Here is a 56459-nt window from a genome sequence, read left to right as displayed (position 1 = left end):
CGCTTCAGCTGCCGGCGGGCCAGGCCACGCCGGCGCCGCCGGTCGGCCCCGCGCTCGGCCAGCACGGCGTGAACATCATGGAGTTCTGCAAGTCCTACAACGCGCAGACCGAATCCCAGCGGGGCGACATCGTCCCCGCCGAGATCAGCGTGTACGAGGACCGGTCCTTCACCTTCGTGCTGAAGACCCCGCCCGCTGCCCGGCTGCTGATCAAGGCCGCCGGTGTGCAGAAGGGCTCGGGCGTTCCGCAGAGCGAGAAGGTCGGCTCGGTCAGCCGCGCCCAGCTGCGTGAGATCGCCGAGAAGAAGATGGCCGACCTCAACGCCAACGACCTGGCCCAGGCCGAGAAGATCATCGCCGGCACCGCCCGGTCGATGGGCATCACCGTCAACGACTGACCTCGGCCTAGGCCGACCACCGTGGGAGGGCCCGCGCCGAGCGGCCCGCCAGAGACCACAGGAGTAATCAGCAATGCAGCGCAGCAAGAGCTACCGCAAGGCCGCCGATGTCATCGACCGGTCCAAGCTCTACACCCCCTCCGAGGCCGTGAAGCTGGCCAAGGAGACCACCAACGTCAAGTTCGACGCCACGGTCGAGGTCGCCATGCGCCTCGGCGTCGACCCCCGCAAGGCGGACCAGATGGTCCGCGGCACGGTCAACCTGCCGCACGGCACCGGTAAGACCGCCCGCGTGATCGTCTTCGCCGCCGGCGCGAAGGCCGATGAGGCCACCGCGGCGGGTGCGGACGAGGTGGGCACCGACGAGCTGGTCGCCCGGATCCAGGGCGGTTGGCTCGACTTCGACGCGGCGATCGCCACGCCGGACCAGATGGCCAAGATCGGCCGGATCGCGCGGATCCTGGGCCCGCGCGGTCTCATGCCGAACCCGAAGACCGGCACGGTGACCATGGACGTCACCAAGGCGGTGCAGGACATCAAGGGCGGCAAGATCACCTTCCGGGTGGACAAGCACTCCAACCTGCACCTGATCATTGGCAAGGCCTCCTTCTCGGAGAGCCAGCTGGTGGACAACTACGCCGCGGTGCTCGACGAGGTGCTGCGCGCCAAGCCGTCCGCGGCGAAGGGCAAGTACCTCCGCAAGGTCATCCTGACCACCACGATGGGCCCGGGTGTCCCGGTCGACCCCAACCTGGTGAAGAACCTGCGCGAGGACTCGGCCGAGGCCTGAGCCGAGCCGACACTTCGCTCCACCGGGGCGCCGCCACCACCGTGGCGGCGCCCCGGCGCGTCTGAGGTGTGACAGGCTCGACCGCATGCGGCTGGAGAACGTCTGGTTTCGGTACCACCGGCGTGGTCCGTGGGTGCTGCGGAGCGTGGATGTGCGGATCGGTCCGGGTGAGGTGGCGGTCGTGCTGGGCCGTAACGGGGTGGGCAAGTCCACCCTGCTCCAGGTGGCCGCCGGGGTGCTCCGGCCGGCTCGGGGCCGGGTCACCGACCGGCCCGGGCGGGTGGGCTGGGTGCCGGAGCGCTTCCCGGCCGACCAGCCCTTCACGGTGGCGCGCTACCTGACCGGGATGGCCCGGGCGGCCGGGCTGGACCGGGCCGCGGCCGACGCGGCCGTGACGGCCTGGACCGACCGGCTGGGGCTGGTCGCGTTCCGCGCGGTCCGGCTTCCGGAGCTGTCGAAGGGCACCGCGCAGAAGGTCGGCCTCGCCCAGGCCATGCTGCGCCCGCCGGGCCTGCTGGTGCTCGACGAGCCGTGGGAGGGGCTGGACGCCACCACCCGGGCCCTGGTTCCCGAGCTGATCGACGAGGTCCTGGCCGTCGGCGGGGCGGTCCTGGTCAGCGACCACCGTGGCGAGACGGTTCGGCTGCCGGGCGCGCGCCACTGGGCGGTGGCCGACGGCACGGTGGTCGAGGAGACCCCGGCGCCGGACGGGACGGTCGCGGTGATCGAGGTCGCGGTGCCGACCGCGCGGGTCGCCGGCACCGTCGCCCGGTTGCGCGCCGAGGGCCACCAGGTGCTGCGGGTACGCGCCGACGCCCGGCCCGCCCCGCCGCCGGCCCGACCAGGCGGTGACGACCCGGCACCGGACGAGCCGGTGACGGTGGACGGCGTCGGCGTGGCCGTCGATCACGCCGCGGGGGAGGCCCGATGATCGCCCTGGTCCGGCTGCGACTGGCCGGTTTCCTGCGGACCGGGCGGGCGGTCGCGCCGCTGCTCGCCGGCCTCGTCGCGCTCGGCATCCTGTACGGCGGCGGCCGGTCCCAGCCGGCGGAGGCGTACGGCGTCTCCGCGGTGGTGCTGTTCCCGTTGCTCGCCTGGCAGACCAAGATCCTGCTGGACGTCGAACCGGACGTGCAGCGCCGGCTCGCCCAGGTGACGGTGGGGGTGGCCCGGGAGCGGCTGGCGGGGCTGTTCGCCGCCGGCGTGGCGGCGCTGGTCGCGGTGGCCGTCGCGCTGGCCTTCCCGTGGTTGGTGGGCGGGGTCAACGGTCCGGTCGACCCGACGGACCGATCGGTGCCGGTCGGTGTCGCGCTGGGGCTGTGGGCGCATCTGCTGGTCGTACCCGCCGCGGTGGCCCTCGGCGCGCTGGCCAGCCGGCCCTCCGTGGGCGGCGCCGGGTACGGCGTCGCGGTGCTGGCCCTCGGCGGCGTCGGCGCGGTCGTGCTCGGCCTGACCGGGTCGGTGGCCCCCTGGCTGGCGCCGCCGATCATGGCGATAGCCCGGACCACGGCGGGCGACGCCGCCGCCCTCACCCTGCTCGGGCTCACCGCCTGGGCGCTGGCCTGGAGCGCCGCGGCGGTCGGCGGCTACCTGTGGCGGCGGCGGGCCCGGGGTTGAGGCGCCCGGAGTCGAGGCAGCGGTGGCCTGGCTCACACCGGGCGATTTGGTGCTGGTCACGGGGTCGCGTACTCTTCAAACGTCATCCGTGTTCTCATGGATGAGGAACCACCCAGAGACCGCTGGTCACCGTGCTTCGGCACGGTCGAAGGTCCCGCGACAACGGGCGACCCGCGTAGGGCGGCAAGCGTAACTCGGTAGTGAGCATGGTCCGCCGACCGTGACGATCCGCCGGCCCTCGCCCCGTGCGCCCTGCGCCGGGGCTTTTTCGTTGTCGTGCTGCCTCCGCCCCCGCTCCGGCTCCGGCCGTGACGGGGACCAGCCTCGAGTAACGAGAGAGGAGGGACATGGCGGACAAGCCGATCCGGGCCGACAAGGCCACGGCCGTCGCAGAGCTGACCGAGAACTTCCGCAACGCGGGCGCCACCGTGCTGACCGAGTACCGCGGTCTGACGGTCTCCCAGCTCACCCAGCTGCGGCGCTCGCTCGGCGCCGACACCAGCTACACGGTCGCGAAGAACACGCTGGCGAAGCGTGCTGCGACGGACGCGGGCATCAACGGCCTCGACGAGCTGTTCACCGGTCCTACCGCGCTGACTTTCGTTTCGGGCGACGTCGTCGAGGCGGCGAAGGGGCTTCGCGACTTCGCGAAGGCCAACCCGAAGCTCGTCATCAAGGGCGGTGTCTTCGAGGGCAAGGCCATCACCGCGGCCGAGGTCACGAAGCTCGCCGACCTGGAGTCCCGCGAGGTGCTGCTGGCCAAGCTGGCCGGCGCGATGAAGGGCAACCTGAGCAAGGCCGCGGCCCTGTTCCAGGCCCCGCTGTCGAAGACCGCCCGTCTGGCGGCTGCCCTGCAGGACAAGCGCGAGAAGGAGGGCGCCGAGGCGGCCTGACGGCCTCCCGGCGCACCAGTTCTTATTTAACAGACCCAGGAAAGGACGCCAGACATGGCGAAGCTCAGCACCGACGAGCTGCTCGACGCGTTCAAGGAGATGACGCTGATCGAGCTCTCCGAGTTCGTGAAGCAGTTCGAGACGACCTTCGAGGTCACCGCCGCGGCCCCGGTCGCCGTGGCCGCCGCGGGTGGGGCTCCGGCCGCCGCCGAGGCCGAGCCGGAGAAGGACGAGTTCGACGTCGTCCTCGAGGCTGACGGTGGCAAGAAGATCCAGGTCATCAAGGTCGTGCGTGAGCTGACCGGCCTGGGCCTCAAGGAGGCCAAGGACGCGGTCGAGTCCGCGCCGAAGGCCATCCTGGAGAAGGTCAACAAGGAGACCGCCGAGAAGGCGAAGGCCAAGCTCGAGGGCGAGGGCGCCAAGGTCACCCTCAAGTGACCTGACGTTCCACCTGCGCGTGCCCGGCTCGGCGAGCGGGGACACGATCGCGTCGCGACGGGCGGCGATCCGACACGGATCGCCGCCCGCCGTGTTGGTGAACCCGGCGACAGCCGTCCTGAGCTGGGCGCCGACGCCCTCTCCGGAGGACCCGAACGAGCGCGGCGGGTCGCCCTTCGGTGGGAAAGACGGCGCGACCCGGATTCCGGCCCTTGACGCGGCCCCGGGCTGCCAGGCACGCTGACACCAGCAAGACACCGCGCTTGCGACGGCCACGACGTGGGTAATGAAAGCGGCGGCACCATCGGCCGCAGCAACCCGAGCGGCCCAGCGGGAACGTTGCGTTCCGAGCGGCCCGGCAGACCCCGGTTCACGGGGGCCGAGGCACGTTCCGCAACGACCTGCGGGGTGGGCTGGACAGCGGTTAGCCTCTCGGCTACACTGCTAGTTTGCGCTGCCTTCCGACTTGACCCCTGCTCGGAAATGTCCGTTTACGGATATTTCTGGTGGGGTCATTGGAGTGCACGCGTACCAGCCGTTCTGCAGCACCGGTCCTCGGAAGGACGCATCTTGGCAGCTTCCCGCCCTGCGAAGACCAGTCGTACGTCGAGCGCATTCGCTCCCCGCCGAGTTTCATTCGGCAGGATCACCGAACACCTCGAGGTCCCCAACCTCCTCGCCATCCAGAACGAGTCCTTCGACTGGCTCGTCGGCAACGAGGGTTGGCAGGGCCGGTCGGCGGACGACCCGCACGCACGCTCGGGTCTCGCGGAGATCCTCGAAGAGATCAGTCCCATTGAGGACTTCTCCGGCACCATGTCACTCTCCTTCTCGGCACCGCGCTTCGACGAGGTCAAGGCCTCGATCGAGGAGTGCAAGGAAAAGGACCTGACCTACTGCGCTCCGCTCTTCGTGACCGCGGAGTTCACCAACAACACCACTGGCGAGATCAAGAGCCAGACGGTGTTCATGGGTGACTTCCCGATGATGACGCCCAAGGGCACCTTCGTCATCAACGGCACCGAGCGCGTCGTGGTCAGCCAGCTCGTCCGGTCCCCGGGCGTGTACTTCGACAAGCAGCCGGACAAGACCTCCGACCGCGACCTCTCCAGCGTCAAGGTCATCCCGAGTCGGGGTGCCTGGCTGGAGTTCGACATCGACAAGCGCGACACGGTCGGCGTACGCATCGACCGCAAGCGTCGGCAGGCCGTCACGGTCCTGCTCAAGGCCATCGGATGGTCGGCCGAGCGGATCCGTGAGCGGTTCGGCTGGTCCGAGCTGATGATGACCACGCTCGAGAAGGACCACATCGCCGGCCAGGACGAGGCCCTGCTCGACATCTACCGCAAGCTGCGCCCTGGCGAGCCGCCGACGCGCGAGAACGCCCAGACCCTGCTCGACAACCTCTTCTTCAACCCGAAGAGGTACGACGTCGCCAAGGTCGGGCGCTACAAGTTCAACAAGAAGCTCGAAGTCGACGTGCCGATCACCACTGGCACGCTGACCGAGGACGACATCGTCGCCACCGTGGAGTACCTCTGCCGGCTGCACGCCGGTGAGGAGGGCTACGAGGCCGACGACATCGACCACTTCGGCAACCGGCGCCTGCGCACCGTGGGTGAGCTGATCCAGAACCAGGTTCGGGTCGGCCTCTCCCGGATGGAGCGGGTCGTCCGCGAGCGGATGACCACGCAGGACGTCGAGGCGATCACCCCGCAGACCCTGATCAACATCCGCCCGGTGGTGGCGGCGATCAAGGAGTTCTTCGGGACGTCGCAGCTGTCCCAGTTCATGGACCAGACCAACCCGCTGGCGGGCCTGACCCACCGGCGCCGGCTGAGCGCGCTCGGCCCGGGTGGTCTGTCCCGGGAGCGGGCCGGCTTCGAGGTCCGCGACGTGCACCCGTCCCACTACGGCCGGATGTGCCCGATCGAGACGCCGGAAGGCCCGAACATCGGCCTGATCGGCGCGCTGTCCACCTTCGCCCGGGTCAACCCGTTCGGCTTCATCGAGACGCCGTACCGGAAGGTCGTCGAGGGTCGGGTCACCGACCAGATCGACTACCTGACCGCGGACGAGGAGGACCGGTTCGTCAAGGCCCAGGCCAACGCGCCGCTGAAGGCTGACGGCACGTTCGCCGAGGACCGGGTCCTGTGTCGTCGTAAGGGTGGCGAGACCGAGGACGTCGTCCCCGCCGCCGTCGACTACATGGACGTGTCGCCGCGGCAGATGGTCTCGGTCGCGACCGCCATGATCCCGTTCCTCGAGCACGACGACGCCAACCGGGCACTGATGGGCGCGAACATGCAGCGCCAGGCGGTGCCGCTGGTCAAGGCCGAGGCGCCGCTGGTGGGTACGGGCATGGAGTACCGGGCGGCGGTCGACGCTGGCGACGTGGTTGTCGCCGAGGTCGGCGGTGTGATCGAGGATCTCTGCGCCGACTACGTCACCATCCACCAGGACGACGGCCACCGCCGGACGTACCTGCTGCACAAGTTCCGCCGCTCCAACGCCGGCTCCTGCGTCAACCAGAAGCCGGTCGTCTTCGAGGGCGACCGCGTCGAGGCCGGTCAGGTCATCGCCGACGGTCCCTGCACCGACGAGGGCGAGATGGCGCTCGGGCGCAACCTGCTCGTGGCGTTCATGTGCTGGGAGGGTCACAACTACGAGGACGCGATCATCCTGTCGCAGCGCCTCGTGCAGCAGGACGTGCTCACCTCGATCCACATCGAGGAGCACGAGGTCGACGCCCGGGACACCAAGCTCGGCCCGGAGGAGATCACCCGCGACATCCCGAACGTCAGCGAGGAAATGCTCGCCGACCTCGACGAGCGCGGCATCATCCGGATCGGTGCCGAGGTCGTCCCCGGCGACATCCTGGTCGGCAAGGTCACGCCGAAGGGCGAGACCGAGCTGACCCCGGAGGAGCGGCTGCTCCGCGCGATCTTCGGTGAGAAGGCGCGCGAGGTTCGGGACACCTCGCTGAAGGTGCCGCACGGCGAGACCGGCACGGTCATCGGTGTGCGTACCTTCTCCCGCGAGGACGGCGACGAGCTGCCTCCGGGTGTCAACGAGCTGGTCCGGGTCTACGTCGCCCAGAAGCGGAAGATCCAGGACGGCGACAAGCTCGCCGGCCGGCACGGTAACAAGGGCGTCATCTCCAAGATCCTGCCGATCGAGGACATGCCGTTCCTTGAGGACGGCACCCCCGTCGACATCGTGCTCAACCCGCTGGGTGTGCCGAGCCGGATGAACATCGGCCAGGTGCTCGAAACCCACCTCGGCTGGGTCGCCAAGACCGGCTGGAAGGTCGAGGGCGACGACGCGTCCTGGAAGAAGCAGCTGCGCTCGATCGGCGCCGACGAGTCCGAGGGGGACACCAACGTGGCCACCCCGGTCTTCGACGGTGCCCGCGAGGAGGAGATCGCCGGTCTGCTCTCGTCGACCCTGCCCAACCGGGACGGCAACCAGCTGGTCGGCGCCAGCGGCAAGGCGCAGCTGTTCGACGGCCGCTCCGGCGAGCCGCTGCCGGACCCGATCGCGGTCGGCTACATCTACATCCTGAAGCTCAACCACCTGGTCGACGACAAGATCCACGCACGGTCGACCGGCCCGTACTCGATGATCACGCAGCAGCCGCTGGGTGGTAAGGCGCAGTTCGGTGGTCAGCGCTTCGGTGAGATGGAGTGCTGGGCGATGCAGGCGTACGGCGCCGCGTACGCCCTGCAGGAGCTGCTCACGATCAAGTCCGACGACGTGCTCGGCCGGGTGAAGGTCTACGAGGCCATCGTCAAGGGCGAGAACATCCCGGAGCCGGGCATCCCGGAGTCCTTCAAGGTGCTGCTCAAGGAGCTGCAGTCGCTGTGCCTCAACGTTGAGGTGCTGTCCAGCGACGGCGTGGCGCTGGAGATGCGCGAGACCGACGACGAGGTGTTCCGGGCCGCCGAGGAGCTGGGGATCGACCTGTCCCGGCGCGAGCCGAGCTCGGTCGAAGAGGTCTGAGGTGAGCGGTCGGGGGCCGGCTTGCCGGCCCCCGACCTCGCCCGAGTATTAGCAGTACAGACGACGACATAGGGGACATAGTGCTCGACGTCAACTTCTTCGACGAGCTGCGCATTGGTCTCGCCACCGCCGACGACATCCGTCAGTGGTCGCACGGCGAGGTCAAGAAGCCTGAGACGATCAACTACCGCACCCTGAAGCCGGAGAAGGACGGGCTCTTCTGCGAGAAGATCTTCGGTCCGCAGCGGGACTGGGAGTGCTACTGCGGTAAGTACAAGCGCGTCCGGTTCAAGGGCATCATCTGTGAGCGCTGCGGCGTCGAGGTGACCCGTTCCAAGGTCCGTCGTGAGCGGATGGGGCACATCGAGCTCGCCGCTCCGGTGACCCACATCTGGTACTTCAAGGGCGTGCCGAGCCGGCTGGGCTACCTGCTGGACCTCGCCCCCAAGGACCTCGAGAAGATCATCTACTTCGCCTCGTACGTCGTGACGAGCGTGGACGCGGAGTCGCGTCATCGTGACCTCTCGACGATCGAGAACGAGATCCTGGCCGAGAAGCGGCAGTCCGAGAACAGCCGCGACTCGGAGATCGAGAAGCGGGCCGCCAAGCTCGAGGCCGACCTGGCCGAGCTGGAGGCCGAGGGTGCCAAGGCGGACGTCCGGCGCAAGGTCAAGGAGGGCGGAGAGCGCGAGATGCGCCAGATCCGCGACCGGGCCCAGCGCGAGATCGACCGCCTGGACGAGGTGCTGGACACCTTCCGCAAGCTGGAGCCGAAGCAGCTGGTCACCGACGAGCTGCTCTACCGCGAGCTGCGCGACCGGTTCGGTGAGTACTTCACCGGTTCCATGGGCGCCGAGGCGATCAAGGCGCTGGTCCAGAACATGGACCTCGACGCCGAGGCCGACAGCCTGCGGGAGACCATCCGGTCCGGCAAGGGCCAGCGGAAGATCCGGGCGCTCAAGCGGCTCAAGGTCGTGGCGGCGTTCCTGAACACCCGCAACTCGCCGCTCGGCATGGTGCTGGACTGCGTCCCGGTCATCCCGCCGGACCTGCGCCCGATGGTCCAGCTCGACGGTGGCCGTTTCGCCACCTCGGACCTGAACGACCTGTACCGCCGCGTGATCAACCGGAACAACCGCCTCAAGCGGCTGATCGACCTCGGCGCGCCCGAGATCATCGTCAACAACGAGAAGCGGATGCTCCAGGAGGCCGTCGACGCGCTGTTCGACAACGGCCGCCGTGGCCGGCCGGTCACCGGTCCGGGTAACCGCCCGCTCAAGTCGCTGTCCGACATGCTCAAGGGCAAGCAGGGCCGGTTCCGGCAGAACCTGCTGGGCAAGCGCGTCGACTACTCCGGCCGTTCGGTCATCGTGGTCGGCCCGAAGCTCAAGCTGCACCAGTGCGGCCTGCCCAAGCAGATGGCGCTGGAGCTGTTCAAGCCGTTCGTGATGAAGCGGCTGGTCGACCTCAACCACGCGCAGAACATCAAGTCCGCCAAGCGGATGGTCGAGCGGCAGCGCCCGGTCGTCTGGGACGTGCTGGAAGAGGTCATCGGCGAGCACCCGGTGCTGCTCAACCGGGCACCGACCCTGCACCGCCTGGGCATCCAGGCCTTCGAGCCGCAGCTGGTCGAGGGCAAGGCGATCCAGATCCACCCGCTGGTCTGCACCGCGTTCAACGCCGACTTCGACGGTGACCAGATGGCGGTGCACGTGCCGCTGTCCGCCGAGGCCCAGGCCGAGGCGCGGATCCTGATGCTGTCGTCGAACAACATCCTCAAGCCGGCCGACGGCAAGCCGGTCACCATGCCCACCCAGGACATGGTCATCGGTCTCTACCACCTCACCCACCTCACCCCCGGTGAGAAGGGCGACGGCCGGGCATTCAGCTCGGACGCCGAGGCGCGGATGGCGTTCGACAACGGCGAGCTGCACCTGCAGGCGCCGGTGCGGATCCGGCTGCGTGACGTGATCGGGGTCGACAACGGCGCCGGCGCCGAGCCGTGGACCGCCCCGGAGGGGTGGGTCGAGGGTGAGCCGCTGACCGTGGAGACCACCCTCGGTCGGGTGCTGTTCAACGAGACGTTGCCGCAGGGCTACCGCTTCGTGAACTACGAGATCCGCAAGGGTCAGCTCTCCGCGATCGTCAACGATCTGGCCGAGCGCTTCCCCAAGGTGGCGCTGGCCGCCACCCTGGACGGGCTCAAGGAGGCCGGTTTCCACTGGGCCACCTGGTCCGGCGTGACGATCGGCATGGAGGACGTCATCGCTCCGCCGCGCAAGGCGGAGATCCTGGCGAAGTACGAGAAGGAAGCCGACCGGATCGACAAGCAGTACCAGCGTGGTCTGATGACCGCCGAGGAGCGTCGCGGCGAGCTCATCGAGATCTGGACCAAGGCGACCAACGAGGTCGCCAAGGAGATGGACACCGCGCTTCCGCAGGAGAACCCACTGTGGAAGATGATCAACTCGGGTGCCCGCGGTAACCTGCTCCAGCTCAGGCAGATCGCGGCGATCCGTGGTCTGGTGGCCAACCCGAAGGGCGAGATCATCCCGCGGCCGATCAAGGCCAGCTACCGGGAGGGTCTGTCCGTGCTGGAGTACTTCATCTCCACGCACGGTGCCCGTAAGGGTCTCGCCGACACCGCGCTGCGTACCGCCGACTCGGGTTACCTGACCCGTCGTCTGGTGGACGTCTCGCAGGACGTGATCATCCGCGAGGAGGACTGCGGCACCGACCGGGCGATCCCGATGCAGATCGGCGAGCGCCTGGAGGACGGCAGGCTGGTCGTGCACGAGCACGCCGAGACCAGCGTGCACGCCCGTACGCTGGCCGACGACATCAAGGGGCCGGACGGCACCGTCGTCGCCGAGCGGGGTCAGGACATCAACTCCATCGGGGTCGACAAGATCGTCGCCGCCGGCGTGGAGACAGTCCGGGTGCGCAGCGTGCTCACCTGCGAGTCGAAGCTGGGTGTCTGCGGTGCCTGCTACGGGCGCTCGCTGCCGACCGGCAAGACCGTGGACGTCGGCGAGGCGGTCGGCATCATCGCCGCCCAGTCGATCGGTGAGCCGGGTACGCAGCTGACGATGCGTACCTTCCACACCGGTGGTGTCGCGGGTGAGGACATCACCCAGGGTCTGCCGCGTGTCCAGGAAATCTTCGAGGCCCGGGTCCCGAAGGGTAAGGCGCCCATCGCCGACACCCCCGGCCGGATCCGGATCGAGGACGGCGAGCGCTCGCGGAAGATCATCGTGGTGCCGGACGACGGCAGCGAGGAGATCGTCTACGACAAGATCTCCAAGCGGGTTCGGCTGCGGACCCACGACGGCGGTCACGTCGCGGTCGGCGAGAAGCTCACCGAGGGCACCATCGACCCGCACGAGCTTCTGCGGATCATGGGTCCGCGGGCGGTCCAGGTCCACCTGACCAGTGAGGTCCAGGAGGTCTACCGCTCGCAGGGCGTGCTCATCCACGACAAGCACATCGAGATCATCATCCGTCAGATGCTCAAGCGGGTGACGGTCATCGACTCCGGCTCGACCGAGTTCCTGCCGGGTGTGCTGGTCGACCGGGCGCTGTTCGAGTCGGAGAACCGCCGACTCGTCTCGGAGGGCGGCGAGCCCGCCGCCGGTCGTCCGGTGCTGATGGGTATCACCAAGGCCTCGCTGGCCACCGACTCCTGGCTCTCGGCGGCCTCCTTCCAGGAGACCACCCGGGTACTGACCGACGCTGCGATCAACTCGCGCAGCGACTCGCTGGTCGGCCTCAAGGAGAACGTGATCATCGGCAAGCTCATCCCGGCGGGTACCGGCATCAGCAAGTACCGCAACGTCCGGGTGGAGCCGACCGAGGAGGCCAAGGCCAAGGTCTACTCGATGACCGGGTACCCGGAGACCGACTACGGCTTCGGGCCGGCCAGCGGGCAGGCTGTGCCGCTGGACGACTTTGACTTCGGGTCGTACCGCTAAGCACCAACCGCACGACGAGGCCCCCGGCATTCGCCGGGGGCCTCGTCGCGTCCGGAGCTGCCCACCCACGGGCCGGGTTCGGCATGATGGAGGCATGACGACCGCACCCGAGCAGGTGTCCGTCGCGCAGCAGGGCCTGCGCCACCCGCTCGATCCCGACCCGGTCCGCTCCACCAAGGCGCGGGCGGTCTTCGCGCTGGGGCTGCTCGGCATGCTGACCGGCCTGTTCATCGGCGGGGTGGTGCCCGCGACGGTGGCACTCCACCTGGCGCGGCAGGCGCGCCGGGATGCGTACGCCTCGGGGGGCTATCTGACCGGTGGCGTCTGGCTGCGGCGGGGGGAGCGGCTGGCCTGGGCCGGTCTGGCGCTGGCCGCGGTCAGCGTGGTGGCCGCGGTGGTGATCGGTGTGGTCCGGTTGGCCGGCGCGCCGTTCGGCCACGACTATCCCGCGAACATGGACTGAGCCGCCCGCGGCCGCGCCCGTCGGGGCGGCGGCGCCCCGGCGGTAGCCTGACGGGTGTCCGCCGCGCGGCGGTGGCGGCCCTGTGACAGGAGGACCTCGTGACGGAACCGGCGCGGCCCCCGGCGGACGATCCGGCCGGGCACCCTGGCGCGTCGGCCCCCGGCCCGGGCGGGTCCGAGCCGAGCGGCTGGGCGCGACCCGACCCGAGCGGGCAGCCGGGATCGCCCGCAGCCGCACCCGGCCCGGATACGCCGCCCGATTGGGGCAACCCACCCCCGACCGTGCCCGGTTGGGGTGCGCCGGCCCATCCCGCCTCGGCCGCCGGTTGGGGGGCGCCGCCGCCCGGTTGGGGTGCGACCCCGCCTGGTTCCGGTCACCCGTACCCGGCACCGCACGGTTGGGGGCAGCCGTCGTCCGGCCCGGCGGGCGGGCACGGTGCGCCGGCGGGATGGGGGCAGCCAATGCCGGGTCACGGCCCCGGCTGGGTCCCGACGCCGGGTCGGCCGGTGCCACCGCCGCCCACCGACGACCAGCGCCGACCGCCGAAGCGGGTGGAGTCGGTGTCGGGCACACCGTTCGGTGTCGTCTACCTGGATGTGCCCCCGGTCACCTCGGGGCTGGCCGTCGGGGCGCTGCTGGCCGGGATCGCGTCGATCCTGGTCTCGCTGCTGGTGATCTGTTTCGGGGTGCTCGGCGCGAACGCCGGCGGGGTCTGGGCGTCCGGGGCGTTCACCGTGCTCGGCGTGCTGGCCGGGGTGGCGGCGACCGGCGCCGGCCTGCTCGGTCAGCGGCAGATCCGCCGGCCGGCCCAACCGCCGGCGGTCCGCTTCACCGGCCGGGGCCTGGCGGTCGCGGGGATCAGCTGCGGGGCGGCGGGGGCACTGCTGAGCCTGCTGGGTCTGGGTCTGGCGCTGGCGATCTCCCTGGCGTGAGGCCGGTCACCCTCCGATCGGGCGCCCGGCCTGGTCGACGCGGGGTCGCGCGTCGGGTCGTCGGTGCCCGCCTCGGGGGCGACGGGCGGTTCCTCCGGAGAAGCCGGTACACTTGTGTCTGTAGGTGCCCATCGCGGGCGACGGGGCAGGACGAGATCCGGCCGGCGGGTGTGAGACGTTCGCCGGGCCATTCCGTTTTGACCTGGGCGGCTGTGGTAGGTACTCTTTCCCCTTGTGCCCGGGCGTGCCCGGGCAACTCGTGCGTGCGCTGGACCCGGAGTCCGGACGGCGGCACGACAAGCCAAAGATCCGGGGCGGGGCGACTCGCGTGCCGGTGACAGAACCCGGTACGTCCGCGCAAGCGTCCGCACCGGGACCGTGAGTTGGGCGACACGCCCGACCGCGGGTGCCGGGACCTCCGCAAGGTGGCCCTGGCCGGAATGTAGGAGAGCCGGTCATCAGGCCGGCTAACGAGCAGACGGCGCGGCCGCAACACTGCGGCCGAAGGGAGCGGAGAAACCCGGTGCCCACGATCCAGCAGCTGGTCCGAAAGGGCCGCCAGGCAAAGACGAGCAAGACCAAGACCCCGGCGCTGAAGGGTTCCCCTCAGCGGCGCGGCGTGTGCACCCGCGTGTACACCACCACCCCGAAGAAGCCGAACTCAGCGCTGCGCAAGGTCGCTCGTGTGAAGCTCAGCAGCCAGATCGAGGTGACCGCCTACATCCCGGGCGTCGGTCACAACCTGCAGGAGCACTCGATCGTGCTCGTTCGCGGCGGCCGGGTGAAGGACCTCCCCGGCGTGCGTTACAAGATCGTCCGCGGCTCGCTGGACACCCAGGGTGTCCGCAACCGCAAGCAGGCGCGCAGCCGTTACGGCGCGAAGAAGGAGAAGAGCTGACATGCCGCGTAAGGGACCCGCTCCGCGGCGGCCGCTGGTCGCTGACCCGGTGTACAACTCGCCGCTGGTCACCCAGCTGGTGAACAAGATCCTGCTCCGTGGCAAGCGTCAGCTCGCCGAGTCCATCGTGTACGCGGCCCTCGAGGGCTGCCGCGAGAAGTCCGGCACCGACCCGGTCGTCACCCTCAAGCGGGCGATGGACAACGTCAAGCCGACCCTCGAGGTGCGTAGCCGTCGTGTCGGTGGCGCCACCTACCAGGTTCCGGTCGAGGTTCGCCCCACGCGGGCGACCACGCTGGGCCTGCGCTGGCTGGTCACGTACTCCCGCGCTCGGCGTGAGAAGACCATGGTCGAGCGGCTGATGAACGAGCTGCTGGACGCGAGCAACGGTCTCGGTGCCGCCGTCAAGCGGCGCGAGGACACGCACAAGATGGCCGAGTCCAACAAGGCCTTCGCGCACTACCGCTGGTAACACCCTGGTTCCGGCGCCCTCGGGCGCCGGAACCGCCACCAGTTGAGTCGAGACGACGATAAGTAGGGATTGAAGTGGCCGCCGCAGACGCGCTCGCCAACGTACGCAACATCGGCATCATGGCGCACATCGATGCCGGTAAGACCACGACCACCGAGCGGATCCTGTTCTACACCGGCATCACGTACAAGATCGGTGAGGTCCACGAGGGCGCTGCCGTCATGGACTGGATGGAGCAGGAGCAGGAGCGTGGTATCACCATCACCTCCGCTGCTACCAAGTGTGAGTGGAAGGGCCACACGATCCAGATCATCGACACGCCTGGCCACGTCGACTTCACGGTCGAGGTCGAGCGGTCGCTGCGCGTGCTGGATGGTGCGGTCGCGGTCTACGACGGTGTCGCCGGCGTGGAGCCGCAGACGGAGAACGTCTGGCGGCAGGCCGACAAGTACAACGTCCCGCGGATGTGCTTCGTCAACAAGCTCGACCGGACCGGCGCCGACTTCTTCCGCTGCGTGCAGATGATGATCGACCGGCTCAACGCCACCCCGCTGGTGCTCCAGATCCCGATCGGGCTCGAGGGCGACCACATCGGCGTCGTCGACCTGATCGGCATGCGCGCGCTCACCTGGCGTGGGGAGACCCAGAAGGGTGACGACTACGCGGTCGAGGAGATCCCGGCCGAGCTGGCCGACTCCGCGGCCGAGTGGCGCGAGAAGCTGATGGAGACCCTGGCCGACGTCGACGACACGGTGATGGAGAAGTACCTGGAAGGCGAAGAGGTCTCCGTCGAGGAGATCAAGGCCGCCATCCGGCGCGCCACCATCGGCGGCAAGGCCAACCCGGTGCTCTGCGGCTCGGCGTTCAAGAACAAGGGCGTCCAGCCGATGCTCGACGCCGTGGTCGACTTCCTGCCGTCGCCGCTGGACGTTCCGGCGATCGAGGGTACGGCCACCGACGGCGAGACCCCGCTGATTCGGAAGCCGTCCAAGTCGGAGCCGTTCTCCGGGCTGGCCTTCAAGATCCAGACAGACAAGCACCTGGGCAAGCTCACCTACGTCCGGGTCTACTCCGGCCTGCTCGAATCCGGCTCCCAGGTGGTCAACTCCACCAAGGACCGCAAGGAGCGGATCGGCAAGATCTACCAGATGCACGCCAACAAGCGGGAAGAGCGTCCGTCGGCGCAGGCCGGCGACATCATCGCGGTGCAGGGCCTCAAGCAGACCACCACCGGCGACACGCTCTCCGACCCGGCGAACCCGGTGATCCTGGAGTCGATGACCTTCCCGGAGCCGGTCATCTCGGTGGCGATCGAGCCGAAGACCAAGTCCGACCAGGAGAAGCTGGGCACGGCCATCCAGCGGCTGGCCGAGGAGGACCCGACCTTCCGCGTCCGGCTGGACGAGGAGACCGGTCAGACGGTCATCTCCGGCATGGGCGAGCTGCACCTGGACATCCTGGTCGACCGGATGCGGCGTGAGTTCAACGTCGAGGCCAATGTCGGCAAGCCGCAGGTGGCGTACCGCGAGACCATCCGCCGCAAGGTGGACAAGGTCGAGTACACCCACAAGAAGCAGACCGGTGGTTCCGGCCAGTACGCGCGGGTCATCGTGAGCATCGAGCCGCTGCCGCTGGACAACGACTCGCCGACCTACGAGTTCGCGAACGCCGTTAGCGGTGGCCGCATCCCCCGGGAGTTCATCCCGTCGGTGGACGCGGGCGCGCAGGACGCCATGCAGTACGGCATCCTTGCCGGCTTCCCGCTGGTCGGTGTGAAGCTGACCCTGCTGGACGGCCAGTACCACGAGGTCGACTCGTCGGAAATGGCATTCAAGATCGCAGGCTCGATGGTGATGAAGGACGCGGCCCGCAAGGCCGACCCGGCGTTGCTCGAGCCGATGATGGCCGTTGAGGTCACCACTCCTGAGGAGAACATGGGTGACGTCATCGGCGACCTCAACTCCCGCCGCGGCCTGATCCAGGCGATGGAGGAGCGCAGTGGCGCCCGCATCGTGAGGGCTCTGGTGCCGTTGTCGGAGATGTTCGGCTACGTCGGCGACCTGCGGTCGAAGACCCAGGGCCGGGCTAGCTACAGCATGCAGTTCGACTCCTACGCGGAGGTTCCGCAGAACGTCGCGAAGGAGATCATCGCCAAGGCAACGGGCGAGTAACGTCCCCGAGCAGCTGATTCGTGGTCGGTCGCGGGAGCGTTCACCCGCCCGCGGCCACCACGATCGGGTTGCGTGAGACCGGGCCTGTAGGCTTCATCGCCGCAGAACCCACAAAAGCTCTCCGGCCATCAGGCCGGAAAGGCTGTCGACAGAGTCCTAAGCGCCGACCGGCGCGCCGGGCGTACGAACCAAGAAGTCCACAGGAGGACACCAGTGGCGAAGGCGAAGTTCGAGCGGACTAAGCCGCACGTCAACATCGGCACCATTGGTCACATCGACCACGGTAAGACGACGCTGACGGCGGCCATCACCAAGGTCCTGCACGACCAGTACCCCGACCTGAACCCTTACACGCCGTTCGACGAGATCGACAAGGCGCCGGAGGAGAAGGCCCGCGGCATCACGATCTCGATCGCGCACGTCGAGTACCAGACCGAGGCGCGGCACTACGCGCACGTCGACTGCCCCGGCCACGCGGACTACATCAAGAACATGATCACCGGTGCCGCGCAGATGGACGGCGCGATCCTGGTGGTCGCGGCGACCGACGGCCCGATGCCGCAGACCCGCGAGCACGTGCTGCTGGCCCGTCAGGTTGGCGTTCCGTACATCGTCGTGGCGCTCAACAAGAGCGACATGGTCGACGACGAGGAGCTCCTGGAGCTCGTCGAGCTCGAGGTGCGCGAGCTGCTCTCCTCGCAGGAGTACCCGGGTGACGACCTGCCGGTCGTCCGTGTCTCGGCGCTGAAGGCCCTCGAGGGTGACCCCGAGTGGACCGGCAAGCTGCTGGACCTGATGACCGCGGTCGACACCTCGATCCCCCAGCCGGAGCGCGATGTCGACAAGCCGTTCCTGATGCCCGTCGAGGATGTGTTCACGATCACCGGTCGTGGCACCGTCGTCACCGGGCGGGTGGAGCGCGGCGTGCTGCTGCCGAACGAGGACGTTGAGCTCGTCGGCATCAGGGAGAAGAGCTTCAAGACCAAGGTCACCGCGATCGAGATGTTCCGGAAGACCCTGGACGACGCCCGCGCAGGTGAGAACGTCGGCCTGCTGCTGCGTGGCACCAAGCGCGACGAGGTCGAGCGCGGCATGGTCGTCGTGAAGCCGGGCTCGAACACCCCGCACACGGAGTTCGAGGCGACGGTCTACATCCTCTCCAAGGAGGAGGGCGGCCGGCACACCCCGTTCTTCCAGAACTACCGTCCGCAGTTCTACTTCCGCACCACGGACGTCACCGGTGTCGTCACTCTCCCCGAGGGCACCGAGATGGTCATGCCGGGTGACAACACCACCATGTCGGTGAAGCTGATCCAGCCCATCGCCATGGAGGAGAACCTCAAGTTCGCGATCCGCGAGGGTGGCCGCACCGTCGGCGCCGGGTTCGTCACCAAGATCATGAAGTGAACTAGGTAACCCCGATTAGACCCGCCGCCGGTCGTGCGGCATACTAGTCAGGTTGCGTAACGACAGTTCGTCGCCTGTGTTCGGCTCTCGCTGAACCTCCGGGTGACGGGACAGTCGAGCGTAGGGTGGTTGGCGGCCTCGCCGCCAACCACCCTCGCACGGCGTTCAGGTCGCGGTAATTGCGATCGGCGCCTTGACCCACCGCGCGGTCAGCACCGCTCTGGAGTCCCAGGGCGGAGCCCGGCCCGAGGGCGCGACACGCCCGACCGCGGGGGTCGGCGAAGTGGGCCTGTGCCAGCCGGCACAGGCGCCCGCAACACAGCGGCATCGAGAGAAGGAACAGAAGCCACCATGGCGGGACAGAAGATCCGCATCCGGCTCAAGGCCTATGACCACGAGGTCGTCGACTCCTCGGCTCGGAAGATCGTCGAGACGGTGACGCGCACCGGGGCGCAGGTCGCGGGCCCGGTGCCGCTGCCCACGGAGATCAACCGTTTCTGCGTTATCCGCTCGCCGCACAAGTACAAGGACTCGCGCGAGCACTTCGAGATGCGCACGCACAAGCGGCTGATCGACATCATCGACCCGACCCCGAAGACGGTCGACTCGCTCATGCGCCTCGACCTGCCGGCTGGCGTCGACATCGAGATCAAGCTGTAGGGACCGGACAAATGGACAGGCAAGTCAAGGGGATCCTGGGCGCCAAGCTCGGCATGACCCAGGTCTGGGAGAACAACCGTGTTGTTCCCGTGACCGTGGTCGAGGCCGGCCCGTGCGTCATCAGCCAGGTTCGTAGCGCCGAGAAGGACGGTTACTCCGCGGTCCAGCTGGCGTACGGCATCATCGACCCGCGCAAGGTCAAGAAGCCGATCAGCGGCCACTACGCCAAGGCGGACGTGGCGCCGCGCCGGCACATCGTCGAGCTGCGCACCGCGGACGCTGGGGAATACTCGCTCGGCCAGGAAGTCACGGTCGAGGAGTTCCCGGCCGGCGTCACCATCGACGTCACCGGCAAGACCAAGGGCAAGGGCTACGCCGGCCCGATGAAGCGGCACGGCTTCCACGGCCTGGGTGCCGGTCACGGTGTCGAGCGGAAGCACCGCTCGCCCGGCTCCATCGGCGCCTGCGCCACTCCGGGTCGTGTCTTCAAGGGCACCCGGATGGCCGGCCGGATGGGTGGCGTTCGCTACACCGTGCAGAACCTCACCGTCCAGGCGGTCGACACCGAGAACAACCTGCTGCTCGTCCGGGGTGCCATCCCTGGTCCCAAGGGCGCGCTGGTTCTGGTCCGTACCGCGGCCAAGAGCAAGGTGAAGAAGGGCGGTGCGGCCAAGTGACCACCGTTGACGTGCGCACCGTCGAAGGCAGCACCAGCGGCTCCGTCGAGCTGCCGGCTGACATCTTCGACGTGCAGGCCAACGTCGCGCTGATGCACCAGGTCGTGGTGGCCCAGCTCGCGGCGGCCCGACAGGGCACGCACAAGACCAAGACCCGCGGCGAGGTCGCCGGTGGCGGCAAGAAGCCGTACAAGCAGAAGGGCACCGGTCGCGCCCGGCAGGGCTCGATCCGCGCGCCGCAGTTCGCCGGCGGTGGCGTGGTGCACGGTCCCGTGCCGCGCGACTACAGCCAGCGGACCCCGAAGAAGATGAAGGCCGCCGCGCTGCGGGGTGCCCTCTCCGACCGGGCCCGCGCCGGGCAGGTGCATGTCGTCGAGGCGTTCGTCTCGGGCGAGAGGCCGTCGACCAAGGCGGCCCTTGCCACGCTGACCAAGCTCACCGAGGCCCGTCGGGTCCTGGTCGTGCTGAGCAGCATCGACGAACTGAACTGGGTGTCGCTGCGCAACGAGCCGCGGGTGCACCTGATCGAGTCCGGCCAGCTCAACACGTATGACGTGCTGGTGGCCGACGACGTGGTCTTCACCAAGGACGCCCTGGACGAGTTCCTGGGCGTGCCCGCCGAGACCACCGAGGAGGGTGGCAAGTGAGCACGATCGCCGACCCGCGCGACATCATCGTGGCGCCGGTCGTCTCGGAGAAGAGCTACAGCGAGCTGAACCGGAACTGGTACACCTTCCTGGTGCACCCGGACGCGAACAAGACCGAGATCAAGATCGCTATCCAGCAGATCTTCAACGTCCGCGTCCTGACGGTCAACACGCTCAACCGCCAGGGTAAGCGCAAGCGCACCAAGACCGGCTTCGGTCAGCGCAAGGCGACCAAGCGGGCGATCGTGAAGCTGGCTGACGGTGACCGCATCGAGGCCTTCGGCGGCCCGGTCAGCTGAGGGGTGTAGACAATGGCTATCCGTAAGTACAAGCCGACGACGCCGGGCCGACGTGGTTCCAGTGTCGCCGACTTCGCCGAGATCACCCGGTCCACGCCGGAGAAGTCGCTGCTGGCTCCGCTGCCGAAGAAGGGCGGGCGTAACGCCCACGGCCGGATCACCACGCGGCACCACGGTGGCGGTCACAAGCGCCAGTACCGTCTGATCGACTTCAAGCGGGTCGACAAGGACGGCGTGCCGGCGAAGGTCGCTCACATCGAGTACGACCCGAACCGCACCGCGCGCATCGCGCTGCTGCACTACGCCGACGGCGAGAAGCGGTACATCATCGCGCCGAAGGACATGAAGCAGGGCGACCGCGTCGAGTCCGGCCCGGGCGCCGACATCAAGCCGGGTAACAACCTGCCGCTGCGCAACATCCCGGTCGGTACCACCATCCACAACGTGGAGCTGCGTCCGGGTGGCGGGGCCAAGCTGGCCCGTTCCGCCGGCGTGGGCATCCAGCTGCTCGGCCGTGAGGGCGCGTACGCGACCCTGCGTATGCCGTCCGGCGAGATCCGGCGGGTGGACGTGCGTTGCCGCGCCAGCGTCGGCGAGATCGGCAACGCCGATCAGTCGAACATCAACTGGGGCAAGGCCGGCCGGATGCGGTGGAAGGGCAAGCGCCCGACCGTCCGTGGTGTCGCCATGAACCCGGTCGACCACCCGCACGGTGGTGGTGAGGGTAAGACCTCCGGTGGTCGCCACCCGGTCAACCCGCAGGGTAAGCCCGAGGGCCGCACCCGCCGTAAGGGCCAGCCGAGTGACCGGCTGATCGTCCGCCGTCGCTACGCCACGCGTAAGCGCGGCTGAGGGAGATAAGACATGCCTCGCAGCCTGAAGAAGGGCCCGTTCGTAGACGACCACCTGCTCAAGAAGGTGGAAGTTCAGAACGACAAGGGCTCCAAGAACGTGATCAAGACCTGGTCGCGGCGCTCGACGATCATCCCGGAGATGCTCGGGCACACGATCGCGGTGCACGACGGACGCAAGCACGTCCCGGTGTTCGTGACCGAGGCGATGGTCGGGCACAAGCTCGGCGAGTTCGCGCTGACCCGCACGTTCAAGGGTCACGAGAAGGACGACCGGAAGAGCCGTCGGCGCTGACGCCGCGGGCATACGGATAGAGGGAACAAGGGGTTACAGCGATGCCAGGAAAGGGCGACGCTCCGGTGCTTCCGGGCGCGCGGGCGGTTGCGCGGCACGTGCGCATCTCGCCGATGAAGGCGCGCCGGGTGGTCAACCTCGTCCGCGGCCTGCCCGCGAAGGAGGCTCTCACGGTGCTGCAGTTCGCGCCGCAGGCTGCGAGCGAGCAGGTGTACAAGGTGCTCGCTAGCGCGATCGCCAACGCGGAGAACAACGAGCGGCTGGACCCCGACGCGCTGCTCGTGAGCGAGGCGTTCGTGGACGAGGGCCCGACGATGAAGCGGTTCCAGCCGCGGGCGCAGGGCCGGGCGTACCGGATCCGCAAGCGCACCTGCCACATCACCGTGGCGGTCGAAGCGGTCGCGCCGGCAGCGCCGAGGAAGGCCGCGGCGAAGAAGGCCGCCCCGGCCACGGAGGCCGCACCGGCCGAAGCGCAGAGCAAGACGGAGGACGCCGAGTAATGGGTCAGAAGGTTCACCCCACTGGGTTCCGGCTCGGCATCTCGACCGACTGGAAGTCCCGCTGGTTCGCGGACAAGCTCTACAAGGACTACATCGGCGAGGATGTCAAGATCCGCCGGATGATGTCCAAGGGCCTCGAGCGCGCCGGCATCTCCAAGGTCGACATCGAGCGCACCCGCGACCGGGTCCGGGTCGACATCCACACCGCCCGGCCGGGCATCGTCATCGGCCGTAAGGGTGCGGAGGCCGACCGGATCCGCGGCGAGCTCGAGAAGCTCACCGGCAAGCAGGTGCAGCTGAACATCATCGAGGTGAAGAACCCCGAGTCGGACGCTCAGCTCGTCGCGCAGGGCGTGGCCGAGCAGCTGTCCAGCCGGGTCAGCTTCCGTCGGGCGATGCGCAAGGCCATGCAGTCGGCGATGAAGAACCCGGTCTGCAAGGGCATCCGTGTTCAGGTCTCGGGTCGCCTCGGCGGCGCCGAGATGAGCCGGACCGAGTTCTACCGTGAGGGCCGGGTTCCGCTGCACACGCTGCGGGCCAACATCGAGTACGGCTTCTTCGAGGCCCGTACCACGTTCGGTCGGATCGGTGTGAAGGTCTGGATCTACAAGGGCGACGCCGTCCCGGGCCGGGAGGCTCCGGCCGAGGCCGGTCCGTCCCGCCCGCGTCGTGGTGAGCGCGGCGACCGTCCCGAGCGTCCGCGCCGTGGCCGGTCGGGTTCGTCCGGCACGACGGCTGGTGGCACCGAGGCTGGCCGTGCTGCTGCGACCACCATCGCGCAGCAGGCCGAGACGCCGAGCGGCGAGCCGGTGGACAGCGCAGCTGTCGCCGCCGCGGCTGCTCCGGCAGAAACGCAGCAGGAGGGCTGACAGATGCTGATGCCGCGCAAGCCCCCGAAGGGCTTCCGCAAGCCGCACCACCCGGACCGCAGTGGCGCGTCCAAGGGTGGTAACCGGGTGGTGTTCGGCGAGTTCGGGATCCAGGCTCTCGAGCCGGCGTACGTGACCAACCGCCAGATCGAGTCGGCGCGTATCGCGATGACCCGTCACATCAAGCGTGGTGGCAAGGTCTGGATCACGATCTTCCCGGACCAGGCCCTCACCAAGAAGCCTGCCGAGACCCGGATGGGTTCCGGTAAGGGCTCGCCCGAGTGGTGGGTCGCCAACGTCAAGCCGGGGCGGGTTCTCTTCGAGATGTCCTTCCCCAACGAGCAGATCGCGCGAGAGGCCATGCGTCGCGCGATCCACAAGCTCCCGATGAAGTGCCGCATTGTTACGCGCGAAGTGGGTGAATCCTGATGGCAGCGGGCGTTAAGGCGACCGAGCTGCGTGAGCTCTCCGAAGAGGAGCTGGTCACGAAGCTGCGGGAGGCCAAGGCGGAGCTGTTCAACCTCCGCGTGCAGGCCGCAACCGGGCAGCTGGACAACAACCGGCGGCTGCAGGTCATCCGTCGGGAGATCGCCCGGATCTACACGATCATGCGTGAGCGTGAGCTGGGGCTCTCGGCCGCGCCGACTGAGGTGACTGCATCATGACCGACGAGAACACGACCGCCACCGTGCGGGCTCGCCGCAAGGTCCGTGAGGGCCTCGTGGTGAGCGACAAGATGGACAAGACCGTCGTGGTCGAGGTCGAGGACCGGGTTCGGCACGCGCTGTACGGCAAGATCATGCGCCGGACGAGCAAGCTGAAGGTCCACGACGAGCAGAACGCTGCCGGCACCGGCGACCGGGTCCTGATCATGGAGACCCGGCCGCTGAGCGCCACCAAGCGTTGGCGGATCGTGGAGATCCTGGAAAAGGCCAAGTAGCGAAGGCTCGAGCTCGCCCGGCGTTGCGTCGGGCGTTGGTTCCGCCAGGCTCCGGCCGTCCTCGGCGGCCGGAGAACCGGCAGACATAGGAGATAGACGTGATTCAGCAGGAGTCGCGACTGCGCGTCGCCGACAACACGGGTGCTCGGGAGATCCTGTGCATCCGGGTTCTCGGTGGCTCCGGTCGGCGCTACGCGAGCATCGGCGACGTCATCGTGGCCACCGTCAAGGACGCGATCCCGGGTGCCGGTGTGAAGAAGGGCGACGTCGTCAAGGCGGTCATCGTCCGCACGGCCAAGGAGAAGCGGCGGCCGGACGGCTCATACATCCGCTTCGACGAGAACGCCGCCGTCATCATCAAGGACGGCGGGGACCCGCGCGGTACCCGCATCTTCGGCCCGGTGGGCCGGGAGCTGCGGGACAAGCGGTTCATGAAGATTATTTCCCTCGCGCCGGAGGTGTTGTGACCGTGAAGGTCAAGAAGGGCGACACGGTCGTCGTCATCGCCGGCAAGGACAAGGGTGCCAAGGGCAAGGTCATTGCGGCCTACCCGCGGCAGGACAAGGTCCTGGTCGAGGGCGTGAACCGGGTCAAGAAGCACACCCGCATCAGCACCACCCAGCGTGGCGCCAAGACCGGCGGCATCGTCACCCAGGAGGCCCCGATCCACGTCTCGAACGTGCAGGTCCTGGACTCCGACGGCAAGCCGACGCGCGTCGGTTACCGGATCGACGACAACGGCCAGAAGGTCCGCATCGCGCGTAGCACCGGTAAGGACCTGTGATGACCACGGCTACCGAAAAGACCATGCCGCGCCTCAAGGAGCGGTACCGCAACGAGATCGTGGCCCAGCTGCGTGAGCAGCACAGCTACGGCAACCCCATGCAGGTGCCGCGGCTGGTCAAGATCGTCGTCAACATGGGTGTCGGCGAGGCTGCTCGCGACGCCAAGCTGATCGACGGCGCGGTCCGCGACCTCGCCACGATCACCGGCCAGAAGCCGCAGGTGCGGCGGGCGACCAAGTCCATCGCGCAGTTCAAGCTCCGCGAGGGCATGCCGATCGGCGCGAAGGTGACCCTTCGCGGTGACCGGATGTGGGAGTTCCTGGACCGGCTGCTGTCCATCGCGCTGCCGCGTATCCGCGACTTCCGCGGTCTGGACGGGCGCAAGCTCGACGGGCACGGCAACTACACGTTCGGTCTGACCGAGCAGTCGGTGTTCCACGAGATCGACCAGGACCGGATCGATCGCCAGCGGGGCATGGACATCACGGTGGTCACCACCGCCACGACCGACGACGAGGGCCGGGCGCTGCTCAAGCTCCTGGGCTTCCCGTTCAAGGAGAACTGAGATGGCCAAGAAGGCGCTGATCATCAAGGCGGCCGCGAAGCCGAAGTTCTCGGTTCGCGCGTACACCCGGTGCCAGCGGTGCGGGCGCCCGAAGGCGGTCTACCGCAAGTTCGGGCTCTGCCGGGTGTGCCTCCGGGAGATGGCCCACCGCGGTGAGCTGCCGGGTGTGTCCAAGGCTTCCTGGTAAGGGCGACCGCGTCCCGGCTGTCGGCCGGGAACTCCTGCACCGATTAGGTATTGCTCTTCGCCGTAGGCCCGGGGCCGATGCCCCGGGAACCCCGGCGAGAAAGGCTGACGAAATCCATGACGATGACCGACCCGATCGCAGACATGCTCACGCGTCTGCGTAACGCCAACCAGGCGTACCACGATCAGGTGAAGATGCCCTACTCCAAGATCAAGGCGAACATCGCCGAGGTCCTGAAGGCCGAGGGTTACATCGCCACCTGGTCGGTCGAGGAGCCCGAGGAGGGTGCCGTCGGCAAGCGACTGGTCGTCGAGCTGAAGTACGGCCAGAACCGCGAGCGGAGCCTGGCCGGCATCAAGCGCGTGTCCAAGCCCGGTCTCCGGGTGTACGCCAAGTCGGACGGGCTCCCCCGGGTGCTCGGTGGGCTGGGCGTGGCGATCATTTCGACGTCCCAGGGGCTGCTCACCGACCGGCAGGCCCGCAAGCGGAGTGTTGGCGGGGAAGTCCTCGCCTTCGTCTGGTAACGGGAGACAGGTAGAAATGTCGCGAATTGGACGTAAGTCGATCCCGGTACCAGCCGGCGTCGACATCACGATCGACGGGCAGACCGTCAAGGTCAAGGGCCCGAAGGGCCAGCTCCAGCACACCCTCGCCGAGCCGATCACGATCGAGCGGGCCGAGGACGGGCAGCTGAGCGTCAACCGCCCCAACGACGAGCGCAAGGCCAAGGAACTGCACGGCCTGAGCCGTACGCTGGTAGCCAACATGATCGTCGGCGTGACCGAGGGCTACCGCAAGAGCCTGGAGATCGCCGGCACCGGTTACCGGGTCACCGCCAAGGGCACGGACCTCGAGTTCGCGCTCGGGTTCTCGCACCCGGTGCTGGTTCCCGCACCGGCGGGCATCACCTTCACGGTGGAGCGGCCGACCCTGTTCCACGTGGCCGGCATCGACAAGCAGCAGGTCGGTGAGGTCGCCGCCAACATCCGGAAGATCCGCCCGCCGGAGCCCTACAAGGGCAAGGGTGTCAAGTACCAGGGCGAGGTCATCCGCCGCAAGGCCGGAAAGGCAGGTAAGAAGTGAGCGCCACGCTGCTCAAGCGCCGCCGCGGTGTCGCCGCCAAGCGCGCCGTTGGGCGTGCGCGTCGGCACTTCCGCGTCCGCAAGAACGTCAGCGGTACGGCCGAGCGTCCGCGCCTGGTCGTCACCCGTTCGCTGCGGCACATGGTCGCCCAGATCGTCGACGACACCAAGGGTCACACCCTGGTGTCGGCGTCGAGCCTGGACGCCTCGCTGCGCGGTGCCGAGGGCGACAAGAGCGCCCTCGCCGGCAAGGTGGGCGCGCTGCTCGCCGAGCGGGCCAAGGCCGCCGGCGTCTCCAAGGTCGTCTTCGACCGCGGTGGCAACCGGTACGCGGGGCGAGTCGCCGCGCTTGCCGACGCTGCCCGCGAAGCCGGGCTCGAGTTCTAACAACCCCGTCACGAGAGATAAGGAAGGCTGCTGATGCCAGGTCAACAGCGCCGTGGCGGCGGGTCCGGTGGCAACGAGGGTGGTCGCCGCGACAACCGCCGTGAGGGCGGCCGCGGAAACGCGCCCGTCGAGAAGACCCCGCACCTCGAGCGGGTCGTCGCGATCAACCGCGTCGCCAAGGTCGTGAAGGGTGGTCGTCGCTTCAGCTTCACCGCCCTGGTGATCGTTGGTGACGGCGACGGCACGGTCGGCGTGGGCTACGGAAAGGCCAAGGAGGTGCCCGCGGCGATCGCCAAGGGTGTCGAGGAGGCCAAGAAGCACTTCTTCAAGGTCCCGCGGATCGGCAAGTCGATCCCGCACCCGGTGACGGGTGAGGACGCCGCTGGTGTGGTGCTGCTCAAGCCGGCCTCGGCCGGTACGGGTGTCATCGCCGGTGGTCCGGTGCGCGCCGTGCTGGAGTGCGCCGGTATCCACGACGTGCTCTCGAAGAGCCTCGGCTCGTCGAACCCGATCAACATCGTGCACGCCACCGTGGCGGCCCTGAAGGGGCTTGAGTCCCCCGAGCAGGTCGCGGCACGTCGTGGCCTGCCGGTGGAGGACGTCGCGCCGGCCGCCATGCTGGCGTCGCGTGCGGGGGTGGCGCACTGATGGCACGTCTGAAGGTCACCCAGCTCCGATCCGGCATCGGGACCAAGCAGAACCAGCGTGACTCGCTGCGTTCGCTCGGCCTCAAGCGGATCAACGACGTGGTGGTCAAGGAGGACCGGCCCGAGATCCGCGGCATGATCTTCACTGTGAACCACCTCGTGAAGGTCGAGGAGGTCGAGTAATGACGATCAAGGTGCACCACCTGCGCCCGGCGCCCGGTTCCAAGACCGCGAAGACCCGTGTGGGTCGCGGTGAGGGTTCCAAGGGCAAGACCGCTGGTCGCGGTACCAAGGGCTCCAAGGCCCGCAAGAACATCTCGGCGGCGTTCGAGGGTGGGCAGATGCCCATCCACATGCGCCTGCCGAAGATGAAGGGCTTCAAGAACAAGTTCAAGGTGGTCTTCCAGGTGGTCAACCTGGACCGGCTCGCCGAGCTGTTCCCGAACGGCGGCCAGGTCGGCCCGCTGGAGCTGGTCGAGTCCGGCGCGGTCCGCAAGGGTCACCCGGTCAAGGTCCTCGGCACCGGCGACCTCGGCGGAGTGGCGCTCCAGGTGTCGGCGCACGCGTTCAGTGCGTCGGCCAAGGAGAAGATCGCCGCCGCCGGTGGCTCCGTCACCGAGCTGTAAGGCGTACGACCCATGGCGCCCGTCCAGTTGTGACCAACTGGCGGGCGCCATGGTCTGCCTGGGGCGTATGCGCCCGGTAATATCGGAATCGGTTTATGTAGCCGGGCACATCTGCCCGGACCGGGATGGGGCTGTTAGAGTCCCATCCCAGCCATGGATTCCGGGCGCTCGCCCGGGATCCACCCCGACCCGCCAGGGATCACCGGCGGCCCGCCTCGCGCAGGAGGAAGAAGTTGCTGTCCGCCTTTCTCAGTGCGTTCCGTACGCCTGACCTGCGCAAGAAGCTGCTGTTCACAGTAGGCATCATCGCGGTCTACCGGCTGGGTGCAACGCTGCCCAGCCCGGGCGTCTCGTACGGCAACGTGCAGAAGTGCCTCGACACCATCCAGGGTGACACCACCGGGGTGGTGAACCTTCTCAACCTCTTCTCCGGCGGAGCGCTGCTACAGCTCTCGGTCTTCGCGCTGGGCATCATGCCCTACATCACCGCGTCGATCATCCTGCAGCTGCTGACCGTCGTGATTCCGCGTCTGGAGCAGCTCCGCAAGGAGGGCCAGGCCGGCCAGGCGAAGATCACCCAGTACACGCGGTACCTGACCCTGGGTCTCGGTGTGCTGCAGGCCTCGGCCTTCGTGGCGCTGGCCCGCTCGGGCCAGCTCTTCCAGAACCGCTGCGACCAGTTCCCGATCATCCCCACCGGCACCGGCATCCCGGACTGGCTGACCCTGGCCATCCTGGTGATGACCATGACCGCCGGCACCGGCATGGTCATGTGGCTCGGTGAGCTGATCACCGACCGGGGCGTCGGCAACGGCATGTCCGTCCTGATCTTCACCTCGATCGCCGCGCGGCTGCCCAGCGAGGGCTGGCAGATCAAGACCAGCAAGGGCTGGGACATGTTCGCCCTGGTCATCGCGCTGGTCCTGGTGGTCATCACCGCGGTCACCTTCATCGAGCAGGCGCAGCGCCGCATCCCGGTGCAGTACGCCAAGCGGATGATCGGCCGGCGGATGTACGGCGGCACCTCGACCTACATCCCGCTCAAGGTCAACCAGGCCGGTGTCATCCCGGTCATCTTCGGCTCGTCGCTGCTCTACCTGCCGCAGCTGGCCCTGCAGTTCTTCGACCAGACCGACCCGGGCAAGACCCAGGCCTGGATCCAGAACAACCTGGTCAACCCGAGCAGCCCGATCTACATCGCGGTCTACTTCCTGCTGATCATCTTCTTCACGTACTTCTACGTCTCGATCACGTTCAACCCGACCGAGGTCGCGGACAACATGAAGAAGTACGGCGGGTTCGTGCCGGGCATCCGCCCGGGCAAGCCGACGGCCGACTACCTGGACTTCATCCTCAGCCGGATCACCCTGCCGGGCGCGCTCTACCTCGGCGTGATCTCGATCCTGCCGAACTTCTTCTTCATCTGGCTGGACAACCAGCAGTACCAGAACTTCCCGTTCGGCGGCACCGCTGTGCTCATCATGGTCGGCGTCGGTCTGGAGACCGTGAAGCAGATCGAGAGCCAACTCATGCAGCGGAACTACGAAGGGTTCCTGCGGTAGATGAGACTCGTTCTGGTTGGCCCGCCGGGCGCGGGCAAGGGCACGCAGGCCGAGTTCGTGGCCGCGCACCTGTCGGTGCCCAAGATCTCGACCGGGGACATCTTCCGGTCGAACGTCACCCAGGGCACGCCGCTCGGTGTCGAGGCGAAGCGTTACATGGACGCTGGCGAGCTGGTTCCGGACGAGGTCACCATCAACATGGTCCGGGACCGGCTGGCGGAGCCCGACGCCAGCGAGGGGTTCCTGCTCGACGGCTTCCCGCGGACCACTCCGCAGGCCGCCGCGCTGGACAAGCTCCTCGCCGACCTGGGCACCGCACTGGACCTGGTCCTGGAGCTGGTGGTCGACGACGACGAGGTGATCCGGCGGCTCTCCGGCCGGCGGACCTGCCGGGGCTGCGGCAAGATCTGGCACGTCGAGTTCGACGCCACCACCCGGCCCGGCATCTGTGACCGGTGCGGCGCCGAGCTGTTCCAGCGCGACGACGACAAGCCGGAGACCATCGCCACGCGGCTGCGGGAATACAGCGAGAAGACCGCTCCACTGGTCGACTACTACGGCGCCCAGGGCAAGCTCGTCGGGATCGACGCCACCGGCCCGGTGGAGGACGTCACCACCCGGGCCATAGACGCGCTGCGGTCGTACGGCGGCTGAGGTCCGGCCGGGCCACGGCGGATAGAGTGCGATCAGCGGGGTACGTGCGACGTGCCCCGCTGATCGGCAACGAAAGGTAATCGGTCCATGCGTCGTCCCCAGCTGGACATCCAGCTGAAGACCCCTGACCAGATCGAGAAGATGCGCGCCGCCGGGCTGGTGGTGGCCGAGGCGCTGCGCCGGATGCGCGAGGCCGTGGCGCCCGGCGTCAGCACCGCCGACCTGGATGCCATCGCCGAGTCGACGATCCGCGAGGCGGGTGGCGTCCCGTCGTTCAAGGGTTACCACGGCTTCCCCGCGTCGATCTGCTCCTCGGTCAACGAGCAGATCGTGCACGCCATCCCCTCGCCGAAGCAGGTGCTGCGGGACGGCGATCTGATCTCGATCGACTGCGGTGCGGTGCTGAACGGGTGGCATGGTGACTCCGCGATCACCGTCGGCGTCGGTGACGTCGACCCGGCGCTGCTCAAGATGGCCGACGTGGCCGAGGACGCGATGTGGGCCGGCATCGCGGCCGCCGCACGCGGGGCAGCCAGCGGCAAGGGGCGGCTCACCGACATCTCGCACGCGGTCGAGACCGCGGTCCGCAAGGGTGGCCGGTACGGCATCGTCGACGGCTACGGCGGGCACGGTATCGGCACGGAGATGCACCAGGACCCGCACGTGCTCAACCACGGCCGGCCGGGCAAGGGCCCGCGGCTGGTCCCGGGCATGGCGCTGGCCATCGAGCCGATGATCACCATGGCGTCGCCGCGTACGGTCGAGCTGGCCGACGGGTGGACGGTGGTCACCCGGGACAGCTCGGTGGCGGCGCACGTCGAGCACTCGATGGCGTTGCTGCCGGACGGAGTCTGGGTGCTCACCGCGTTCGATGGCGGCCGTGCCCGACTGGGCGACCTGGTCACCGCGCGGCAGTCGGCGGCCTCGACCGCGTCCTGACCCCCTGGGGCGCCGCAGCCCCTCCATGGGCCGACCCGGGTGGATCAAGGGGGTCGGCCGGGTGGGACGCCGTTGGCGTGACGGTGGCATGCTTGCCGGCATGGACGGGCGGGACGGGATGCGAGCGGCGGACGCGGATCGTGAGGCGGTGGCCGAACGGTTGCGGGTGGCCCTCGGTGAGGGCCGACTGGACCTGCACGAGTACGACGAGCGGTTGCAGCGGGCCTACGCCGCCCGCACGTACGCCGAACTGGACGCCCTGCTCACCGATCTGCCGCCGGTGGCGCCGCCGGAGCGCTCGACGCTGGCGCCGGTCACCGCACCGGCTGCCGGGCCGCTGGAGGGCGGTGCGGAGCCCTCGCCCGCCCCGGCCGGGGACCGGGGCGTCGCCGCTCGCTGGTTGGCCGAGGTGTGGTTTCCGTATCTGAAGGTGGTCGCCATCGTGGTGACCATCTGGGCGGTGACCTCGCTGCTCAGCCGCGACCTGCTCTACTTCTGGCCGGCCTGGGTGGCCGGGCCGTGGGGCGCGGTGCTGGTGATCCGCACGGTCACCGGGCTGGCCGGGGGAGAGCCCCGGCGCCAGGCGATCGTGCGGGAGCGCAGGCGCGCGAAGCGGAGGCGGCGGCGGGAGTTGCGCGCCGGTGCACGGGACGAACGGGACGACCCCCGACCGGCCGGCTGACCCGCGGGCAGGGGGCGGAGCCGATCCGGCGCGACGCCCCGGCGTTGCTCGGACGGAGATCATCGGGGTCCCGGACGGGGGAGCGCCGCTCGACCCGGCGGCGCGGTGGGTGGCCGGTTTGGCGACCGCCCGCAGGCCGGCGTACACTTTCTGATCGGCGCACAGCGTCCACTCCGGCATGCCCACCCTGCGCTTCGGTGGGTGCTGGAGCCGCGGCTGGCGCGGGCTTTCTGATCTTGGTCAGACACCCGTGTAAGACGTTGTGGGCCGCCCGGAGCAATCGACGTCAGGACAGCGGAGGACATGCCGAAAAAAGACGGAGCCATTGAGATCGAGGGTCGGGTCATCGAGCCCCTGCCGAACGCCATGTTCCGGGTGGAGCTCGCGAACGGCCACAAGGTGCTGGCTCACATCAGCGGCAAGATGCGGCAGCACTACATCCGCATCCTGCCGGAGGACCGGGTCGTCGTCGAACTCTCGCCGTACGACCTGACCCGCGGGCGCATCGTCTACCGCTACAAGTAGTCCTGACGGCGGCCGGGAAGTCCCGTGTCCGTCTTCGACGTCCGGTCTCGCGCTGCGCGCGTCCCCGGGCCAGATGGGAAGTAAGGCAACCGTGAAGGTCAAGCCGAGCGTCAAGAGGATCTGCAACAAGTGCCGGGTGATCCGCCGGCACGGCCGGGTCATGGTCATCTGCACCGACCCGCGCCACAAGCAGCGCCAGGGCTGATTCAGCCCATCCGGCCGGAAGCGGCCGGGTGGCGTTGGCCCAGGTAGATCCCCAGCGACACACAACACACATGCTCGTCCCAGCCACGAGCGGTACGCGAGACGTACTCCTGCGTGGCTGACCCCCGGTCGGAGGCCGGGGCCCGCTTGGGCAGCGACCGATCCCGGTCGCCGACGCTGACAGCGTCGGAAAGTCGGGACGGCCGGTAGCGGGGTGGGACGGGTCCACACCTCCGCCACACATCATGAGGAGTACGCCCGCACATGGCACGTCTAGTCGGCGTGGATCTCCCCCGCGAGAAGCGGATGGAGATCGCGCTCACCTACATCTTCGGGGTCGGTCGCACTCGCGCCCTGGAGACACTCGCCGCCACCGGCATCTCGCCGGACAAGCGCGCTCGGGACCTCACGGACGAGGAGCTCGTGCAGCTCCGCGACCACATCGAGGGCAACTACAAGGTTGAAGGCGACCTGCGCCGCGAGGTCGCCGCTGACATCCGCCGCAAGGTTGAGATCGGCTGCTACGCCGGCATCCGGCACCGCCGGGGCCTGCCCGTGCGTGGCCAGCGGACCAAGACCAACGCGCGGACCCGCAAGGGCCCGAAGCGGACCGTCGCCGGCAAGAAGAAGCCCGGCAAGAAGTAGTTCTTAACCGGATGACGGGGTCGGCCGCCGCCGAGGTGGGCCAGGCCGCAACCCAGTCCGGAAAGTCAACTAGGAGCGCACAGACTTATGCCACCGAAGGCTCGTGCCGGAGCCGCTGTAAAGAAGGTCCGGCGCAAGGAACGCAAGAACGTCGCCCACGGGCAGGCGCACATCAAGAGCACCTTCAACAACACCATCGTGTCCATCACGGACCCGACCGGTGCGGTCATCTCCTGGGCCTCCGCGGGCCAGGTTGGCTTCAAGGGCTCCCGCAAGTCGACTCCGTTCGCCGCGCAGCTGGCCGCCGAGGCCGCCGCGCGTCGGGCCATGGAGCACGGCATGCGCAAGGTCGACGTGTTCGTCAAGGGCCCCGGCTCCGGCCGGGAGACCGCCATCCGTTCGCTGCAGGCCGTGGGCCTCGAGGTCGGGCAGATCTCCGACGTCACCCCGCAGCCGCACAACGGATGCCGTCCGCCGAAGCGTCGCCGGGTCTGAGAGGTAGAGAGAGATGGCTCGTTACACCGGTGCTGACTGCCGCCGTTGCCGGCGGGAGAAGATGAAGCTGTTCCTCAAGGGCAGCAAGTGCGATGGTCCGAAGTGCCCGTTCGAGTCCCGGCCGTTCCCGCCCGGGCAGCACGGCCGCGGCCGCACCAAGGAGACGGAGTACCTGCTCCAGCTCCGTGAGAAGCAGAAGGCCCGCCGTGTCTACGGCGTGCTGGAGAAGCAGTTCCGCGGTTACTACGAGGAAGCCGTTGGCAAGCAGGCCAAGACCGGTGAGGTCCTCCTGCAGATCCTCGAGTCGCGGCTTGACAACGTCGTTTACCGGGCCGGCTACGCCCACTCGCGGGACATGGCCCGCCAGCTGGTCAAGCACGGTCACTTCACGGTGAACGGCAAGAAGGTCGACATCCCGTCGTACCGCGTCAAGGAGCACGACATCATCGAGGTTCGGGGCAAGAGCAAGGAGCTCACCCCGTTCATCGTGGCGCAGGCTCAGGCCGGTTCGCGGGCCGTGCCGGCGTGGCTCGAGGCCATTCCCAGCCAGATGAAGATCCTGGTGCACTCCCTCCCGGCCCGGCAGGTCATCGACACGCAGGTCCAGGAGCAGCTGATCGTCGAGCTCTACTCCAAGTAGTCGGAGCTCGTTGCGGTGGCCCGCCCTCCAGGGCGGGCCACCGGAACAGTTTGTGTCGTGGGCGTCAAATAGCGGGCGGCCCGGAAGAGAAGAGAAAACATGCTCATCAGCCAGCGACCCTCCCTCTCCGAGGAGTCGATCAACGAGACCCGGTCGCGGTTCGCCATCGAGCCGCTGGAGCCGGGCTTCGGCTACACCCTGGGCAACTCGCTGCGGCGCACGCTGCTGTCGTCGATCCCGGGTGCGGCGGTCACCTCGATCAAGATCGACGGCGTGCTGCACGAGTTCACCACCATCCCCGGTGTCAAGGAGGACGTGGTCGAGCTCGTCATGAACATCAAGGAGCTGTGCGTCAGCTCCGAGCACGACGAGCCGGTCAGCATGTACCTGCGCAAGCAGGGCCCGGGCGACGTGACCGCGGGTGACATCCAGCCCCCGGCCGGCGTCTCGGTGCACAACCCGGATCTGAAGCTCGCCACCCTCAACGGCAAGGGCCGGCTCGACATGGAGCTGACCGTCGAGCGGGGCCGGGGCTACGTGACGGCGGCGCAGAACAAGCAGTCCGGCGCCGAGATCGGCCGTATCCCGGTCGACTCGATCTACTCGCCGGTGCTGAAGGTGACCTACCGCGTCGAGGCGACCCGCGTCGAGCAGCGCACCGACTTCGACCGGCTGATCATCGACGTCGAGACCAAGCCGTCGATGGGCCCGCGTACCGCGCTGGCCTCCGCCGGTTCGACGCTGGTGGAGCTGTTCGGTCTGGCCCGGGAGCTGGACGAGACCGCCGAGGGTATCGACATCGGGCCGTCCCCGCAGGACGCCCAGCTGGCGGCGGACCTCGCCCTGCCGATCGAGGAGCTGGACCTCACCGTCCGCTCCTACAACTGCCTCAAGCGCGAGGGCATCAACACCGTTGGTGAGCTCATCGGGCGTACCGAGGCCGACCTCCTCGACATCCGCAACTTCGGTCAGAAGTCGATCGACGAGGTCAAGATGAAGCTCGCCGGGATGGGTCTGGGGCTGAAGGATTCGGCCCCGAACTTCGACCCGGCGCACGTCGTGGACACCTTCGGCGAGGCCGACTACGACACCGAGGACTACCGCGAGACCGAGCAGCTCTAGTCCGCGCTGCCGCCACAACTGAGGAGCACCAAGCATGCCCACGCCCACCAAGGGCCCCCGCCTCGGCGGCAGCCCCGCGCACGAGCGGCTGATGCTGGCCAACCTGGCCACCGCGCTGTTCCAGCACGGCAAGATCAAGACCACCGAGACGAAGGCCCGGCGGCTGCGTCCGCTGGCCGAGCAGCTCATCACCAAGGCCAAGCGCGGTGACCTGGCCGCGCGGCGGCGGGTGCTGGGCGTCGTCAAGGACAAGGACGTCGTCTACGCCCTGTTCGACCAGATCGCGCCCCGGTACGCCAACCGCCCCGGCGGCTACACCCGGATCGTGAAGACCGGTCCGCGCAAGGGTGACAACGCGCCGATGGTGGTCATCGAGCTGGTGGAGGAGCTTCAGGTCGCCGAGCCGAAGGCGAACAAGAAGACCGCCGCCCGCAAGGCCGCGCAGCAGGACAAGGTCGAGGCGCTCGCCCCGGCGGAGGAGGCCCCGCGGTCGGAGAACTCCGACCAGGACGCGGAGCCGCCGGTCTCGGCGTCCGGCGACACCGCCGAGGCGCGCGAGGACAGCGACCTCGCCACCGAGGAGAACAAGGCCTGATCTCGGGCATCGTTCGGGCCCGGCACCCCATCGGGGTGCCGGGCCCGACCCGTAACAGGAGGTACGAGGTGGACGAGCGGATCCGGCTGCGGCTGGATGTCTCGTACGACGGCACCGGCTTCTCCGGCTGGGCCGCCCAACCGACCCGGCGCACCGTCGCCGGGGTGCTCGTCGAGACCCTGGACCTGGTCCTCGGCGCCGGCACGGCCACCGGGTTGACCGTGGCCGGGCGGACCGACGCGGGGGTCCACGCCACCGGGCAGGTCTGCCACCTCGATCTGCCCGCCGAGGTGTGGCGGCAGCACGAGGGTCGGCTGCTGCGACGGCTGGCCCGGCTGCTCCCCACCGACGTGCGGGTGCGGGAGATGACCGAGGTGCCGGCCGACTTCGACGCCCGGTTCTCGGCCACCTTCCGACGCTACGAGTACCGGGTCACCGACGCCCGGTACGGCGCGGAGCCGCTGCGCCGGCACGAGGTGCTGGCCTGGCCGCGGCCCCTGGATCTGGCGGCGCTGAACGCCGCGGCGGCCGGCCTGGTCGGGGAGCACGACTTCGCCGCGTACTGCCGGCGTAAGGAGAACGCGACGACGCTGCGCGAGGTGACCCGGCTGGACTGGCGTCGCGACCCGGACGGCATCCTGGTCGCCACCGTGCAGGCGGACGCGTTCTGCCAGGCGATGGTGCGCAGCCTGGTGGGGGCGATGCTGGTGGCCGGGGACGGCCGCCGCCCGGTGGAGTGGCCGGGCACGCTGCTGACCCGCCGGGAGCGGTCCAGCGAGGTGACCGTGGCCCCGGCGCACGGGCTGACCCTGGTCGAGGTGGGGTACCCGGCCGATCCGACCGAGTACGCCCGCCGCGCCGACCTCACCCGCCGGCTGCGGGTGCCCGTCGAGGGCTGAGCGGACTGGCCGGTCACGGTGACCGCCGACGGCGGGGTGCGGTCAGTCGCCCGGTAGTTCGTCGTCGCCGGTGGTGCCGCTCTGGGTGCCGCCGCTCTCGGTCGGCCCCGCCGTCGGTTGCCCCGCCGTGCCGCCATCGGCCCGCCGTTCCAGCACGCCCCGGCTGAGGTGCAGCTCGAGCATGTCGAACAGGATCTCCCGGATCGTGGTGTCACCGGACTTGACGGCCACCCCGTCCGTGCGGACCACCAGCGCGTACGCCAGGTAGTGGCCGCGGACCTGCCAGCCGACCCGGGCGGGGGCTGTCGCCACCACCTCGGTGCCGTCGCCTTCCTTGCCGACCATGCCCTGGAACCGGCCCTGCCGCTCGTCGAGCAGTTGCCGGATCCGGTCCCGGGCCCGTTCCGCGCTCACCTTGTCGGTCAGGTTGAACAGCCCGGTGGTGACCAGGTGGTTGCCGCCGGGAGCCCGCAGGGTGGCCCGTACCACCTGGTTGCAGCCGAGCCGGACCAGCAGGTCGGCGACCTCGTCGGTGGCGGCGACGGCGCAACTGCCGCTCGAGTGTGTCTTGACCACCTGGTAGCCCGGCTGGCCGTCGGTGACCTTCAGTTCCTTGCCGGGGAAGAGTTCCTTGGCGGTGAGGGGGGCCTGGTCGGTGTCCCGGGAGTCGAGGTCCTGCCGTTCTTCGGCGGGGTCGGACGCGGCGGCGTTCGGCTGGTACGTCGGGGTGGTCTCCGGCTGTGGGCCGCGGTCCACCAGCAGCGCGGCGGCGCCCAGGCCGCAGAGCGCGAGGAGGACCAGGACGGCCGCGCCACCGACCAGCACCTGCCAGAGCCGGCCGCCCCCGCGCCGGGAGGTCGGCTCGATCGGCTCCGCTGAGGTGTAGACCTGCTCGCGTGGCGGGGCGGGCGGGATGTCGGCACGGGTCGGCGGCGGAGCGGACGACGGCAGCGCGATCTGGTTCGTCCGGCGCAGCGACGGGGTGGGGAAACGCGACGGAGAGGGCCCGGCAGGCGGAGGCGGACCAGCGCCGGCCACGGACAGGTCGGACCCGTCATCCGGGTACTCCACGAAAGCGTCCTCATCGGACTCGTACCGATACACCATGTCGCCCAGACTAGGAGGCATTGTCCCTTTAGGGGGTAATAATGGGAAATGTAGGTGTGGGCCGTGTCGGGGCGTGCTGCGACCAATGCGAGAATTGCCGGCGTGACCGGCGACCACTACTTCACCGCTCAGCCCGCCAGCGACGCCCCGCCGCGCGAGGTCGAGTTCTCCGTCGCCGACCGCGACTACCGGCTCGCCTCGGCCGGCGGGGTCTTCTCCGCGAGCCGTCTCGACCCGGGCACCGCGGTGCTCCTGCGCAAGGCCGAGCTGCCCACCACCGCCACCACCGGCGACCTGCTCGACCTCGGCTGCGGGTTCGGGCCGATCACCTGCGTGCTGGCCGACCTTGCGCCGGCGAGCACCGTCTGGGCGGTCGACGTCAACGCCCGCGCCCGCGAGCTGACCGCCGCCAACGCGGCCCGGGTCGGCGCCGGCGACCGGGTCCGGGTCAGCGCGCCGGACGACGTGCCGGCAGAGCTTCGCTTCGCCCAGCTCTGGTCCAACCCGCCGATCCGGATCGGCAAGGACGGGTTGCACGACCTCCTGCTGCGCTGGCTGCCCCGGCTCGCCCCGGACGGCGTCGGCTGGCTGGTGGTCGCCCGGCACCTCGGTGGCGACTCGCTGCACCGCTGGCTCACCGACCAGAGCTGGCAGGTCGAGCGGCACGCCAGCCAGAAGGGCTTCCGGGTGCTGCGGGTCACCCGGTAATTGGATGTACCGCCCGGCCCCTGCTGGGGCAGGATCCCGGCGTGGGATACGTGGACGTGGCAGCGGTCGGGCATATCCTGCCCGATGGTCGGGAACTCTTCGCCGACGTGTCGTTCCGGGTCGGGGAGGGCGGCAAGATCGCCCTGGTCGGGCCGAACGGCGCGGGTAAGACGACACTGCTGCGGATGGTCGCCGGTGACCTGCCGGTGCGTACCGGCGCCGTCGCGCGGGCCGGCGGGCTGGGCGTGATGCGCCAGTTCATCGGCATGATCGGCGACGAGTCGACACTCGCCGACCTGGCGCTGTCGCTCGCCCCACCGCCGCTGCGCGAGGCCGGCCGCCGGCTCAGCGAGACCGAGACGGCCATGCGGGCGGCCGAGGTCCGCGGCAAGTACAGCACCGCGGCCGGCAAGGCGCAGCTGGCGTACGCAGACGCGCTGGGCGCCTGGGGCGAGTCCGGCGGGTACGACGCCGAGGTGCTCTTCGACACCGTCGCCACCATCGTGCTCGACCAGCCCTGGGACGCCGTCCGGGACCGACCGGTCCGCACCCTCTCCGGTGGGCAGCAGAAGCGGTTCGCGCTGGAGCTGCTGCTGCGCGGCCCGGACGAGGTGCTGCTGCTCGACGAGCCGGACAACTTCCTCGACGTGCCCGGCAAGCGCTGGCTGGAGGCGCGGCTGCGCGAGTCGACCAAGTCCGTGCTCTACGTCTCGCACGACCGCGAGCTGCTGGCCCAGACCGCCGACCGGGTGGTCGCCGTGGAGGGCGGCAGCGCCTGGGTGCACCCGGGCGGCTTCGCCAGCTGGCACTCCGCGCGGGTGGCCCGGCACGCCCGCCTCGACGAGCTGCGCCGGCGCTGGGACGAGGAGCACCAGAAGCTGCGCGAGCTGATGCTGATGTACAAGCAGAAGGCGGCGTACAACGACGGGCTCGCCTCGCGGTACCAGGCCGCGCAGACCCGGCTGCGCAAGTTCGAGGAGGCCGGGCCGCCGCCCGTACCGCCGAAGGACCAGGACATCCGGATGCGGCTGACCGGCGGGCGGACCGGCAAGCGTGCGGTCATCTGCGAGCAGCTGGAGTTGGACGGCCTGACCTACCCCTTCGACCTGGAGATCTGGTACGGCGACCGCTTGGCGGTGCTCGGTGCCAACGGCACCGGCAAGTCGCACTTCCTGCGGCTGCTGGCTCGGGGTGGCAGCGACCCCGACCCGGCCAACGGGCCGGTCGACGGGGCGGCCGCGCTCGCCCCGGTGGCGCACGACGGCACGGCCCGGCTCGGCGCCCGCGTGCGCCCGGGGCACTTCTCCCAGACCCACGACCGGCCGGAGTTGATGTCGAAGACGCTTGTCGAGATCCTCTGGCGGGGCGACGAGCACCGGACCGGCATGGATCGGCACACGGCGATGGGGGTGCTCAGCCGCTACGAGCTGGCCGGGCAGGGTGACCAGCGCTTCGGCACCCTCTCCGGCGGGCAGCAGGCCCGGTTCCTGGTGCTGCTGCTGGAGCTCTCCGGGGCGACCCTGCTGCTGCTGGACGAGCCCACCGACAACCTCGACCTGGCCAGCGCGGAGGCGTTGGAGGCGGGCCTGAACGCGTTCGAGGGAACGGTGATCGCGGTCACCCACGACCGCTGGTTCACGCGATCCTTCGACCGTTTCGTGCTGTTCGGTGGCGATAGCGAAGTGGTGGAGACCCCGGAGCCGGTCTGGGACGTGGGCTGAGGCGAAGGAAGGGCCCCTTGTTAACGCCAGGTGTTAACAAGGGGCCCTTCCTTCGCTGGGCATAGGGTGGATCTCGTGACTGAGATGACCTATCGCCGGCTGGGCGACTCCGGGCTCGTGGTGTCCGTGGTCGGCATCGGCTGCAACAACTTCGGCCGTAAGCTCGACCTCGACGGCACCCGAGCGGTGGTGGACGCCGCCCTGGACGCCGGGATCACCCTGTTCGACACCGCTGACATCTACGGCGAGCCGCAGGGCAGCTCCGAGGAACTGCTCGGGCAGGCGCTCAAGGGACGCCGGGACGACGTGGTGGTGGCCACCAAGTTCGGCATGGACATGAACGGCCTCAACGGGCCGGACTTCGGTGCCCGGGGGTCGCGGCGCTACATCGCCCGCGCGGTGGAGGCGTCGCTGCGCCGGCTCGACACCGACCACATCGACCTGTACCAGATGCACGAGCCCGACCCGGGCACGCCGATCGACGAGACCCTCGCAGCCCTGGACGACCTGGTCCGGGACGGCAAGGTGCGCTACCTGGGCAACTCCAACTTCGCCGGCTGGCAGATCGCCGACGCGGACTGGATCGCCTCGTCCAACGGCCGGGCCCGCTTCATCAGCGCGCAGAACCACTACAGCCTGGTGGAGCGGTCCGTGGAGGCCGAGGTGATCCCGGCCTGCGAGCGGTTCGGTCTCGGCATGCTGCCGTTCTTCCCGCTTGCCAACGGCCTGCTCACCGGCAAGTACAAGCGTGCGGGGCGGCCGCCGGCCGGCAGCCGGCTCTCCGGCGGTGGCCGGTACGCGGAGCGACTCGCCGCCGCCGACTGGGACACCATCGAGGCGATCGAGGCGTACGCGGCCGAGCGGGGGCTGACCATGCTCCAGGTGGCGATCGGCGGGCTGGCCGCCCAGCCGGCGGTGACCTCGGTGATCGCCGGTGCCACCACGCCCGAGCAGGTGCACGCCAACGCCGCTGCCGGCACCTGGGAGCCCACCGACGAGGATCTGGCGGCCCTGCGCGCCGTCCTCTGATGCCCGGCGTGGGTGGCGCGGGATCCTGATCCACCCCGCGTTCCCTGAAGTCGGGGTGTCCTGTGGTCCGGGACACCCCGACTTCTGGGATACCGAGTCGATCAGTCGGTCAGATCAGAGCTGGCGACCGGGGGCGAGCCGGGTGGCGTCGCCACCGAGCCGTCCGGCGCCCTTGACCGGCTCGCCGTCGTTCGCCTTGACTCCGGCCTTGCTGGCCGTGCCGCCGAGCCGGACGATCATGGCGTCGGCGTCCCGGATCAGGACGTCCCGGATCTCCGCCTCGCCCACCAGCGTGGCGTTGGCGGCGAGCGTCCGGAAGTCGGTCAGCTGCTTGATCGCCTTGTTGTCGTTGCCGGCAGCCTCGGCCTTGCGGGCCGCGTCGAGCTTCGCCGTCAACTGCTTGTGCGCCTTGGCCGAGAGCCGCCCCGTCGCCTTGAACCGGTCCAGCAGGTTCTGCATGTCCCGGAACGAGGTGGTGACGAAGAACCGGACCGTCGAGGTCGTCGTGTTGCCCGCCTTGTCGGTCGCGGTCACGGTCAGCTCGTGCAGGCCGAGCGGCAGCTCGTACATGGCCTGCAGGGTGCCGCTGGCGTACGCCTGGCCGTTCAACCGGCCCACCACGGACGCGATGCCCGAGGTGGGGTCGACGGCCTGCCAGGACACCCGGACGTCCTGGCTGTCCCCGTAGAGCTGGCCGTCGGCGATCCCGGAGACCAGCAGCGTCGGTCTGGTGCCGTCGATCCGCAGCACCGCCGACTTGAGCGTCTCGGCGTTGCCCGCCTTGTCGGTGGCGCGGAACAGCAGCTCGTGCTGCCCGTCGCCGGTCACCTCGACCGGCGTCGTGTACGGCGTCCACGCGCCGCCGTCCAGCGACCACTCCACCGTCTTCACCCCGGAACCGGCGTCGGTAGAGGTCAGCACGACCGGGATGGTCCCGTCGTGCCAGCCGGCGTCGTTCGCCGGAGCGAACGTCGCCGAGGTGACCGGCGCGGTGGCGTCGATCCGGACCGTGACGGTCTTCGTCGACTCCACGTTGCCCGCCTCGTCGGTCGAGCGGAACCGCAGCTCGTGCTCGCCGTCACCGCTGACCGCCACCGGAGCGGTGTAGTCCGTCCAGGTGGTGGCCCCGCCCAGCTGGTACGCCGTGCCGGCCAACCCGCTGCCGCCGGCCTCGTCGGCCGCGGTGAGGGTGACCGTCACCGGCCCGGTGTACCACCCGTCGGTCGGGGTGCCGGAAACCGCCGCAGTGGTGACCGGCGCCGTCTCGTCGGCCACCCCGGTGCTCAACCGGAAGTAGTCGAACGCGGCGGTCTTCGAGGCGGTCTGGTTGGCGCCGAGCGTGAACAACCCGACCTTCGGGGTGGCCCCGACCGCGCTGTTGGTGAGCGTGGTCAACGCGGTCCAGGTCGTCCCGTCGGCCGAGTACGACGCGGTGAAGGTGTCGCCGCTGCGGGCGAGCCGCAGATGCCACACCGCGCCGGTCAGGTTGGCCGCCTCCGGTTGCGGGTTCTGGACCGCCCCGCCGATCTCGCTGCGGAACTCGATCCGCCGCGTCACCGGTTGGCCGACCTGGTTGTCCGCGATGTAGTCGAACTTGAGGTAGTTGTCGTCGTCCGCGTGCACGATCAGACCGGCCTGCTGGTACTGCTCGTTCAGCAGGCTGCCGTCGACCTTCGTCTCCAGGGTCCAGTCGCCCGACGGCGCGGTCTGGAGGATGAAGTTCTTCGGCCCGGTGTTGTCGGTGCCGTAGATGTCACCGTTGGGCACGTCGACCCGCAGCGCGCCACCGGTGACCCGGTAACCGTTCGGGTCCTCGCGCAGGATCGCGTTCCACCGGCACTTGTCCAGCGTGTCGCCGGTGAACTCGTCCGACGGCACGACCGGTCCGGCCGGGGCGTCCGGCGTGACCTGGAACCAGTCGAAGCTGGCGTCCACCACCGGCGCCTCGGTGCCGCCGTTGACCGCGAAGAGGCCGATCCGCGGGTTGGTGATGCCGTCCAGCGCGGCCGATCGTCCGACCGGGGTGAAGGTCTGCCCGTCGGCCGAGACGGCCGCGGTCAGGTTCGTCCCGTCGCTGATGATCCGCAGGTGCACGGTGTCACCCGCCGGTGCGGCGGTGCTGTCGGCGGCCTCGTTGCGCGGCGTGCCGGCCGTCTCCCGGATGAACTCCACCCGCCGGCTGCCGTTGTAGAGCAGGTCCAGCTTGGCGTAGTTGTCGTCGTCGCCGTACACCAGCAGGCCGGCCTGCTGGTAGTTGGCCGTCACCGGCAGGGTGACCCGGGTGGTCGCCTGCCAGGCCCCGGTCGGAGCCGCCTGGAGCACCAGGTTGGTGGCGTCGTTGCGGGCACCGTAGAGGTCGCCCACCGCCGTGGGCAGCCGCAGCGCGCCGCCGGCAACCGAGTAGAGCTGGTTCTCCCGGACCACGCTGGTCCACCGGTTCTTGTCGAGGCTGGTGCCGTCGAAGTCGTCCGAGCGCGCCCCGAAGCAGGACGTGTTCGGCGCGTCGACCCGCACCGGCACGGTGGCGTACGACTTCGCGCCCTTGCTGTCCGTCACCGTCAGGGTGGCGGTGAAGGTGCCCGGGCTGGTGTAGGTGTGGCTGGCGTCCAACGTGGACGCGGTGCCGCCGTCACCGAAGTCCCAGGCGTACGTCAGCGGGGTGTCGCCCTCGGCGTCGGTGGCCGTGCCGTCGAAGGCGACGGTGACCGGCGCGGTGCCGGTGGCCGGGGTGGCGGTGGCGCTGACCACCGGTGGCGCGTTCTCGGTGACGCCGCGGCCGAGGAAGTCCATCCAGTTGACGTTGAACAGCGACCCCGCGCCGCCGTTCGGGTCCCGGGCGACGAAGTACAGCGTGCCGCTCGCGGCGCCGGTCACCGGCGCGGTCACGTCCGTGTACGTCTGCCACCCGCCGGTGCCCGGCACGGTGGCCGAGGCGACCACCGGTCCGTCGACGGCGCCGGCGCGGACCTCGACCCGGCCTCCGGAGACTGCCGAGGCGGCCCGGAACCGGATGTCGGTGACGTTGGTCAGGTTCGCCGGGGCGAGCGACCACCAGTCGCCGTCCTCGATGAACCCGATGTTCTGGCCGCCGCCGGCGCTGTCGCCGCCGGTCTCCCGCTGCACGCCGGCGTCGCCGCCGCCGGTGCTCCCCGGCGCCCGCCCGGTGGCGGTGAAGTACTCGGCCTGCTTGCGCTTGGGCTGCAACTGCTCGATCGCGCGGCCGGTGAGCGGGCCGGCCCCGCCAGCGCCGCCCTGGTCGGTGTAGGTGGCCTCGAAGACCGCGAAGACGTTCGCCTCGGCGCCGTGCCCGGAGGCGAGCGACGTCTGGACGGTGCCGCTGCAGCCGGTGTGCTGCTCCAGCGGGTGGGCGTGCTCGTCGTGGCCGAGCAGCACCTGGAGTCGCACCCGGTCGCAGTCGATCTGCCCGTCCTCCGGGTCGGTCACCTTGATCGTGTAGTGGACCTGGTCACCCCAGTCGAAGAAGCCGCCGTCCGGCGGGAACTCGATGGTCACCGTCGGCGCGGTGTTGCCCACGGTGACCGGCACGTTGGCCACCGCGGTACGGCCCTTCGGGTTGGTGACGGTGAGCTGGGCGGTGAAGCTGCCCGCCGTGGCGTAGGTGTGCGTCGGGTTGGCCTCGGTGGAGGTCTGCCCGTCGCCGAAGGCCCAGGCGTAGGTGAGCGCGCCGCCGTCCGGGTCGCGCGACCCAGCGCTGGAGAATTCCACCGTCAACGGCGCGGGCCCCGACGTCGGGGTGGCCGCCGCCACCGCGATCGGCGCGCGTTCACCGGCGATGTAGTCGATCCGGTAGACGCCGGAGTTGTCGTTGTTGCCGCCGAAGCCGCTGCCCCACTCGATCAGGTAGAGCGCGCCGTCCGGGCCGAACTCGAAGTCCATCGGCCGGAGCATGCCCATCCCGGTGAGCAACTGGTTGATGTCCACCAACGACCTGCCGTCGGCGGTCACCTGCATGGTGTACATCTTCGACTGGTTCCACTCGCCGAGCAGCGCCTTGCCGTCGTAGTACGCCGGCCACTTCCGGTCGGAGTCGAGGTCGGCGTCGTACCGGTAGACCGGGCCGCCCATCGGGGCGCCGCCGCCGCCGATCTCCGGGTATCGCGCGTCACCGGCGTACCCGTAGTCGACGGTCGCTGGGACGACCGGCGGGAGGTTGGTCAGGCCGGTGTTGTTGGGCGAGTTGTTCACCGGGGCTGCGCAGTCGAACTTCGCCCCGCTCGGGCCGGACGGGAACGTGTAGTCGTTGTACGCCTCGTTCGTCCCGGTGCAGTACGGCCAGCCGTAATTGCCGGGGGTGACGATGTTCCACTCGACCAGGCCGCGCGGGCCCCGGGTGGGGCTGTCCGCGTTGGCGTCCGGCCCGTAGTCCGCGACGTAGAGCGTGTTGGTCTTCGGGTCGGTGCCGATCCGGAACGGGTTGCGGAAGCCCATCGCGTAGATCTCGGGACGGGTCTTCTCGGTGCCCGGCGCGAAGAGGTTACCCGCCGGGACGGTGTACGTCCCGTCGTCCTCCGGGTGGATCCGGATCACCTTGCCGCGCAGGTCGTTGGTGTTGCCGGAGGTGCGCTGCGCGTCGTAGTCCTGGCGGCCCGGCCGCTCGTCGAGCGGCGAGTACGCGCTCGACTCGAACGGGTTGGTGTTGTCGCCGGTGGCCAGGTACAGGTTGCCGACACTGTCGAACGCCATGCTGCCGCCGGCGTGGCAGCAGGTGTTGCGCTGGGTGTCGACCCGCAGCACCTGCTTCTCGCTGGCCGGGTCGATGGTGTCGCCGGTCACGGTGAACCGGGACAGCAGGTTGCGCGCGATGCCGTCGTTCGGGGCGTGGTAGAGGTACACCCACCTGTTGGTGGCGAAGTCCGGGTCGAGCCGGATGCCGATCAGTCCGTCCTCGTTGCCGGTGAAGACGTCCAGGTCGAGGGCGGTGAACGTGCTGCCGGTGTCCGGCTTGACGACCTGCACCCGGCCGTCCCGCTCGACGTAGAAGACCCGCCCGTCCGGGGCGATGTCCAACTCCATCGGGTTGCTGGTGTTGCTGTCCAGGGTGACCTTCTCGAAGCTCGCGGTCTTCGAGGCGCCGCAGTCGGCGTCCGCCACCCCGGCGGCGGTCCGGATCCCGCCGAGCAGGTGGGAGAGGAACTCCGGCTCGGCGTACGACTCCCGGGTGTGCCCGCCCCCGGTGTACCAGGAACGGCCGCCGTCGAAGTCCTGGCACCAGGCGATCGGGTGGTCGGCGCCCATCGCACCGGCGCCCGGGGTGTAGCTCTTCTCGTCCAGGCTGGCCAGCACGTGCACGTCCGGCCGGGGGTTGGTCTGGTAGTTGTACCACTCGTCGAAGCGGGACCAGCGGTCCGGAAGCTCGGCGGTGGACGGGTGGGCGTGGTCCTCCACCTTGACCGTGGCCTGCTGGTTCGCGGGGTGGTTGGCGAAGTACGCGCCGACGAGGTCGCCGTACCAGGCCCAGCTGTACTCGGTGTCCGAGGCGGCGTGGATGCCGACGTAACCGCCGCCGGCACGCACGTACCGCTCGAACGCGGGCTGCTGCTCGGCGTCCAGCACGTCGCCGGTGGTGGAGAGCCAGATCACCGCCCGGTATTTCGCCAGATTGGCGTCGGTGAACGCGCCACCGTCCTCGGAACTGTCCACGGTGAATCCGTTGGCCTCGCCCAGTTGTTGGATCGCGGCGAGCCCGGTGGGAATGGAGTCGTGGCGGAAGCCGGCCGTCTTGGAGAACACCAGGACGGAGAAGGGATCGGCCGCAGCCTTTGGCGCCTTCGGCGGCACCTGGCTGACCGGGGCCGCGGCCGGCGTGTTTCGCGGGGGGACCTGGGCGGCGGCCGGAGCCGCCTGGGCGGGCAGCCCGAACAGAGTTGTCGAGGCCAGGGCCAGGGAGATCAGGGTCGCGGTGATGGGTACTCGGGCACGACGAGAATGGGACACGCCGCCTCCTATGTCGCGGTGGACAGGGATCGCGGGGGCCGGCTCGCCGAAGACCGTCCCAGATGGAGCCGGTGCGAATGCCGTGCCAGGGCAACCACGCCAGCATTTTGTCGAATCGCTGAACAAATTAATTCGGTTGGATCAATGTCCGGCAAGATGCCGGCGGGTAACGGTTCTGCAACGGTGGGCGACATTCCGAACAGGACCGCATGAAGCGCCCAACGGATCTCGCCGAGCGGTGTGGTTTTCGCCCGCCGGCCGCCGGCCGACCCCGCCTTGGCAGACGGCCGGAACTGTCGTACGGTGACACGCAAGTAACCCACGGGAGTCCGGTGTACCGGGCTGAGAGGGGGGCTGACAGCCCCCGACCGTCGAACCTGATCCGGGTAATGCCGGCGCAGGGAGGAGCGTTGCCGTGCCGTCCCTCGGGCGACTGCATCTGATCACCGACACCCGACCCGGGCGGGATCCACTCACCGTGGTCCGGGCCGCCCTCACCACGGCCCGAGCCGACCTGGTGGTGCAGGTCCGGGTCGAGGACTCCGCCACCGACCGCGAGGCGTACGACCTGGCCCGGCGGGTGCTCGCGCTCTGCGCGCCGTACAGGGCGACCTGCCTGGTCAACGACCGGTTGCACGTGGCGTTGGCGGTGTGCGCCGCCGGTGGACACGTCGGTGCCGACGACCTACCGGTCGCCGCCGCCCGCCGGGTGCTCGGCCCCACCGGCGTGCTCGGGGCCACCGCCCGGGCACCGGAGACGGCGATCGAGGCCGTCGCCGCGGGAGCCAGCTACCTGGGCGTCGGGCCGTGCCACGCCACCAGCACCAAGGCCGGGCTGCCGGACCCGATCGGCCCGGCGGGGGTACGGGCGGTCAACGACGCGGTCGACGTTCCGGTGATCGCGATCGGTGGGGTGACCGCCGCCCGGGTGCCGGCGCTGCGAGCCGCCGGGGCGTACGGGGTGGCGGTGGTGGGCGCGGTATCCGCTGCCGCCGACCCGGCCCGGGCCACCGCCGAGCTGCTCGGGGCGCTGACGTGTTAACAGGGGGCCCTTCCTCTACAGAATCCGTTAACAAGGGGCCCTTCCTTGCGGACGTGGCGGTGGTGGGGGCGGGGCCGATCGGGTTGGCGATCGCCTGGCGGTGCGCCGCCCGCGGACTTCGGGTGGTGGTGCACGATCCGTCCCCCGGGTCGGGGGCCTCGGCGGTGGCCGCCGGGATGCTCTCTCCGGTGGCCGAGGCGTACTTCGGTGAGCGGCAGCTGACCGGGCTGCTGCTGGCGTCCGCCGCCCGGTGGCCGGCGTTCGCGGACGAGCTGACCGAGGCGAGCGGCGTCGAGCTGGGCTACCGGACCGAGGGCACCCTGCTGGTCGGGCTGACCGCGGACGACCTGGCCGAGGCGCGCCGGCTCTGGGCGTACCAGCAGGGGTTGGGCCTGCCGGTCACCCCGCTGCGCCCCACCGAGCTGCGCGACCGCGAGCCGGCGCTCGCGCCGCGGGTGCGCGGCGGGGCACTCGCGCCCACCGACCACCAGGTCGACCCACGGTTGCTGGTGCCGGCGCTGCGCACGGCCGCGCAGCGGGCCGGCGCGGTGCTCGCCCCGCGGGCGGTCCGTTCCCTCGCCGAGGTGGACGCCCGGGTCACCGTGGTCGCCGCCGGCTGCGGCGCCGCCGCCCTCACCGGCCTGCCCGTGCGGCCGGTGAAGGGCCAGATCCTCCGGCTACGCGCGCCCGGCGGCGCCGCGCCGGGCTTCCGGCACGTGATCCGGGGGTACGCCGACGGCGAGCAGGTCTATCTGGTGCCCCGCGCAGACGGCGAGGTGGTGCTCGGCGCGACGGTCGAGGAGCGGTCGGACACCACGGTCACCGCCGGCGCGGTGCTGCGCCTACTCCGTGCCGGCGTCGACCTGCTCCCCGAGCTGGCCGAGTACGACCTGGTCGAGACGGTCGCCGGGCTGCGTCCGGGCACCCCGGACAACGCGCCGATCCTCGGGCCGCTGTCCGACCGGCCGGACGTGCTGGCCGCCACCGGGCACCACCGGCACGGCATCGTGCTCACCCCGGTCACCGCCGACCTGATCGCCGACCTGGTCACCACCGGCGTGCCCGATCCGCTGCTCACGCCCTTTCACCCGGGCCGGTTCGCCGCCGCCGGCCCGGATCCCACCAGCGCGGCCGGTCGGCTGGCCGGGCCTGGTGCGGCCGATGTCGGCGCACCTGATCGGACGACAGAGGAGGACCGGTGGAGTTGACGGTGAACGGGACCGGGCGCAGCGTCCCCGGTGGAGCGTCGGTGGCCGATCTGGTCAGCGACATCGCGCCGCAGCAGCGCGGGGTGGCGGTCGCGGTCAACGGCGAGGTGGTGCCCCGAACCGGCTGGCCGACCACGGCGCTGCGCGACGGTGATCGCGTCGAGGTGCTCGCCGCCGCGCAGGGCGGGTGACCGGCGTGCCGTTCGAGCTGGGTGGGGCGACGTTCACCTCGCGGCTGATCCTCGGCACCGGCGGCGCCGCGAACCTGCACGTGCTGGAGCAGGCGATCCGGGCGTCCGGCACCGAGCTGGTCACTCTGGCGCTGCGCCGGGTGGACACCGCGCCGGGCAGCGCCGGTGGGCTGCTGGAGCTGCTGGACCGGTGCGGGGTACGGCTGCTGCCGAACACCGCCGGCTGCCACACCGCGACCGAGGCCGTGAAGGTGGCCCGGCTGGCCAGGGACGCGTTCGACACCGACTGGATCAAGCTGGAGGTGATCGCTGACGAGCGGACCCTGCTGCCCGACGGGGTCGAGCTGCTCCGCGCCGCCGAGGAGCTGGTCGCCGACGGATTCACCGTGCTGCCGTACACCAGCGACGACCCGGTGCTCGCCCGCCGGCTGGCCGACGTGGGCTGCGCCGCGGTGATGCCGGCCGGCGCGCCGATCGGCTCGGGGCTCGGCATCGGAAACCCGCACCACATCCGGCTGATCCGGCAGGGCGTGGACGTGCCGGTGATCCTGGACGCCGGCATCGGCACGGCGTCCGACGCGGCGCTGGCGATGGAGCTGGGCTGCGACGCGGTGCTGCTGGCCAGCGCGGTCACCCGGGCCGCGGACCCGGTCGCGATGGCGACCGCGATGCGGTACGCGGTCGAGGCGGGTCGGCTGGCCGCTGGCGCCGGCCGGATCGCCCGCCGCTTCCACGCCCTCCCGTCCACCCCCGACGAGGGAAGACCCGACCTGTGACCCCCGAGCGCGTCCCGCCCGGGTGCCCGGCAACCCTGCCGTCGGGCGTTGTCGTGCTGACGGATCGGCGGGTGGCGCGGGGGGCGCTCGATCAGGTGGTGGCGGGGGCCGTTGCCGGGGGAGTGCGCTGGGTGGTGCTGCGGGAGAAGGACCTCCCCCGCGCCGAGCGCGCCGCCCTCGCCGCCGACCTGCGCGCGATCCTCGCCGATGCCGGCGGAACCCTGATCGTGGCTGGCCCCGACCCGCTCGGCGGCGACGCCGTCCACCTGCCCGCCGCCGGCCCGTACCCGCCCCCGACCCACCGGCTGGTCGGCCGCTCCTGCCACAACCAGTCCGAGCTGCACCGGATCACCACCGAGAACTACGCCACCGTCTCCCCGGTCTACCCCACACAAACCAAACCCGGCTACGGCCCACCCCTGCACCCCGAGGGCCTGCGAAAGCTGATCCAGGCCAGCCCAACACCGGTGCTGGCGCTGGGCGGCGTGGAAACCCCAGATCAGGTGATCGCCTGTATCGAGGGGGGAGCAGCAGGAGTCGCGGTACTAGGCGCAGTCATGCGAGCCGAAGACCCAACCGAAGCAGCCACCACCCTGACCAGGGCCTTCACGAAGGCGGTCACCCCGATGACGCAAACCCGGCGCGGAGGCGCCCAGGTCCCCACGACGGGGCTGCGGCCGACCGTGCCCACGCAGGGATCAAGCCTGACCGCCCGGAGTGGGCACGGTCGGCCGCAGCCCCAAACCGCAACCAAGGAGGAGCCGTGACACCGACCACAATCCTCACCATCGCCGGCTCCGACTCCGGAGGCGGCGCCGGCATCCAGGCCGATCTCAAGGTCTTCGCGGCGCTCGGCGCGTACGGCACCAGCGTCCTCACGGCGGTCACCGCGCAGAACACCCGGGGCGTCGACGCCGTCCTGCCGCTGCCCCCGCGCACGGTCACCGAGCAGCTGGACAGCGTGCTCGCCGACTTCACGGTCTGCGCGGTCAAGACCGGGATGCTCGGCAATCCCGCCGTCGCCGACGCCGTGGCCGAGGCCGCCCGGGACGGCCGGCTGCCCCAGCTCGTCGTCGACCCGGTGCTGGTGGCCACCAGCGGCCACCGGCTCGGCGTGGTGAGCGCGGTCGAACGGCTCCTGCCGTACGCCAGGGTGGCGACGCCGAACTGCGCGGAGGCCGCCGCCATCACCGGACGCCCGGTGGACGACGTGGCCGGGATGGTCGCGGCCGCCGAGGCCCTCGCGGCCGGCGGCCCGAAGTACGTGGTGGTCACCGGCGGTGACCTGGACGCGGGCGAGGCGGTCGACGTGCTGCACGGCGGCGGCCACACCACCCTGCTGCGCGCACCCCGGGTGGACACCCGGCACACCCACGGCACCGGGTGCTCGTTCTCGGCGGCGATCGCCGTGCGGCTCGCGCTGGGCGATCCGGTGCCGGCGGCGGTGGGGGTCGCCAAGGAGTACGTGCTCCGCGCACTGACTGGAGCGCGGGGTTGGGAGCTGGGTGCGGGCCGTGGGCCGCTGGATCACTTCGGCTGGTCCGCTTGATCACCAGGGAGGCTGTCATGCAGGCACGAGGCAAGGTGTACGTCGAGGGGTCACGGCCCGATGTCCGGGTGCCGTTCGCGGAGGTGGCGCTGACCGGTGACCATCCGCCGGTGCGGCTCTACGACACGTCCGGTCCCGGCTCGGACCCGGAGGTGGGGCTGCCGCCGCTGCGCGGGCCGTGGATCGCCGAACGGGGTGACGTCGCCCCGGCGCGGGGCGCGGGTACGCCATTGGCCGGGGCGGACGGGCGCCGACCGACCCAGCTCGCCTACGCGCGGGCCGGCGTGGTGACGCCCGAGATGGAGTTCGTGGCGATCCGAGAGAACGTCGACCCGGAGCTCGTCCGCGCCGAGATCGCCGCCGGCCGGGCGGTGCTGCCGCTCAACGTCAACCACCCGGAGTGCGAGCCGGCGATCATCGGCAAGGCGTTCCTGGTCAAGGTGAACGCCAACATCGGCACCTCGGCGGTCAGCTCGTCCGTCGCCGAAGAGGTGGAGAAGCTGACCTGGGCCACCCGCTGGGGTGCGGACACGGTGATGGACCTGTCCACCGGCAAGCGGATCCACGAGACCCGCGAGGCGATCGTGCGGAACTCGCCGGTGCCGATCGGGACGGTGCCGATCTACCAGGCCTTGGAGAAGGTCGGCGGCGACCCGGTGAAGCTGAGCTGGGAGGTGTTCCGGGACACCGTGGTCGAGCAGGCCGAGCAGGGCGTGGACTACATGACGGTGCACGCCGGGGTGCTGCTGCCGTACGTGCCGCTCGCGGTGAACCGGGTGACCGGGATCGTCTCCCGGGGCGGCTCGATCATGGCGGCCTGGTGCCTGGCGCACCACGAGGAGAACTTCCTCTACACCAACTTCGCCGAGCTGTGCGAGCTGCTGGCCCGCTACGACGTGACCTTCTCCCTCGGCGACGGGCTGCGGCCCGGCTCCATCGCCGACGCCAACGACGAGGCGCAGTTCGCCGAGCTGCGCACCCTCGGCGAGTTGACCAAGGTCGCCTGGGAGCACGACGTGCAGGTGATGATCGAAGGGCCCGGGCACGTGCCCATGCACAAGATCAAGGAGAACGTGGACCTCCAGCAGGAGTGGTGCCACGAGGCGCCGTTCTACACGCTCGGCCCGCTGACCACCGACATCGCGCCGGCGTACGACCACATCACCTCGGCGATCGGCGCCGCGATGATCGGCATGTTCGGCACCGCGATGCTCTGCTACGTCACCCCGAAGGAGCACCTGGGCCTACCGGACCGCGATGACGTCAAGGCGGGCGTGATCGCGTACAAGATCGCGGCGCACGCCGCGGACCTTGCCAAGGGCCATCCCGGCGCGCAGGCGTGGGACGACGCGCTGTCCAAGGCGCGGTTCGAGTTCCGCTGGGAGGACCAGTTCAACCTGTCGTTGGACCCGGAGACGGCGCGCTCGTACCACGACGCCACGCTGCCCGCCGAGCCGGCGAAGACGGCGCACTTCTGCTCGATGTGCGGCCCGAAGTTCTGCTCCATGAAGATCACGCAGGAGCTCAAGGAGTACGCGGCCCGCGGCATGAAGGACAAGTCGGCGGAGTTCGTCTCCGGCGGTGGAAAGGTCTACCTGCCGCTGGCCTGATCCGCCTACCCCGCGCCGGCCGCCCGTGCACAGGCGAGCCCGCGCGGGGCTGCGGGGTCAGTCGCGGTGGTGTCGTCCGGTGGAGCGCAGCGAGCAGCGGCCGTTCTCCTGCTCCGGCTCGTTGTCCGCCACCGGCTCGCTCAGGCCGCTGACCCAGTCGACGAACTCCTCGTCCTGTGCCGGCAGCGGCTCGGTCGCCTCCGGTGCGGCCGGGCTCTCCTCGTCGGCGCGGGACCGGTTGCGGCGGAACAGGCCGCCGAGCCGTCCCCGGCGGGAGGGCTGCTCCGCGTCGTTGCCGGCGCCCGGTGCGGCGTCGGCGCTCGCCGGACCGTCGGTATAGACGCCGGTCTGTTCCGGCACCAGCGGAGCGGCCGCGGTCGGGGAGGCCTGTCCCGCCGCAACGGTCGGAACAGGCTCGGCGGCCAGGTCCGGCGTGCCGGCCGCCCGTCGCCATCGGGTGGCCGCCCGGTCCGACGCGCTGCGCGGGACAGCCGGTGTGGCTGTGCCGTTCGGTGTGGCGGTGCCGTTCGGGCTCGACGCTCCGGCGGGAGGTGCCGGGTCGCCGGCCGAGGGCGAGTCGGTCGACGCCGGCCAGGTGGCGCCCGCCGAACTTTCCAGCGGGTCTGCCGCCCCCTCGCGGCGTGCGGTGGTGAACGCGTCCCAGGTGCTGGCCCTGCTCAGGTCCGGCAGGGGTGCCCGGTGCCGGGGGCGCAGCGTCCGCTCGGTCGGCTCCTCCGGGCTGATCGGGGTGTCCGATGCGGAAGGTTCCGGGGCGCCGGCCTGTGGAGGTGCCGTCCACGCCGGGGTGACCGGCCAGGCTGGCGCGGCCGGGGTCCACCGATCCGCCTCCGGGGTGGCTGCCGCCGGCCGGATCAGAGGTCCGGCGGGACCACTCGCGGTCGCGGACCGTTCGGTGTCGGTGTCGGTGGTCCGGGGCGCGACCGCGGCTGCGGAATCACCGCCCGGGTCGGCCGCCGTCGGGCCGATGGTGGCGGGGCTCGCAGGGCCGGTGGTGGCGGCCGGGGTCGCCGCGGGCGTCCCGGCTACCGGACCGGGCTCGGTGCCCGGGGCGTCCTCGCCGGGGCGGGACCCGTCGGTGGCCGTGCCGGTGCCGTCGGTGGCCTTGGCTGGCCGGGTGGTTCTTCTGGCGCGGCCTGCGGTCGTGGACCTGCCCGGGTCGGCGGCGACCTCCGGGTCGGACGGCGTCGTACCGTCGGCCAAGTCTGCGGTCGTGGCGGCCGGTGCGGCCTTCGGCTTGCGGGTCCGGCGCGGCTTGGGCGCCGGTGCGTCGGCCGTGCCGTCACCGGCAGTGCCGGCGCTCTCGTTGGTCGTCCCCGCGCTGGTCGTGCCGGTGCTCTTGCTCGCCGCGCCCGTGCTGGTCGTGCCCGCGCTCGCTGTGGTCGTGCTCGCGCTCGCTGTGGTCGTCTCCGGGCTCGCGCTGGTCGCGGCGGTGGTGCCGTCGATGGTTGAGTGGTGGCTCGTCGCGTCTTCGCCGGTCGGCTGGGCCGTGCCGGTGGTGGCCGTCGCCGCGGTGCTGGTCGAGCCGTCGTCGCCCGGACCGCCCTTCGGAGCGGTGGGGTTCGGAGCGGTGGGGTCGACGCCGACCGGACCGTCCTGGGCCGGGTCGTCGGTGCTCGGCCCGCCCCTGCTTGACGTGGTCGTGGCCGGCTCGCCCCTGCTTGCCTTGGTCGCGGCCGGCTCGTGCGTAGTGGCCGTCGTCGCGGGGTCACCGAGGTTGTCGCTGTGGTGGCGGGGACCGCCGGCCGGTCGGGGCAGGGGAGTGCCGGTCGGGTGAGCCGGCACCGACCCGTGTTGGCCGATTCCCGAGGTCGCCGGCCAGTCCCAGTGGGCCGGGACGGTGCGGACGGCACCGGTGCTGTCGGCGGCGCCCGGGTCACGTCCGGTGCTGTCGGCGGCGCGCGGGTCACGTCCGGCGCCGGCGCTGGCCAGGTCCGTGCCGGTGGACTCGGCGGCGCCCCGGTCGTCTGCCGCGTCTGCCGCGTCGGCGCCGGGTAGGGCCGGGCCGGCGGGCAACGGGCGCAGGATGTCGGTCGGCTCGATCGCCCGTCGATCGGCGGTGCGGGTACGCGCCGGCCAGCGCAGCAGGGCGGCGGCGGCCGCGCCGAGCGCGC

60 protein-coding genes and 1 riboswitch (2 of these 61 only partly in view) are annotated in these 56459 nt (G+C 70.2%); of the genes, 57 read left to right on the top strand and 3 right to left on the bottom strand.

What is annotated here, in order from left to right; all coding sequences use genetic code 11:
- The 47 genes from rplK to truA form a co-directional block, all read left to right on the top strand.
- Positions 1-398, top strand: partial view of a 50S ribosomal protein L11 gene (gene rplK, locus ABZU69_RS14490; protein WP_354964806.1) — the 3' portion only. Its footprint begins 34 nt before the window's first position; only the last 398 of its 432 coding nucleotides appear in the window; its start codon lies beyond the left edge, outside the window; it ends in the stop codon at positions 396-398.
- Between the two features lie 73 nt (positions 399-471).
- Positions 472-1188: a 50S ribosomal protein L1 gene (gene rplA / locus ABZU69_RS14485; protein WP_354964805.1), complete on the top strand. Its 717-nt coding sequence runs from the start codon at positions 472-474 to the stop codon at positions 1186-1188.
- Between the two features lie 85 nt (positions 1189-1273).
- The gene (locus tag ABZU69_RS14480; RefSeq protein ID WP_354964804.1) at positions 1274-2119 is read left to right on the top strand and encodes an ATP-binding cassette domain-containing protein; all 846 of its coding nucleotides are present in this window, start codon (positions 1274-1276) and stop codon (positions 2117-2119) included.
- Positions 2116-2805 carry a hypothetical protein gene (locus ABZU69_RS14475; RefSeq protein ID WP_354964803.1) on the top strand — a complete coding sequence of 230 codons (690 nt, stop codon included), beginning with the start codon at positions 2116-2118 and terminating at the stop codon, positions 2803-2805. Before ABZU69_RS14480 ends, ABZU69_RS14475 begins: the two co-directional genes overlap by 4 nt.
- Before the next feature lie 347 nt (positions 2806-3152).
- The gene (rplJ, locus tag ABZU69_RS14470) at positions 3153-3698 is read left to right on the top strand and encodes a 50S ribosomal protein L10 (protein WP_354964802.1); all 546 of its coding nucleotides are present in this window, start codon (positions 3153-3155) and stop codon (positions 3696-3698) included.
- A 54-nt stretch (positions 3699-3752) separates the two neighbouring features.
- Entirely contained in the window at positions 3753-4136 is a 384-nt protein-coding gene (gene rplL / locus ABZU69_RS14465; protein WP_354964801.1) for a 50S ribosomal protein L7/L12, read from the top strand.
- A gap of 570 nt (positions 4137-4706) precedes the next feature.
- Positions 4707-8138, top strand: a complete 3432-nt coding sequence (locus ABZU69_RS14460) for a DNA-directed RNA polymerase subunit beta (RefSeq protein ID WP_354964800.1) — start codon at positions 4707-4709, stop codon at positions 8136-8138.
- 80 nt (positions 8139-8218) lie between these two features.
- Positions 8219-12109, top strand: coding sequence for a DNA-directed RNA polymerase subunit beta' (locus tag ABZU69_RS14455; RefSeq protein ID WP_354964799.1), 3891 nt, complete (start codon positions 8219-8221; stop codon positions 12107-12109).
- 94 nt (positions 12110-12203) lie between these two features.
- Positions 12204-12572: a hypothetical protein gene (locus ABZU69_RS14450; protein WP_354964798.1), complete on the top strand. Its 369-nt coding sequence runs from the start codon at positions 12204-12206 to the stop codon at positions 12570-12572.
- Positions 12573-13123: 551 nt separating this feature from the next.
- Positions 13124-13504: a hypothetical protein gene (locus ABZU69_RS14445; RefSeq protein ID WP_354964885.1), complete on the top strand. Its 381-nt coding sequence runs from the start codon at positions 13124-13126 to the stop codon at positions 13502-13504.
- A gap of 523 nt (positions 13505-14027) precedes the next feature.
- Complete coding sequence (gene rpsL, locus ABZU69_RS14440) at positions 14028-14402, top strand: 30S ribosomal protein S12 (protein ID WP_014440718.1); 375 nt, start codon at positions 14028-14030, stop codon at positions 14400-14402.
- 1 nt (position 14403) lies between these two features.
- The gene (rpsG, locus tag ABZU69_RS14435; protein WP_007465317.1) at positions 14404-14874 is read left to right on the top strand and encodes a 30S ribosomal protein S7; all 471 of its coding nucleotides are present in this window, start codon (positions 14404-14406) and stop codon (positions 14872-14874) included.
- Between the two features lie 74 nt (positions 14875-14948).
- Entirely contained in the window at positions 14949-17045 is a 2097-nt protein-coding gene (gene fusA, locus ABZU69_RS14430; RefSeq protein WP_354964797.1) for an elongation factor G, read from the top strand.
- A gap of 213 nt (positions 17046-17258) precedes the next feature.
- On the top strand, positions 17259-18452 hold the full coding sequence (gene tuf / locus ABZU69_RS14425; protein ID WP_354964796.1) for an elongation factor Tu: 1194 nt from the start codon (positions 17259-17261) through the stop codon (positions 18450-18452).
- Positions 18453-18803: 351 nt separating this feature from the next.
- Positions 18804-19112 (top strand): 30S ribosomal protein S10, encoded by a 309-nt coding sequence (gene rpsJ, locus ABZU69_RS14420; protein ID WP_007073037.1) that lies wholly within the window; start codon positions 18804-18806, stop codon positions 19110-19112.
- Between the two features lie 11 nt (positions 19113-19123).
- Positions 19124-19789: a 50S ribosomal protein L3 gene (gene rplC, locus ABZU69_RS14415; protein ID WP_354964795.1), complete on the top strand. Its 666-nt coding sequence runs from the start codon at positions 19124-19126 to the stop codon at positions 19787-19789.
- A complete protein-coding gene (gene rplD, locus ABZU69_RS14410) occupies positions 19786-20436 on the top strand; it encodes a 50S ribosomal protein L4 (RefSeq protein WP_354964794.1) in 651 nt (216 codons plus the stop codon). The genes rplC and rplD overlap by 4 nt, the downstream gene beginning before the upstream one ends.
- Positions 20433-20735, top strand: coding sequence for a 50S ribosomal protein L23 (rplW, locus tag ABZU69_RS14405; protein WP_007465304.1), 303 nt, complete (start codon positions 20433-20435; stop codon positions 20733-20735). Before rplD ends, rplW begins: the two co-directional genes overlap by 4 nt.
- Positions 20736-20747: 12 nt before the next feature.
- Positions 20748-21587, top strand: a complete 840-nt coding sequence (rplB, locus tag ABZU69_RS14400) for a 50S ribosomal protein L2 (protein ID WP_088950237.1) — start codon at positions 20748-20750, stop codon at positions 21585-21587.
- Between the two features lie 12 nt (positions 21588-21599).
- Positions 21600-21881, top strand: coding sequence for a 30S ribosomal protein S19 (rpsS, locus tag ABZU69_RS14395; RefSeq protein WP_007465299.1), 282 nt, complete (start codon positions 21600-21602; stop codon positions 21879-21881).
- A gap of 41 nt (positions 21882-21922) precedes the next feature.
- Entirely contained in the window at positions 21923-22381 is a 459-nt protein-coding gene (gene rplV / locus ABZU69_RS14390; RefSeq protein WP_007465297.1) for a 50S ribosomal protein L22, read from the top strand.
- A complete protein-coding gene (gene rpsC, locus ABZU69_RS14385; RefSeq protein ID WP_007465294.1) occupies positions 22381-23250 on the top strand; it encodes a 30S ribosomal protein S3 in 870 nt (289 codons plus the stop codon). Before rplV ends, rpsC begins: the two co-directional genes overlap by 1 nt.
- Positions 23251-23253: 3 nt before the next feature.
- Positions 23254-23679, top strand: coding sequence for a 50S ribosomal protein L16 (rplP, locus tag ABZU69_RS14380; protein ID WP_007465292.1), 426 nt, complete (start codon positions 23254-23256; stop codon positions 23677-23679).
- Positions 23679-23915, top strand: a complete 237-nt coding sequence (gene rpmC / locus ABZU69_RS14375) for a 50S ribosomal protein L29 (protein WP_007465283.1) — start codon at positions 23679-23681, stop codon at positions 23913-23915. Before rplP ends, rpmC begins: the two co-directional genes overlap by 1 nt.
- Positions 23912-24190 carry a 30S ribosomal protein S17 gene (rpsQ, locus tag ABZU69_RS14370; protein ID WP_089018945.1) on the top strand — a complete coding sequence of 93 codons (279 nt, stop codon included), beginning with the start codon at positions 23912-23914 and terminating at the stop codon, positions 24188-24190. Before rpmC ends, rpsQ begins: the two co-directional genes overlap by 4 nt.
- A gap of 98 nt (positions 24191-24288) precedes the next feature.
- Entirely contained in the window at positions 24289-24657 is a 369-nt protein-coding gene (gene rplN / locus ABZU69_RS14365) for a 50S ribosomal protein L14 (protein ID WP_015619002.1), read from the top strand.
- Entirely contained in the window at positions 24654-24974 is a 321-nt protein-coding gene (gene rplX, locus ABZU69_RS14360; RefSeq protein WP_007465276.1) for a 50S ribosomal protein L24, read from the top strand. The genes rplN and rplX overlap by 4 nt, the downstream gene beginning before the upstream one ends.
- Complete coding sequence (gene rplE, locus ABZU69_RS14355) at positions 24974-25540, top strand: 50S ribosomal protein L5 (protein WP_074314595.1); 567 nt, start codon at positions 24974-24976, stop codon at positions 25538-25540. The genes rplX and rplE overlap by 1 nt, the downstream gene beginning before the upstream one ends.
- Position 25541: 1 nt before the next feature.
- Positions 25542-25727 carry a type Z 30S ribosomal protein S14 gene (locus ABZU69_RS14350; RefSeq protein WP_074314593.1) on the top strand — a complete coding sequence of 62 codons (186 nt, stop codon included), beginning with the start codon at positions 25542-25544 and terminating at the stop codon, positions 25725-25727.
- A 116-nt stretch (positions 25728-25843) separates the two neighbouring features.
- The gene (gene rpsH / locus ABZU69_RS14345; RefSeq protein ID WP_007465270.1) at positions 25844-26251 is read left to right on the top strand and encodes a 30S ribosomal protein S8; all 408 of its coding nucleotides are present in this window, start codon (positions 25844-25846) and stop codon (positions 26249-26251) included.
- Positions 26252-26267: 16 nt separating this feature from the next.
- Positions 26268-26810 carry a 50S ribosomal protein L6 gene (gene rplF, locus ABZU69_RS14340; protein ID WP_074314591.1) on the top strand — a complete coding sequence of 181 codons (543 nt, stop codon included), beginning with the start codon at positions 26268-26270 and terminating at the stop codon, positions 26808-26810.
- Positions 26807-27196: a 50S ribosomal protein L18 gene (rplR, locus tag ABZU69_RS14335; RefSeq protein ID WP_354964793.1), complete on the top strand. Its 390-nt coding sequence runs from the start codon at positions 26807-26809 to the stop codon at positions 27194-27196. The genes rplF and rplR overlap by 4 nt, the downstream gene beginning before the upstream one ends.
- Before the next feature lie 33 nt (positions 27197-27229).
- On the top strand, positions 27230-27844 hold the full coding sequence (gene rpsE / locus ABZU69_RS14330; RefSeq protein ID WP_354964792.1) for a 30S ribosomal protein S5: 615 nt from the start codon (positions 27230-27232) through the stop codon (positions 27842-27844).
- Positions 27844-28026, top strand: a complete 183-nt coding sequence (rpmD, locus tag ABZU69_RS14325) for a 50S ribosomal protein L30 (RefSeq protein WP_030329904.1) — start codon at positions 27844-27846, stop codon at positions 28024-28026. The genes rpsE and rpmD overlap by 1 nt, the downstream gene beginning before the upstream one ends.
- Positions 28026-28469 carry a 50S ribosomal protein L15 gene (rplO, locus tag ABZU69_RS14320; RefSeq protein ID WP_030329906.1) on the top strand — a complete coding sequence of 148 codons (444 nt, stop codon included), beginning with the start codon at positions 28026-28028 and terminating at the stop codon, positions 28467-28469. The genes rpmD and rplO overlap by 1 nt, the downstream gene beginning before the upstream one ends.
- Before the next feature lie 233 nt (positions 28470-28702).
- A complete protein-coding gene (secY, locus tag ABZU69_RS14315) occupies positions 28703-30031 on the top strand; it encodes a preprotein translocase subunit SecY (protein ID WP_354964791.1) in 1329 nt (442 codons plus the stop codon).
- Entirely contained in the window at positions 30032-30685 is a 654-nt protein-coding gene (locus ABZU69_RS14310) for an adenylate kinase (protein WP_007465256.1), read from the top strand.
- Between the two features lie 87 nt (positions 30686-30772).
- Entirely contained in the window at positions 30773-31624 is an 852-nt protein-coding gene (map, locus tag ABZU69_RS14305; protein WP_354964790.1) for a type I methionyl aminopeptidase, read from the top strand.
- Between the two features lie 100 nt (positions 31625-31724).
- The gene (locus ABZU69_RS14300; protein WP_354964789.1) at positions 31725-32306 is read left to right on the top strand and encodes a DUF1707 domain-containing protein; all 582 of its coding nucleotides are present in this window, start codon (positions 31725-31727) and stop codon (positions 32304-32306) included.
- Between the two features lie 303 nt (positions 32307-32609).
- Entirely contained in the window at positions 32610-32831 is a 222-nt protein-coding gene (infA, locus tag ABZU69_RS14295; protein ID WP_007073013.1) for a translation initiation factor IF-1, read from the top strand.
- 91 nt (positions 32832-32922) lie between these two features.
- Complete coding sequence (gene rpmJ / locus ABZU69_RS14290; RefSeq protein WP_012184307.1) at positions 32923-33036, top strand: 50S ribosomal protein L36; 114 nt, start codon at positions 32923-32925, stop codon at positions 33034-33036.
- A gap of 263 nt (positions 33037-33299) precedes the next feature.
- On the top strand, positions 33300-33680 hold the full coding sequence (gene rpsM, locus ABZU69_RS14285; protein WP_007465236.1) for a 30S ribosomal protein S13: 381 nt from the start codon (positions 33300-33302) through the stop codon (positions 33678-33680).
- 87 nt (positions 33681-33767) lie between these two features.
- Positions 33768-34175 carry a 30S ribosomal protein S11 gene (gene rpsK / locus ABZU69_RS14280; protein ID WP_007073011.1) on the top strand — a complete coding sequence of 136 codons (408 nt, stop codon included), beginning with the start codon at positions 33768-33770 and terminating at the stop codon, positions 34173-34175.
- Positions 34176-34188: 13 nt separating this feature from the next.
- On the top strand, positions 34189-34815 hold the full coding sequence (gene rpsD, locus ABZU69_RS14275) for a 30S ribosomal protein S4 (RefSeq protein ID WP_089018952.1): 627 nt from the start codon (positions 34189-34191) through the stop codon (positions 34813-34815).
- 99 nt (positions 34816-34914) lie between these two features.
- Positions 34915-35937 carry a DNA-directed RNA polymerase subunit alpha gene (locus ABZU69_RS14270; RefSeq protein WP_354964788.1) on the top strand — a complete coding sequence of 341 codons (1023 nt, stop codon included), beginning with the start codon at positions 34915-34917 and terminating at the stop codon, positions 35935-35937.
- Between the two features lie 34 nt (positions 35938-35971).
- Positions 35972-36532 carry a 50S ribosomal protein L17 gene (rplQ, locus tag ABZU69_RS14265; RefSeq protein ID WP_121677729.1) on the top strand — a complete coding sequence of 187 codons (561 nt, stop codon included), beginning with the start codon at positions 35972-35974 and terminating at the stop codon, positions 36530-36532.
- Positions 36533-36600: 68 nt separating this feature from the next.
- The gene (gene truA, locus ABZU69_RS14260; RefSeq protein WP_354964787.1) at positions 36601-37431 is read left to right on the top strand and encodes a tRNA pseudouridine(38-40) synthase TruA; all 831 of its coding nucleotides are present in this window, start codon (positions 36601-36603) and stop codon (positions 37429-37431) included.
- A gap of 42 nt (positions 37432-37473) precedes the next feature.
- Here truA and ABZU69_RS14255 read toward each other — a convergent pair whose 3' ends face one another.
- The gene (locus ABZU69_RS14255) at positions 37474-38538 is read right to left on the bottom strand and encodes a hypothetical protein (protein ID WP_354964786.1); all 1065 of its coding nucleotides are present in this window, start codon (positions 38536-38538) and stop codon (positions 37474-37476) included.
- Positions 38539-38640: 102 nt separating this feature from the next.
- Here ABZU69_RS14255 and ABZU69_RS14250 point away from each other — a divergent pair, with 102 nt between their 5' ends.
- From ABZU69_RS14250 to ABZU69_RS14240, 3 genes are all read left to right on the top strand, one after another.
- Positions 38641-39246 carry a methyltransferase gene (locus ABZU69_RS14250; protein WP_354964785.1) on the top strand — a complete coding sequence of 202 codons (606 nt, stop codon included), beginning with the start codon at positions 38641-38643 and terminating at the stop codon, positions 39244-39246.
- Between the two features lie 41 nt (positions 39247-39287).
- Complete coding sequence (locus ABZU69_RS14245; RefSeq protein WP_354964784.1) at positions 39288-40967, top strand: ATP-binding cassette domain-containing protein; 1680 nt, start codon at positions 39288-39290, stop codon at positions 40965-40967.
- A gap of 66 nt (positions 40968-41033) precedes the next feature.
- Positions 41034-41996: an aldo/keto reductase gene (locus ABZU69_RS14240; RefSeq protein ID WP_354964783.1), complete on the top strand. Its 963-nt coding sequence runs from the start codon at positions 41034-41036 to the stop codon at positions 41994-41996.
- Positions 41997-42110: 114 nt separating this feature from the next.
- Here the strand turns inward: ABZU69_RS14240 and ABZU69_RS14235 are convergent, their stop codons facing one another.
- The gene (locus tag ABZU69_RS14235; RefSeq protein ID WP_354964782.1) at positions 42111-47951 is read right to left on the bottom strand and encodes a ThuA domain-containing protein; all 5841 of its coding nucleotides are present in this window, start codon (positions 47949-47951) and stop codon (positions 42111-42113) included.
- 311 nt (positions 47952-48262) lie between these two features.
- Positions 48263-48372: riboswitch (TPP riboswitch) on the top strand.
- Here ABZU69_RS14235 and thiE point away from each other — a divergent pair.
- The 7 genes from thiE (at position 48367) to thiC (ending at position 54327) form a co-directional block, all read left to right on the top strand.
- Entirely contained in the window at positions 48367-48993 is a 627-nt protein-coding gene (gene thiE / locus ABZU69_RS14230) for a thiamine phosphate synthase (protein ID WP_354964781.1), read from the top strand. It overlaps the preceding riboswitch by 6 nt.
- Positions 48987-50201, top strand: coding sequence for a glycine oxidase ThiO (thiO, locus tag ABZU69_RS14225; RefSeq protein ID WP_354964780.1), 1215 nt, complete (start codon positions 48987-48989; stop codon positions 50199-50201). Before thiE ends, thiO begins: the two co-directional genes overlap by 7 nt.
- A complete protein-coding gene (thiS, locus tag ABZU69_RS14220) occupies positions 50192-50392 on the top strand; it encodes a sulfur carrier protein ThiS (RefSeq protein WP_354964779.1) in 201 nt (66 codons plus the stop codon). The genes thiO and thiS overlap by 10 nt, the downstream gene beginning before the upstream one ends.
- A complete protein-coding gene (locus tag ABZU69_RS14215; RefSeq protein WP_354964778.1) occupies positions 50389-51168 on the top strand; it encodes a thiazole synthase in 780 nt (259 codons plus the stop codon). Before thiS ends, ABZU69_RS14215 begins: the two co-directional genes overlap by 4 nt.
- Positions 51165-51935, top strand: coding sequence for a thiamine phosphate synthase (locus tag ABZU69_RS14210; protein ID WP_354964777.1), 771 nt, complete (start codon positions 51165-51167; stop codon positions 51933-51935). Before ABZU69_RS14215 ends, ABZU69_RS14210 begins: the two co-directional genes overlap by 4 nt.
- Positions 51932-52717, top strand: a complete 786-nt coding sequence (gene thiD, locus ABZU69_RS14205; RefSeq protein WP_354964776.1) for a bifunctional hydroxymethylpyrimidine kinase/phosphomethylpyrimidine kinase — start codon at positions 51932-51934, stop codon at positions 52715-52717. Before ABZU69_RS14210 ends, thiD begins: the two co-directional genes overlap by 4 nt.
- Positions 52718-52734: 17 nt before the next feature.
- A complete protein-coding gene (gene thiC / locus ABZU69_RS14200) occupies positions 52735-54327 on the top strand; it encodes a phosphomethylpyrimidine synthase ThiC (protein WP_354964775.1) in 1593 nt (530 codons plus the stop codon).
- Between the two features lie 57 nt (positions 54328-54384).
- On the opposite strand, the gene ABZU69_RS14195 is transcribed toward thiC, so the two are convergent.
- Positions 54385-56459 carry the 3' portion of a hypothetical protein gene (locus tag ABZU69_RS14195; RefSeq protein WP_354964774.1) on the bottom strand. The gene runs 802 nt beyond the window's last position, so 2075 of the gene's 2877 nt are visible here — the last part of the coding sequence; the start codon falls outside the window, past its right edge — the gene reads right to left on this strand; it ends in the stop codon at positions 54385-54387.

Source organism: Micromonospora sp. NPDC005206, assembly GCF_040608175.1.
GTDB lineage: Bacteria > Actinomycetota > Actinomycetes > Mycobacteriales > Micromonosporaceae > Micromonospora.
Note: the sequence above shows the minus strand (reverse complement) of the source record. Positions and strands in the feature narration are given on the sequence as shown.

Excerpts from the sequence above, each read along its gene's own strand:
- rpmC (WP_007465283.1), top strand. The coding sequence starts at position 23,679 with ATGGCAGCGGGCGTTAAGGCGACCGAGCTGCGTGAGCTCTCCGAAGAG.
- rpsM (WP_007465236.1), top strand. The coding sequence starts at position 33,300 with ATGGCACGTCTAGTCGGCGTGGATCTCCCCCGCGAGAAGCGGATGGAG.
- ABZU69_RS14270 (WP_354964788.1), top strand. The coding sequence starts at position 34,915 with ATGCTCATCAGCCAGCGACCCTCCCTCTCCGAGGAGTCGATCAACGAG.
- rpsQ (WP_089018945.1), top strand. The coding sequence starts at position 23,912 with ATGACCGACGAGAACACGACCGCCACCGTGCGGGCTCGCCGCAAGGTC.
- rplJ (WP_354964802.1), top strand. The coding sequence starts at position 3,153 with ATGGCGGACAAGCCGATCCGGGCCGACAAGGCCACGGCCGTCGCAGAG.
- rpsE (WP_354964792.1), top strand. The coding sequence starts at position 27,230 with ATGCCAGGTCAACAGCGCCGTGGCGGCGGGTCCGGTGGCAACGAGGGT.
- rplC (WP_354964795.1), top strand. The coding sequence starts at position 19,124 with ATGGACAGGCAAGTCAAGGGGATCCTGGGCGCCAAGCTCGGCATGACC.
- thiC (WP_354964775.1), top strand. The coding sequence starts at position 52,735 with ATGCAGGCACGAGGCAAGGTGTACGTCGAGGGGTCACGGCCCGATGTC.
- rplV (WP_007465297.1), top strand. The coding sequence starts at position 21,923 with ATGCCAGGAAAGGGCGACGCTCCGGTGCTTCCGGGCGCGCGGGCGGTT.
- map (WP_354964790.1), top strand. The coding sequence starts at position 30,773 with ATGCGTCGTCCCCAGCTGGACATCCAGCTGAAGACCCCTGACCAGATC.
- ABZU69_RS14310 (WP_007465256.1), top strand. The coding sequence starts at position 30,032 with ATGAGACTCGTTCTGGTTGGCCCGCCGGGCGCGGGCAAGGGCACGCAG.
- rpsK (WP_007073011.1), top strand. The coding sequence starts at position 33,768 with ATGCCACCGAAGGCTCGTGCCGGAGCCGCTGTAAAGAAGGTCCGGCGC.
- ABZU69_RS14480 (WP_354964804.1), top strand. The coding sequence starts at position 1,274 with ATGCGGCTGGAGAACGTCTGGTTTCGGTACCACCGGCGTGGTCCGTGG.
- rplL (WP_354964801.1), top strand. The coding sequence starts at position 3,753 with ATGGCGAAGCTCAGCACCGACGAGCTGCTCGACGCGTTCAAGGAGATG.
- rpsG (WP_007465317.1), top strand. The coding sequence starts at position 14,404 with ATGCCGCGTAAGGGACCCGCTCCGCGGCGGCCGCTGGTCGCTGACCCG.
- infA (WP_007073013.1), top strand. The coding sequence starts at position 32,610 with ATGCCGAAAAAAGACGGAGCCATTGAGATCGAGGGTCGGGTCATCGAG.
- rplO (WP_030329906.1), top strand. The coding sequence starts at position 28,026 with ATGACGATCAAGGTGCACCACCTGCGCCCGGCGCCCGGTTCCAAGACC.
- rplF (WP_074314591.1), top strand. The coding sequence starts at position 26,268 with ATGTCGCGAATTGGACGTAAGTCGATCCCGGTACCAGCCGGCGTCGAC.
- ABZU69_RS14300 (WP_354964789.1), top strand. The coding sequence starts at position 31,725 with ATGGACGGGCGGGACGGGATGCGAGCGGCGGACGCGGATCGTGAGGCG.
- ABZU69_RS14450 (WP_354964798.1), top strand. The coding sequence starts at position 12,204 with ATGACGACCGCACCCGAGCAGGTGTCCGTCGCGCAGCAGGGCCTGCGC.
- rpsS (WP_007465299.1), top strand. The coding sequence starts at position 21,600 with ATGCCTCGCAGCCTGAAGAAGGGCCCGTTCGTAGACGACCACCTGCTC.
- rplP (WP_007465292.1), top strand. The coding sequence starts at position 23,254 with ATGCTGATGCCGCGCAAGCCCCCGAAGGGCTTCCGCAAGCCGCACCAC.
- rpsC (WP_007465294.1), top strand. The coding sequence starts at position 22,381 with ATGGGTCAGAAGGTTCACCCCACTGGGTTCCGGCTCGGCATCTCGACC.
- ABZU69_RS14475 (WP_354964803.1), top strand. The coding sequence starts at position 2,116 with ATGATCGCCCTGGTCCGGCTGCGACTGGCCGGTTTCCTGCGGACCGGG.
- rplE (WP_074314595.1), top strand. The coding sequence starts at position 24,974 with ATGACCACGGCTACCGAAAAGACCATGCCGCGCCTCAAGGAGCGGTAC.
- rplQ (WP_121677729.1), top strand. The coding sequence starts at position 35,972 with ATGCCCACGCCCACCAAGGGCCCCCGCCTCGGCGGCAGCCCCGCGCAC.
- rpmD (WP_030329904.1), top strand. The coding sequence starts at position 27,844 with ATGGCACGTCTGAAGGTCACCCAGCTCCGATCCGGCATCGGGACCAAG.
- rplB (WP_088950237.1), top strand. The coding sequence starts at position 20,748 with ATGGCTATCCGTAAGTACAAGCCGACGACGCCGGGCCGACGTGGTTCC.
- rpsD (WP_089018952.1), top strand. The coding sequence starts at position 34,189 with ATGGCTCGTTACACCGGTGCTGACTGCCGCCGTTGCCGGCGGGAGAAG.
- rplA (WP_354964805.1), top strand. The coding sequence starts at position 472 with ATGCAGCGCAGCAAGAGCTACCGCAAGGCCGCCGATGTCATCGACCGG.
- rpsJ (WP_007073037.1), top strand. The coding sequence starts at position 18,804 with ATGGCGGGACAGAAGATCCGCATCCGGCTCAAGGCCTATGACCACGAG.
- rpsH (WP_007465270.1), top strand. The coding sequence starts at position 25,844 with ATGACGATGACCGACCCGATCGCAGACATGCTCACGCGTCTGCGTAAC.
- ABZU69_RS14350 (WP_074314593.1), top strand. The coding sequence starts at position 25,542 with ATGGCCAAGAAGGCGCTGATCATCAAGGCGGCCGCGAAGCCGAAGTTC.
- ABZU69_RS14255 (WP_354964786.1), bottom strand. The coding sequence starts at position 38,538 with ATGGTGTATCGGTACGAGTCCGATGAGGACGCTTTCGTGGAGTACCCG.